Below are 56,863 nucleotides of genomic sequence, written 5' to 3' on the forward strand. Positions count from 1 at the left end.
CGCGGCGCTCTGACCCCGGCGGGGAGGGCGGCGGGCGGCCGTCCTCCCCGGTGGAAGGCCGGTGGCGGAAGCCCGGTGGAAGAATGACGCCATGACCGCTGAGGAGTTCAGGCCCGAGTCGGAGCGGATCACGCGCACCCTGCGCGACCAGATCATCGACGGCACCCGGGCGCCCGGCAGCCGCCTCGTGGAGCGGGAGATCGCGGCCGAGCTCGACGTGAGCCGGCTGCCGGTCCGCGACGCGCTGCGGGACCTGGTCAAGGAGGGGCTCGTGACGCCCCGGCCGCGCACCTGGGCGGTGGTGCGGGAGTTCACCGCCTCCGACATCTCCGACCTCATCGAGGTCCGGTCCGCCCTGGAGGTCCTGGCGTTCCGGCTCGCGGCCCAGCGCCGCACCCGCGCCGGGCTCGCCAAGCTGCGCGCCGACCTCGACGCCGAGCGGGCCGCGGCGGCCCGGGGCGACGGGGCGGAGGCGCGGCGGGCGGCCGCCGACTTCCACGAGACCGTCACCGAACTCGCCGACAACGCCCTGCTGACCGAGCTGGAGGGAACGCTGCGCAGCCGGATGCGCTGGCTGCTCGGCCGGCACGAAGACTTCGCGGGGATGGCCGAGGAGCACGAGGAGCTCTACCGGGGGATCGAGGCGCGGGACGTGGAACGCGTCGAGGAACTGGCGCTGCGCCACCTGGAGTCCAGCCGGAGCAAGGCGACCGAGCACCGGAGGAAGCCGGCGGAGGAGTGATCCCCCTTTCTACGTTCTGCGCTGTTTCGCGTCCGTGGTCAGAGCAGGGCGGGTACGTCGAGAGTGAGCGTGCCCGCGTCGGCGTCGAGCACCGCCGGTATGCCGAGCGGCACGGTCGGCGCGGTCGGGCGGTGGCCGAAGCCCAGCTCCTCCACGACCGGCACGCCCAGGCCGCCGAGCCGGTCGGCGAGGACGGCGCGGACCTCCTCGTAGGGGCCGCACTCCTCCCACGAGCCGAGGGCGATCCCGGCGACGCCGTCGAGCAGGCCGGAGCGCAGCAGCTGCGTGAGGATCCGGTCGAGGCGGTACGGCTCCTCCCCCGTGTCCTCCAGGAGGAGCAGCCCGCCGCGGGCGGAGGGACGGGCGCGCGGGGTGGCGAGGTCGGCGGCGAGCAGGCTGACGCAGCCGCCGAGGGTGATGCCCGCGGCGCGGCCGGGGACCAGGGGGCTCGCGGTCCCCGCCCCCAGGGTCCGTACCGTCTCGGGCTCGAAGAGGGTGGCCCGCAGGGACTCCCGGGTGCGCGGCTCGGTGAGGAAGGCGGCGGTCGCGACCATCGGGCCGTGCAGGGTGGCGAATCCGGCGCGGACGGCGAAGGCCTCGTGCAGGGCGGTGACGTCGCTGTAGCCGATGAAGGCCTTGGGCCCGGCCGCGCGGATCACGGACCAGTCCACCAGGTCCACCATGCGCTGGGCGCCGTACCCTCCGCGCGCGCAGATCACGGCGGCGACGGAGGGGTCGCCGTACGCCTCCGTCAGGTCGCGGGCCCGGGCGCGGTCCGCGCCCGCCAGATGGCCGAGGGCCGGGTGGGTGTCGAGGACGTGCGGGGCGACGACCGGTTCGAGCCCCCAGCCGCGCAGCAGGTCGAGCCCCGGCAGGAGCCGGTCCTCGGGCACGGGGCCGCTGGGGGCGACCACGGCGATCCGGTCGCCGGGGCGCAGCCGGGCGGCGCGGGCGAGCATCGGGACCGCGGGGGTCACGACCGCAGCTCCAGGGCCGGGACGTCGGGCCGGTCGAAGCCGAAGACCCGGGCGTAGAGCGCGAGTTCGGCCTCCAGGGCGCGGACCATGGTGTCGGCACGGCGGAAGCCGTGGCCTTCGCCGGGGAAGGCGAGGTAGGCGTGCGGGATGCCCCGGCCCGCGACGCGGGCGAGCAGGCGTTCGGCCTGGGCGGGCGGGCAGATGACGTCGTCGAGGCCCTGGAGGAGCAGGAAGGGGGCGGTGATCCGGTCGACGTGCTCGATCGGGGAGCGTTCCTCGTACCGCTCGGGCACTTCGTCGAGGCGGCCGACGAGTCCTTCGAGGTAGCGGGACTCGAAGTCGTGGGTCTCGTCGGTGGCCCAGCCCTTGAGGTCGAGGACGGGGTAGACGATCGTGCCGCAGGCGTAGACGTCGGTCTGCACGAGGGAGGCGGCGCTGGTCCAGCCGCCGGCGCTGCCGCCGCGGATCGCGAGCCGGGCGGGGTCGGCGGTGCCCTCGGCGGCGAGGGCGGTGGCGACGGCGGCGCAGTCCTCGACGTCGACGACGCCCCACTGGCCGCGCAGCCGCTCCCGGTAGGCGCGGCCGTAGCCGGTGGAGCCGCCGTAGTTCACCTCGACGACGCCGATGCCCCGGGAGGTGAAGTAGGCGGTCTCCAGGTCGAGGACGCGGGCGACGTGTCCGGTGGGCCCGCCGTGGGCGTGGACGACGTAGGGCGGGAGTTCACCGGCGGGGCCGGTGAAGCCGGGGTTGCGGGGCGGGTACACGTGGGCGTGGATCTCCCGGCCGCCGGGTCCGGTGAAGGTGCGGGCGACGGGCTCGGGGTGGTGGGCGGGGTCGACGGCGTCGGTGTGCGGGGAGCCGACGACCCGGGTGCGTCCGGTGCGGGTGTCGAGTTCGACGACCTCGTGGCGGCGGTGGGGTCCGGCGGCTACGCCGAGGACCCGGGTGCCGTGGACGGCGAGGGTGGAGGACCAGGCGGTCCAGGGCCCTGGGGCGTCGACGAGGGTGCCGGTCTCGGGGTCGAGTATCCCGAGGACGGCGTCGCCGCGGCCGTGGAGGACGGCGATCGGGCCGGTCTCCAGTGCCTGGAACCAGGTGAGTCCGGTCTGCCAGAGCGGTCCTGCGAACTCCTCCTCGCGGGGGCAGAGCGGCCGGGCCGGGCCGAAGGTGCCGTCGGCGGCGGGCTCGGCCCGGTAGAGGTTCCACCAGCCGGTGCGGTCACTGGCGAAGAGGAGCCGGCCTGCCGCGTCCCAGTCGGCCTGCGGCACCGACTCCTCCGGCCCCCCGGCGACCGTCCGGGCGCCCTTGAGGGCGCCCTCGGCGGTGACCTCGGCGAGGACGACCTCGGTGCCGTCCCAGGGCATCCGGGGGTGGTCCCAGGCGAGCCAGACGGCCCGGCGCCCGTCCGGCGAGAGGCGGGGTCCGGTGACGAACCGGTGGCGTCCGTCGGAGAGTTCACGCACGGCCGCCCGGTCGTCGGCGGCGGAGCCGTCGAGGGGGACGGCGGCGAGGACCCGGCGGACGTCGGTGGGGGCGGGGCCGGTGAACTCCTCCAGGACGCACCAGACCTCGCCCCGCTCGGGCAGCAGGACGGGGTCGGCCCAGCGCGGTCCGCCGCCCACCCCGGAGACGGGGGTGAGCGGCCGGGGCTCCGTGCCGGGCCCGGCGTCGGGCTCGTACGCGTACAGCCGCTGGTCGGGGAAGTGGCAGAAGACCAGCAGGGGCCCGGTGCCGGGCCGTTCGACGGCGGCCCAGGGGCGGCCGCCGTACTCGATGACCCGGCTCCGTACGTTCCACGGCGGGGGAAGCAGGGTGGACTCGGTGCCGTCGGCGCGCCGCCGGACGAGGGTCCTGCGGCCGCCTTCGGCGGGGCGGGGTGCGGTCCACCACACCTCGTCGGCGACGGTGCCCAGTTGGTCGGGCCGTCCGTCGCCCGCCGCCGCGAGTGTGGCCGAGACGGGTGACGGCCAGCTGCCGTAGGCGGCCGTGTTCTGCATCCTCGCTCCCCCTGGAGTCCGATTCGGTCTACGCGGTCTACGCGGTCTTCAGATAGTGGTCGAGCACCCGCACGCCGAAGTGCAGGGCGTCGACGGGGACGCGTTCGTCCACGCCGTGGAACATCGCCCCGTAGTCCATGCCGGGGGGCAGCTTCACCGGCGAGAAGCCGTAGCCGGTGATGCCGAGGCGGGAGAACTGCTTGGCGTCGGTGCCGCCGGACATGGTGAAGGGCAGGGCGTGCGCGCCGGGGTCGAAGCGCTCGACCGCGGCTCTCAGCCTGGCGAAGGTCGGGGAGTCGACGGGGGCTTCGAGCGGCACCTCGCGGTGGTGGAACTCCCAGTCCACGTCCGGCCCTGTGAGGAGGTCCATGGTGGCGGCGAACTCCTCCTCGGCGCCGGGCAGCATCCGTCCGTCGACGTAGGCGACGGCCTGGCCGGGGATGACGTTGCACTTGTACCCGGCCTGGAGCATGGTCGGGTTGGCGCTGTTGCGGACGGTGGACTCGACGAGGGCGGCGGCGGGGCCGAGCTTGTCGAGGAGGACCGGCACGTCGAGGTCGGGGGCCTCGGTGTCGACGTCGATGCCGTGCAGGGCGGCCAGTTCGGTGAGGGCGGCGCGGACGGTGGCGGTGAGCCGGACGGGCCAGGTGTGCTCGCCGATGCGGGCGACGGCCGCGGCGAGGCGGGTGACCGCGTTGGCGTCGTTGACCTTGGAGCCGTGGCCGGCCCGCCCGCGGGCGGTGAGCCTGAGCCAGGCGGTGCCCCGCTCGCCGGCCCCGATGGGGTAGAGGGTCATGCCTGGCTGGGGGTGGAAGCTGAAGGCGCCGGACTCGCTGATGCCCTCGGTGCAGCCCTCGAAGAGGGCGGCGTGCCGGTCGGCGAGGAAGGCGGAGCCGTCCTCGGCGCTGTCCTCCTCGTCGGCGGTGTAGGCGAGGACGATGTCGCGGCGCGGCCGGACGCCCTGGCGGGCCCAGGAGCGGACGACGGCGAGGACCATCGCGTCCATGTTCTTCATGTCGACGGCGCCGCGGCCCCAGACGACACCGCCCTGGACCTCGCCGGAGAAGGGGTGGACGGCCCACTCGGCGGGGTCGGCGGGGACGACGTCGAGGTGGCCGTGGACGAGGAGCGCCGGGGCGGACGGGTCGGTGCCCGGAATGCGGGCGACCACGTTGGTGCGGCCGGGGGCGCGCTCCAGGAGCGTCGGTTCGAGTCCGGCGCCGGCGAGCCGCTCGGCGACGTACTCGGCGGCGGGGCGCTCGCGGCAGTCACCGCCGCCGCGGTTGCTGGTGTCGATGCGGATGAGGTCGGAGGTGAGGCCGACGACCTCGTCGAGCGCCTTCTCGTCCGGTCCGGCCGGGGGCGTGCTGCTAGCCATACTGTTCCTCCACGGCGGCCGAGACGATCGTCGTGACCGCTTTGAACGTGCGGATCGCCTCGTACATCGTCGCGCTGGTGTACGCGACGCGCCGCTCGCCGCTCCGCACCACGCCGGGAACCACCATGGCGGCGGCACCCAGGTGCTCGGCGTCGAACTCGACCTCCACGGTGTGCGGGCCGGCCTGGACCGGTTCGTGGCGGACGGCGAGGGCGGCGGCCTCACGGGCGGCGGCCCGGATGTCGGCGGCGGTGCGGGCGGGGGTCCGGCACACGGCCGCGTACCGGGAGACGTGGTCCTTGACGGCGACCTTGGGGGCCTCGGGGGCGTACCCGAGGGCGTCCTCGCAGGTGAGGTCGTCGCCGGTGACGAGGACGACGGGGACGCCGTACTCGGCGACCACGTGCGCGTTGAGCACGCCCTCGCTCGCGCGGAGGCCGTTCAGCCGGACGCCGGTGATCGAGTTGGCGAGGTAGGTGTGGGCGAGGACGCCCTCGGCGCCGGCGCCGGTGTGGTAGCCGACGAAGGCGATCCCGTCGACGTCGCCGTGCTGGACGCCTTCGACCATGGAGAGCGCTTTGTGACGCCCCGTGAGCATCTGGACGCGGTCGTCGAGCTGCTCCAGGAGCAGGTTCCGCATGGTCCAGTGCGCCTCGTTCACCAGGACCTCGTCGGCGCCGCCGTCGAAGAAGCCGAGTGCCGCCGCGTTCACGTCCGAGGTGAACATCGGGCGGCAGCGCTCCCACTGGGGCGTGCCGGGGAGCACGTCGGCGGGCCAGGTCACGCCCGTCGCGCCCTCCATGTCGGCGCTGATGAGGATCTTCATGGGGGAACCGTACGCTCCGCCCGGCGGCCTCACCACCCCTGTGGAAAACCGCCGTTGGCCTGGACCTCCGGCGCTTACGCCGCCGTTCCCCGAAACGGACCAAACATCGCCAAGAGGTACGTATAGGCTGTCGGCCGCAGTTGTCCCGCCCGACCGACCGGAGTGCTCTCGGTGACCATCGCCCTCGACCCGTCCGACGCCGCCCCCGCCCCTGCCACCGACCCCGCCGCCGAGCAGGAGGAGGGCTTCTGGGTTCCGCGGGGAGCGGAGCCCCGGGAAGCCCCCGCCGGTCCCGCCGATCCCGCCGGGGAGGAGGCCACCACCGAGGAGGAGGCCACCGCCGACCCCGTCGTGGTCCGGGACGCCCGGGACTTCGGCGTCTACGCCCGGACCGGCGGCTGGACCTTCGCGCTCAAGGTGGCCCGCAGCGTGCGGCCCGGCGGGCAGCCGGCCGAGGGTTCGGCGGCACGGAAGGTGTCGGCGCGGGCGTTCGCCGCGCTGGCGGGATGCTCGGCGGAGCGCGTGATGCGTTACTACAAGGCGTGGGACATGGCGGCGGACGACGGTCTGGTGCCGCAGTTCGAGGTCCTCGAGCCCGGCGCCGACATCGAGCTGCCGGACGCGGACGTGTGGCTGTCCTACTACGCCTCCCGCAGCAGCGCGTCCTCCGTGCGCGGCCAGGCGATCAGCGCGGCGGCGGAGGCGGAGGGCATCCGGCCGACGAAGGCCCTGGAGGTGGCGGAGAACCCGACCGCCCTGCGGGCCGCGATCCTCGCCGACCCGGGGACGGCGGAGGCGGCGCGCGGGGCGCTCCTCGACCGGATGAAGGAGGACCCGGCGCTCCAGACGGAGATGGCGCGGGCCATCGCCCGCACCGACGGCGACGGCCTGAAGAAGGCGGTGGCGAGCGAGGCGAAGGCCGCCGACCGGATCGGCTACGTCCGCCAGATCGTGGAGAACGGCCAGGTCAAGACGCCCGCCGGGCAGACCGTGGAGGCACCGCCCGAGGTGCGCGCCGAGGCCGAGCGGCACCTCTCCCTCATCGACGAGCTGGACGACTCGGAGGAGGCCGGCGAGTGGGCCGGCGAGGCGTACAAGGCCGTGAAGGGCCTGGTCGCCAAGGCGGTCGAGGAGGACCCGGCGCTGCGGGTGCAGGAGCGCAGGACCCGCTTCTACAACAGTCTCCAGAAGGCCACGAAGGTCTTCGAGGAGCTGACCCTCGACGAGGTGCTGGAGGAGGAGATCTACGAGGAGGACATGCTCCAGCGCCTCGAAGCCCTCCAGGAGGCGATCGGCAGCTGCATCACCGCTCTGCGCAAGGCCGCGCCGACCGCCTCCTGAACCACCGGCTCAGTCCTGGTGGCCGAGCTGGAGGTCGCGTTCGGTGCGGCCGCCGCCGGCCATCTGGAGGACGGTGGCGACGGGTGGGTAGCCGGCGGCGATGACCGTGTACTCGCCGGAGGACAGGTCGACGAAGCGGAAGGTGCCGTCGGGGCCGGTGGTGAGGGTGTCGACGACGTTGCCGGCGGCGTCGAGGAGGGTGACGCGGGCGTCCTCGACCGGGCGGCCTCCCCCGGCCCGTACCGTGCCGCGCAGCACCGCTCCGCCCGCCAGCTCGACGTCCTGGCGGGTCTCGCGGGAAGCCTGGACGCCGACCGGGACGGCGGCGGGCCGGAAGGCGGGGGCGCTGGCGGCGAGCGTGTACTCGCCGGCGACCAGTTCGGTGATCACGTACCCGCCCTCGCGTCCGCTGCGGGTGGAGGCGACGACCTCGCCGCGTACGTCGGTGAGGGTGACGGCCGCGTCCCGGACGGGGGCGCCGTCGGCGGTGAGGACGGTGCCCGCGAGGCGTCCGGCGCCGCCGAGGACGACGTCGAGCTCGACGGGCCGGTCGCCGACGGTGACGGAGACGGCCTGCGGCTGGTGGCCGCCGGCGGCGGCGATCAGCACGTACGAGCCGCCGGCGGGGGCGCTGAGCGCGTACCGGCCGTCCTCGCCGCTGGCGCCGCGGCCGATCTGGCGTCCGCCGACGTCGATGAGGGTGAGCGCCGCGCGCGGGACGCGGCTGCCGTCGGGGTGCTGCACGTGGCCGCAGACCGGTACCCCGGCCGCGGGCGCCGTCCGGGCCGGGGGGATCGGGGTGGTGGCCTCGGTGGCGGGGCTGTGGTGGGGCACCAGCGGTTTCTCCTTGAGCAGGAAGGCGAGGACGAGGCCGAGCACGAGGACCGGCACGAGGTAGAGGAAGATCCGCGGCATGGCGTCCGCGTACGCCTGGACGTACGGGTCGCGCAGGGCGGGCGGCAGGGCGTGCACCGTCTGCGGGGTGATCGCCTCGGCGGGCGGCAGGGCGGTGCCGGTGCCCTGGACGGCGGGGAGCCGGTCGGCGAGGGCGTCGTCGAGACGGGCGGCGAAGAGGGTGCCGAAGACCGCGGCGCCGATGCTGCCGCCGATCTGCCGGAAGTAGGTGTGGGCGCTGGTGGCGGTGCCGAGGTCGGCGGGCCTGACGGAGTTCTGCACGGCGAGGACGAGCACCGGCATGATCAGGCCGATGCCGGTGCCGAGTACGGCCTGCCAGAGGCTGTGGGCGAGGCGGGGCGTGCCGATGTCCATCCGGGAGAGCAGGGCCATGCCGAGCGCCGCGAGGACGGAGCCGATCAGCGGGTAGACCTTGTAGCGGCCGGTGCGGCTGATGAGCTGCCCGGAGACGACGGAGGCGACGACGATCCCGCCCATGAGCGGGAGCATGAGGAGCCCGGACTCGGTGGCGGTGGCGCCCTCGACCATCTGGAGGAAGCTCGGCAGGTAGCCGGCGGCGCCGAAGAGGGCGATGCCGACGACGGCGCCGACGAGCGAGGTGACGGTGAAGACGGAGTCGCGGAACAGCCGCAGCGGGATGAGGGGTTCGGGCGCGAGGTGCTCGACGACCAGGAAGAGCAGGACGGTTCCGGCGGCGCCGCAGCCGAGACCGATGACGACCCGGTCGTCCCACGCGTACTCCGTCCCGCCCCAACTGGTCAGCAGGACCAGGCAGGTGGAGGCGGCGGCGAGCAGCAGGGCGCCGAGGACGTCGAAGCGGGCGCGGACCTTCGGCTTGGGCAGCTTGAGGACGGCGGCGACGACGGCGAGGGTGACGAGCCCGAAGGGGACGTTGAAGTAGAAGCACCAGCGCCAGGAGAGATGGTCGGTGAAGAAGCCGCCGAGGAGCGGTCCGGCGACGGAGGCGAGGCCGAAGGCGGCGCCGATCAGCCCCATGTAGCGGCCGCGTTCGCGGGACGGGACGATGTCGGCGATGATCGCCTGGACGCCGATCATGAGGCCGCCGGCGCCGACGCCCTGGAGGGCGCGGAAGGCGATGAGCTCGTCCATGGTGCGGGACCAGCCGGCGAGTCCGGAGCCGATGACGAAGACGACGATGGCGAAGAGGAAGACGCCCTTGCGGCCGAGGAGGTCGCCGAGCTTGCCGTAGACGGGAAGGCCGATGGTGGAGGTCAGCAGGTAGGCGGTGATCGCCCAGGACATCCGGTCCAGGCCCTGGAGTTCGCCGACGATCTTCGGCAGGGCGGTGGCGACGATCATCTGCTCAAGGGCGGCGAGGAGCAGCGCGAGCATGAGACCGAAGAAGACGAGCCGGACGCGGCGGGGGTCGAGGGGGACCTCGGCCGGGGGCGACGGCGGGGGCCCGGTGGGCGGGCCTGCGGGCGATCCGGCCTCAGGGAGCGCCGCGGCTCCCCCGGCGTCCTTCGCCAGCGTGATCGCACCCACGTACGGCTCCCCTCGTCACGGCCTCGCGCACGACCTCGCGCACGGCCTCGCCACCGCCTCGCCGGAGCCTCAGGAGCGGCCCCGGCGCCGGCCATTCTTCGCATCGGGCACGAAGCGGGAGCAAGTCGGGCGGTACGGGCGGTGGTGGCCCCGGCGGGGGTGAACGGCGGGGCACGAAGGGGTACTTGCGGCGCTCATCAGCGCGTTTGCGGAACTCCCCGCGCCCCCTGGGCACTTCGGGCGCCGGTACGGGGGCGGCGGGGAATCCACTCGAATCGGTGAACGCCCCGGGCGTTACTTCTCGGTCTCGGCCGCCAGCTTGGCGAGCACGGCGTCGTAGATCCGGGCGAGGCCCTTGGGGGCGAAGGTCCGCTCGAAGAAGCCGCCGATGCCGCCTGCGCCGTTCCAGACGGCGGTGACGACGGCGCGGGACTTGCCCTCGCCGGCCGGGGTCACGGTCCAGGTGGTGACCATGGAGGAGTTGCGGTCCTTCTCGACGAGCTGCCCGTCGGTGGGCTCGGTGACCTCCAGGAGGCAGTCGCGGACGCGCTTGCTGGTGGCCTGGAGCTTCCAGTGGACGAGGGTGCCCTCGCCGTCGCCGCCCTCGCGCACCTCGTACTCGCTGAAGTGCTCGGGCAGCAGCTTCGCGCGCGTGCCGCTGTAGTCGGCCAGCGTGTCGAACACGGTCTCCGCGTCCGCCGCGATGATCCGTTCCGTCGTGGACTCGACCTGCGCCATCGCATTTCCTCCAGCTCGTGGTTGTTCCGGTTGTTCCAGGGGGGTGTGCGCCAAGCGAACCACGTGGCTCCCGGGGCGCGAAATCCGGGTGGTGACGCCATGGGGAACAGATACCGCGGGGAACAGATGTCCCCTTCCGCGGAGAGTCCGCGGAGAGTCCACGAAGAGTCCGTGGAGAGGGAGGGCCGACGTACGGGCGGGGTCCGCGCACTCCGAGCAGCTCGCGCCCCCTCCAGGGCCGGCGACACGCCGGAGGGTCACCTGACACGCCGTCATCATGCCCTCCTTTCGGGTCGAACACCGGCGAAGCAGGCCGTGTCCCTCGCCGCGCGGGGCAGTTCACGTTCCATGACCACCCGCGCAGGAATGCTCATCGCCGCTGGGGCGCTGGTCGCCGGTACGGTCACCGTCCTGCCCGCGTCCGCCGCGGGCACCGGTGAACCGGCCCCCCGCCCCTTCCCCCCGCTCTCCTGGACCGCCTGCGGCACCAAGGCGTATCCGAAACTCCAGTGCGCCACCCTCGACGTGCCGCTGAACCACGACGACCCGGCAGGCCGGAGCATCTCGCTCGCGCTGACCCGGATCCCGCACACCGCCAAGACCTCCCAGGGCCCGCTCCTGGTCAACCCCGGCGGGCCGGGCGGCAGCGGACGCGGCATGGCCGGTTACGTCGCCGCCTCGCTGCCCCCGAAGGTCGCCGCCTCGTACGACGTCATCGGCTTCGACCCGCGCGGCGTCGGCAGGAGCGAGCCCGCCCTCGACTGCCGGCCCGGCCACTTCGACCCGGTCCGCCCCGACTCGGTGCCGCGCGGCGCCGACGCCGAGCGGACCGCCCTGGAACGCGCCCAGGCCTTCGCCGCCGCCTGTGGCAAGAAGTACGCCGACGTGCTCCCGTACATCGACACCGTCAGCACCGCCCGCGACCTCGACCTGATCCGGCGGGCGCTCGGCGCCGAGCGGATCAACTACCTCGGCTACTCGTACGGCACCTACCTGGGCGCCGTCTACGCCCGCCTGTATCCGGAGCGGGTGCGGCGGATGGCGCTGGACTCCGTGGTCAACCCGAACGGCGTCTGGTACGAGGACAACCTGGCGCAGGACTACGCCTTCGACACCCGCCACAAGGACTTCATGGCCTGGGTGGCGAAGCACGACGACGTCTACCGGCTGGGCAGGGACCCGGAGGCGGTCGAGGCCGCCTGGTACCGGATGCGCGAGGAGCTGCGCGACGCCCCGGCGGGCGGCAGGGTCGGCCCGGGCGAGCTGGAGGACACCTTCCTGCCCGGCGGCTACTACGACGGCTACTGGCCGAAGCTCGCGCGCGCCTTCTCCGCGTACGTCAACGACCGGGACCCGGCCCCGCTGACGGCTGCCTACGAGCGGTACGCCGAGGCCGACGCCGCCGCCGACAACGGGTACTCCGTCTACGCGGCGGTCCAGTGCCGGGACGCGGCCTGGCCCCGGGACTGGAACGTGTGGCGGAAGGACAACTGGGACATCCACGCCAAGGCGCCCTTCTCCACCTGGAACAACGCCTGGTACAACGCGCCGTGCGCGTTCTGGCCGGTGGAGCCGCTCGGCCCGCCGGACGTCAGCAACGACCAGCTCCCGCCCGTCCTGATCCTCCAGGCCACCGACGACGCCGCCACCCCGTACGAGGGCGGGCTCGCCCTGCACCGGATGGTGCGGGGATCCAGCCTGGTCGTCGAGGAGGGCGGAGGGAACCACGGCGTGACCCTCGCGGGCAACGACTGCCTCGACGAGCACCTCGCCGCCTACCTCGCCGACGGCACCGTGCCGCGCGCCGAGGGCGGGGCCGAGGTGGACGCGGTCTGCACCGCCCTCCCGGAACCGAAGCCGGAACCGGCGGCCGCGCCGAAGCAGAAGAGCGCCACCGAGAGCGCCGTCGAGGACACCGCCTCGGTACGGACCGGGACGACGCTGCACGGCCTCCTCGGCCACGTGCGCTGAGCCGCCCGCCGGCCCCCTGGCCCCTGGCCCCTGCCCGTGGCGCGCAGGGGTCAGGGGGCCGAGGACAGCAGGGTCAGGGAGCGTTCGGCGGCGCGGCCGAGGCGGGGGTGCGGAAGGGCCGCTTCGAGGACCTCCCGGGCCAGCGGGTCGCCGAGCGCGCCCAGGCCCTCGACGCAGGCGAGGCCGACCCGCCAGTGGGGGTCGCCCGCCAGGAGCCGGCGCTCCAGGACGGTGACGAGGGCCGGGACGGATTCGGGGGCGCGCAGGGCGGTCAGCAGACGGACCGGCAGGAGGGCGTAGGCGACGCGGAGTTCGTTGGTCGCGAGGGCGGCGGCGGCGCGTGCGGTGCGCGGGTCGCCGAGCCGGGTGAGGGCGTGGGCGGCGCTGACGCAGCGCTCGGGGTCGCGGTGGTTGAGGAGGAGGACGAGAGCCTCGAAGGCGCGCCGGTCTCCGGCGACGCCGAGCCGGTAGGCGGCGATCTCGCGGGCCCAGAGCGGTCGGCCGGGGGCGGTGAGCACGCGGTGGAGTTCTTCGTGATCGGTGGTGCGGGCCAGTTCCGTGAATGCGGCGGGGACTTCTTCGTCCGCATTCCGGATCTCCTCGCGCAATCGATCGATCATCGAGCAGAATTCGGGATCGGATCGATCATCGAGCATTTCCATGAATCGAGCCTATCCGCGATCCACATCACATCTTCCGAACTTCCCAGGACTGGCGCGCTCGTTACCGGCCGGTTAGTCTCAGACGAGCGGGTTACCCCCGCGCCTCCCATGACGGCCTGGTGACGCAGCCGTCGTGGGTGTTCGTCGGTTCGGCAGTTCTCGACGCGACTCCGGGACAGAGTCCGTCGCCCTTTTTCCCAGGCCCGGAAAGCGGTTCTCCTCCGCGGTTTCCCCGGCCCTGCCCCCGCACCTTTCCGCGCCTGATCCGCGCACCCGTCGTGCCCTCTTCGCGCCCGGCGTGCGCGCGCACCACCTTCAGTCGTCACTCTTCCTCCCAGGAGTCCCCTGATGGACACCCCTCTCTCCACCATCGCCGTCGTCGGCCTCGGCACCATGGGCACCGGCATCGCCGACATCCTCGTCCGGGCCGGCCGTGAGGTCGTCGGCATCGACATCAGCGAGTCCGCGGCCGCCCGGGCCGTCGCCGCCCTGGAGGCGTCCACCGCCCGCGCGGTGGCCCGTGAGCGGATCACCGAGGACGAGCGGCAGGACGCCCTGGCGCGCTTCCGCGTCTACACGGACCTCCAGGCCGCCGCCGCGGCCGACCTCGTCATCGAGGTGGTGCCGGAGTCGTACGAGACCAAGCAGGAGGTCTTCCGGGCGCTCGACGGCATCGTCCGGACCGACACGATCCTCGCCACCGGCACCAACGCGCTCTCGGTGACCCGGCTCGCCGCCGACTCGGCGCACCCGGAGCGGGTCCTCGGCCTGCACTTCTTCGCGCCGGTCCAGGCGATGAAGCTGGTCGAGGTGGTCTCCTCGGTGCTGACCGACCCGCGGGCGGTCGAGGCGGTCACCCGGCTCGCCGAGGACCTCGGCAAGGAGCCGGTGGCGGTCGGCGACCGGGCCGGCTTCATCGCGGACGGGCTGCTCTTCGGCTACCTGAACCAGGCCGCGGCCATGTACGAGGCCCACTACGCCTCCCGCGAGGACATCGACGCGGCCATGAAGCTGGGCTGCGGCCTGCCGATGGGCCCGCTGGAGCTGCTCGACCTGGTGGGCGTCGACACCGCCCGTACCGTCCTCGACGCCATGTACCAGGCGTCCCACGACCGGCTGCACGCCCCCGCGCCGATCCTGAAGCAGCTCTCCGAGGCCGGTCTCACCGGCCGGAAGGCGGGCCGTGGCTTCTACACGTACGCGGCGCCGGGCTCGGCCGAGAAGGTCGACGACGCGCTGACCCCGGCGGCCTCGGGCACCGGCGGCGCGGGGCGCGAGGTCCGCTCGGTGGGCGTGGCCGGTTCGGGCACGATGGCCTCCGGCATCGCCGAGGTCTTCGCCAAGGCCGGGTACGACGTCGTCCTCGCCGCCCGCTCTCAGGAGAAGGCGGACGCGGCCAAGGCATTCGTCGCCAAGTCGCTGGCGCGCTCGGTGGACAAGGGCCGGATGACCGGCGAGGCCCGCGACGAGACGCTGGCCCGGATCACGCCGGCCGGTTCGCTGGACGCCTTCGCCGAGGTCGACCTGGCGGTCGAGGCGGTCGCCGAGGACCTGGAGATCAAGCGGGAGCTCTTCGCCCGCCTGGACAAGATCTGCAAGCCGGGCGCGGTGCTCGCCACCACGACCTCCTCGCTGCCGGTCGTGGCCTGCGCCCAGGCGACCTCGCGCCCGCAGGACGTCATCGGCATGCACTTCTTCAACCCGGCGCCGGCGATGAAGCTGGTCGAGATCGTCCGTACGGTCCTGACCGCCGACGACGTGCACGCCACCGTCCGCGAGGTCACCGCCAAGATCAGGAAGCACGGCGTGGACTGCGGCGACCGGGCCGGCTTCATCGTCAACGCGCTGCTGTTCCCGTACCTGAACAACGCGGTCAAGATGGTCCAGGAGCACTACGCGTCCCTGGACGACATCGACACGGCGATGAAGCTGGGCGGCGGCTACCCGATGGGTCCGTTCGAGCTCCTGGACGTGGTCGGCCTGGACGTCTCGCTGGCCATCGAGAAGGTGCTGCACCGCGAGTTCCGCGACCCGGGGCTGGCCCCGGCGCCGCTCCTGGAGCACCTGGTGGCGGCGGGCTGCCTGGGCCGCAAGACGGGGCGCGGCTTCCGCGAATATGCCCGGCGCTGAGCCCGTAGAGCCCCGCAGGGGCTGGGGCGGGCTCCTGGAGCCCTCCGGCGGTCCGCCCCCGCAGGCGCGTCTTCCTGCACGGATGCAGTACGTTCGGGTCATGCCCAAGGCCGTGAAGACACCCCGTGCCACCTCCCCGTCCGACGCTCAGGAGAGCGCGGCGGGGACCCGTGCCGCCGCGCAGCGGCTGAAGATGCGGCGGGAGCTGGCGGCCGCCGCGATGGAGCTCTTCGCGACCAAGGGGTACGAGGCCACCACCGTCGACGAGATCGCGGCGGCGGCCGGAGTGGCCCGGCGCACCTTCTTCCGCCACTTCCGGTCCAAGGAGGAGGCGATCTTCCCGGACCACGACGACACGCTGGTGCGCGCGGAGGCGGTGCTGAACGCGGCCCCGCCGCACGAGCACCCGCTCGACACCGTGTGCCGGGGCATCAAGGAGGTCATGAAGATGTACGCGGGCTCCCCCGCGATCTCCGTGGCCCGCTACCGGCTGACGCGCGAGGTGCCGACGCTGCGGGAGCGCGAGATCGCCTCGGTGGCCCGTTACGAGCGGCTGTTCACCCGCTATCTGCTCGGCCACTTCGACGAGCGGGACCACCACGACGGCAACGACGACCCGCTGCTCGCCGAGGTGGCGGCCTCGGCGGTGGTCACCGCCCACAACCACGTGCTGCGGCGCTGGCTGCGGGCCGGCGGCCAGGGCGACGTGGAGGCCCAGCTGGACCACGCCTTCGCGATCGTCCGGGAGACCTTCGGCACGGGCATAGGCGCGGGCCGTCCGGGCCCCTCCTCCCCCTCCTCCTCGCAGCAGGCGCAGCAGGCGAAGGCCGCGCAGGAGCCCGCTCCGGAGCCGGCCGCCCGGGTCTCGGCCTCCGGTGACGTGATGGTCGCCGTGGCGCGTACCGACGCTCCGCTCGACGAGGTCATGCGGACCATCCGGCAGGCACTCACGAAGGGCTGAGGCGCCCTTCTCCCGCACCTTCGAAGGTCCGACACGAGGGCCGCCCCCGGTTTCCCGGGGGCGGCCCTCGTCGTATCCGCCCAGGTCACAGCGGCATTCGATCGATCATCGCTCATCCGTGAGCACCTTTTCGCATCTGAGAGAAATTGTTGGCACGCAGTGCCTTGTCAGGTGACACGGCGTGCCATACGTTGATGTTGTCCGGGCGGCCGGAGCGCAGAGGAAGCTCGTGCTCCGGCTGTCCCCACAGCCCTACGGCCGTGCGCCCGGACGCCTGCGTCACAGGCAATCCCTCGCGCCCCACCGGGCGCCGCCACAGCACCACCGCGCCGAAACCGACGGCACACCTCCACAGCAGCAGCACTCCCCGACGCAACCCTCAGACGTCCGTTCCCGGACGCTCTCCGCCGGAGGCACCCCGTGAAGGAAATCCTGGACGCGATCCAGTCGCAGGACACCACGTCCGCCGACTTCGCGAACATCAAGCTCCCCGAGTCGTACCGGGCCGTGACCGTCCACAAGGACGAGGCGGAGATGTTCGCCGGAGTCGCCAGCCGCGACAAGGACCCCCGCAAGTCGCTCCACCTCGACCAGGTCCCGGTCCCCGAGCTCGGCCCGGGCGAGGCGCTCGTCGCCGTCATGGCCAGCTCCGTGAACTACAACTCGGTCTGGACCTCGATCTTCGAGCCCGTCTCGACCTTCGGTTTCCTGGAGCGCTACGGCCGCCTCTCCGAGCTGACCAAGCGCCACGACCTGCCGTACCACGTCATCGGCTCCGACCTCGCGGGCGTCGTGCTGCGCACCGGGCCCGGCGTCAACGCCTGGAACCCGGGCGACGAGGTCGTCGCGCACTGCCTGTCGGTCGAGCTGGAGTCCTCCGACGGCCACAACGACACCATGCTCGACCCCGAGCAGCGCATCTGGGGCTTCGAGACCAACTTCGGCGGCCTCGCGGAGATCGCACTCGTCAAGTCCAACCAGCTGATGCCGAAGCCGAAGCACCTCAGCTGGGAGGAGGCGGCAGCCCCTGGACTTGTGAACTCCACCGCCTACCGCCAGCTGGTCTCCCGCAACGGCGCCGGCATGAAGCAGGGCGACAACGTCCTCATCTGGGGCGCCTCCGGCGGCCTCGGCTCGTACGCCACCCAGTTCGCCCTGGCCGGCGGCGCCAACCCGATCTGCGTCGTCTCCTCCCCGGAGAAGGCCGACATCTGCCGGTCCATGGGCGCCGAGGCGGTCATCGACCGCAACGCCGAGGGCTACCGGTTCTGGAAGGACGAGAACACCCAGGACCCGCGCGAGTGGAAGCGGTTCGGCTCCAAGATCCGCGAGCTCACCGGCGGCGAGGACATCGACATCGTCTTCGAGCACCCCGGCCGCGAGACCTTCGGCGCCTCCGTGTACGTCACCCGCAAGGGCGGCACCATCACCACCTGCGCCTCCACCTCGGGCTACATGCACCAGTACGACAACCGCTACCTGTGGATGTCGCTGAAGCGGATCATCGGCTCGCACTTCGCCAACTACCGCGAGGCGTGGGAGGCCAACCGCCTGATCGCCAAGGGCAAGATCCACCCCACCCTCTCCAAGACGTACACCCTGGAGGAGACCGGTCAGGCGGCGTACGACGTCCACCGCAACCTGCACCAGGGCAAGGTCGGCGTCCTCGCGCTCGCCCCCCAGGAGGGCCTCGGCGTCCGCGACGAGGAACTGCGCGCCCAGCACATCGACGCCATCAACCGCTTCCGCAACATCTGACCTCCTGGGGAACGCACATGACTGAGCGTCAGAAGGACCGGCCGTGGCTCATGCGGACCTACGCCGGTCACTCGACCGCCGAGGCGTCCAACGAGCTGTACCGGCGCAACCTCGCCAAGGGGCAGACCGGTCTGTCGGTCGCCTTCGACCTGCCGACCCAGACGGGCTACGACCCCGACCACGTCCTCGCCCGCGGCGAGGTCGGCCGGGTCGGCGTCCCCGTCTCGCACCTCGGTGACATGCGCCGGCTGTTCCAGGACATCCCCCTGGAGCAGATGAACACCTCGATGACCATCAACGCCACGGCGATGTGGCTCCTGGCGCTCTACCAGGTGGCGGCCGAGGAGCAGGGTGCGGACATCACCAAGCTCCAGGGCACCACCCAGAACGACATCGTGAAGGAGTACCTGTCGCGCGGGACGCACGTCTTCCCGCCCGGCCCCTCGCTCCGCCTCACGACCGACATGATCGCGTACACGGTCAACAACATCCCGAAGTGGAACCCGATCAACATCTGCAGCTACCACCTGCAGGAGGCGGGGGCCACTCCGGTCCAGGAGATCTCGTACGCGATGTCCACCGCCATCGCGGTCCTCGACTCCGTCCGCGACTCGGGCCAGGTGCCCGAGGAGCGGTTCGGCGAGGTCGTCGCCCGCATCTCCTTCTTCGTGAACGCGGGCGTCCGCTTCATCGAGGAGATGTGCAAGATGCGCGCCTTCGGCCGCATCTGGGACACCATCACCCGCGAGCGGTACGGCATCGAGGACGCCAAGCAGCGCCGCTTCCGCTACGGCGTCCAGGTCAACTCGCTGGGCCTCACCGAGGCCCAGCCGGAGAACAACGTCCAGCGGATCGTCCTGGAGATGCTGGCCGTCACCCTCTCCAAGGACGCCCGCGCCCGCGCCGTGCAGCTGCCCGCCTGGAACGAGGCCCTGGGTCTCCCCCGGCCCTGGGACCAGCAGTGGTCGCTGCGCATCCAGCAGGTCCTCGCCCACGAGTCCGACCTCCTGGAGTACGAGGACATCTTCGCCGGCTCCCACGTCATCGAGGCCAAGGTCGACGCCCTCGTCACCGAGTGCCTGGCCGAGATCGACCGGATCCAGGAGATGGGCGGCGCGATGGCCGCCGTCGAGTCCGGCTACCTCAAGGCCCAGCTCGTCTCCTCGCACGCCGAGCGGCGCGCCCGGATCGAGTCCGGCGAGGACAAGATCGTCGGCGTCAACGTCTTCGAGACGACGGAGCCGAACCCGCTCACCGCCGATCTCGACACGGCGATCCAGACCGTCGACCCGGCCGTCGAGGCCCGCGTCGTCGCCGCCGTCGCCCGCTGGCGCGCCGAGCGGCAGGAGTCCACGGACCGCCAGGGCAACGGCGACCCGTTCGTCTTCCCCACCACCCAGCAGGCCCTGGAGCAGCTCAAGGAGGCCGCCCGCGGCACCGAGAACCTCATGGAGGCCACCCTGGAGTGCGCCCGCGCCGGTGTCACCACCGGCGAGTGGGCCGGGGCGCTGCGCGAGGTCTTCGGCGAGTACCGGGCCCCCACCGGCGTCTCCTCCGCCCCGGTCGCCGTGCCGGCCGAGTCCGGCTCCCCGCTGGCCGAGGTGCGCCGCAAGGTGGACCGCACCGCCGAGGACCTGGGTATCGGCAAGCTCCGCTTCCTGGTCGGCAAGCCGGGCCTCGACGGGCACTCCAACGGCGCCGAGCAGATCGCCGTCCGGGCCCGCGACGCCGGGTTCGAGGTGGTCTACCAGGGCATCCGGCTCACTCCCGAGCAGATCGTGGACGCCGCCCTGGAGGAGGACGTGCACGCCGTCGGCCTGTCGATCCTCTCCGGCTCGCACGCCCAGCTGGTGCCGGACGTCCTGGACCGGCTCAAGCAGGCCGGCGCCTCCGACATCCCGGTCGTGGTCGGCGGGATCATCCCGAACGCCGACGCCGAGGAACTGCGCCGGGCGGGTGTGGCCGCCGTCTTCACCCCGAAGGACTTCGGCATCACCGAGATCATCGGCCGTATCGTCGACGAGATCCGGAAAGCCAACAAGCTCAACCCCCTCGAAAGTACGGAGGTCCCCGCATGACCAGCCCCGTGAACCGGCTGCGCCCCCGCCGCTCCTGCCTGGCGGTGCCCGGCTCCAACCCGCGCTTCCTGGAGAAGGCGCAGGGTCTCGCCGCCGACCAGGTCTTCCTCGACCTGGAGGACGCCTGCGCCCCGCTGGCCAAGCCCGAGGCCCGCCACACCATCGTGAAGTTCCTGAACGAGGGCGACTGGACCGGCAAGACCCGCGTGGTCCGCGTCAACGACTGGACGACCCACTGGACGTACCGCGACGTCGTCACCGTCGTCGAGGGCGCCGGCCAGAACCTCGACTGCATCATGCTGCCGAAGGTCCAGGACGCCCAGCAGATCGTCGCGCTCGACCTGCTGCTCACCCAGATCGAGAAGACGATGGGCTTCGAGGTCGGCAAGATCGGCATCGAGGCGCAGATCGAGAACGCCCAGGGCCTCGTCAACGTCAACGCGATCGCCCAGGCCTCGCAGCGCGTCGAGACGATCATCTTCGGCCCGGCCGACTTCATGGCCTCCATCAACATGAAGTCGCTGGTCGTCGGCGAGCAGCCGCCCGGCTACCCGGCGGACGCGTACCACCACATCCTGATGAGCATCCTGATGGCCGCCCGCGCCAACAACCTCCAGGCGATCGACGGCCCCTACCTCCAGATCCGCAACCAGGAGGGCTACCGCGCGGTCGCGCAGCGCGCGGCGGCTCTCGGCTTCGACGGCAAGTGGGTGCTCCACCCGGACCAGGTCGCCGCCGCGAACGAGATCTTCTCGCCCTCGCAGGAGGACTTCGACCACGCCGAGCTGATCCTCGACGCGTACGACTACTACACGTCCGAGGCCGGCGGGAAGAAGGGCTCCGCGATGCTCGGCGACGAGATGATCGACGAGGCCTCCCGCAAGATGGCCCTGGTCATCTCCGGCAAGGGCCGTGCCGCCGGCATGCAGCGCACCAGCAAGTTCGAGATCCCGGAGGCGTAGCACCATGCAGTTCGGCCGCACCTACGAAGAGTTCGAGATCGGCGCCGTGTACAAGCACTGGCCCGGGAAGACGGTCACCGAGTACGACGACCACCTCTTCTGTCTGCTGACGATGAACCACCACCCGCTGCACATGGACGTGAACTACGCGGAGAACACGACGGACTTCAAGAAGAACGTCGTCGTCGGCAACTACATCTACTCGCTGCTGCTCGGCATGTCCGTGCCGGACGTCTCCGGCAAGGCGATCGCCAACCTGGAGATCGAGTCGCTGCGGCACGTGGCGCCGACCTTCCACGGCGACACGATCTACGGCGAGACGACCGTCCTCGACAAGACCCCGTCGAAGTCCAAGAGCGACCGCGGCATCGTCTACGTCGAGACCAAGGGCTACAAGCAGGACGGCACCCTCGTCTGCGTGTTCCGCCGCAAGGTGATGGTCCCGACGGCCGAGTACATCGACGCGCGCGGCGGCGAGCAGCCCGGCCGCCCGCCCGTCTCCCACCACCACCCTCAAACGGCGCCCCTGCGGGGCGACAGCGCCGATTCCGAGCTGAACGAACAGGGGAAGTAGTCATGGCGCGACTCGCCCAGACCCACGGTCTGACCGACGTCCAGCAGGAGATCCTCTCCACCGTCCGGGACTTCGTCGACAAGGAGATCATCCCGGTCGCCACCGACCTTGAGCACCGCGACGAGTACCCCCAGCAGATCGTCGACGGGCTCAAGGAGCTCGGCGTCTTCGGTCTGATGATCCCCGAGGAGTACGGGGGCCTGGGTGAGTCGCTGCTCACCTACGCGCTGTGCGTGGAGGAGATCGCGCGCGGCTGGATGTCGGTCTCCGGCATCATCAACACCCACTTCATCGTGGCGTACATGCTCAAGCAGCACGGCACCCAGGAGCAGAAGGAGTACTTCCTTCCGCGGATGGCGGCCGGCGAGGTGCGCGGCGCGTTCTCGATGTCGGAGCCGGGGCTCGGCTCGGACGTGTCGGCGATCACGTCGAAGGCGGTGAAGGACGATGGGGGCACCTCCCATTCGAGCGCAGCCGAGAATGGGGGAGAGTACGTCCTGAACGGCCAGAAGATGTGGCTGACCAACGGCGGTACGTCAACGCTGGTCGCCGTTCTCGTCCGAAGTGACGAAGGCCACCCCGAGGGCACCGCGCCCCACAAGTCGATGACGACCTTCCTCGTGGAGAAGGAGCCCGGCTTCGGCGAGGTCCGTCCCGGCCTCACCATCCCCGGCAAGATCGACAAGATGGGTTACAAGGGGGTCGACACCACCGAGCTCATCATGGACGGCCTGCGCATTCCGGCCAATCGGGTCCTCGGCGGGGTCACCGGGCGAGGGTTTTACCAAATGATGGACGGCGTCGAGGTCGGCCGCGTCAACGTGGCGGCCCGTGGTTGCGGCGTCGCGCAGCGTGCTTTCGAACTCGGCGTCCAGTATGCCCAGCAGCGTCACACTTTCGGAAAGCCGATCGCCCAGCACCAGGCCATCCAGTTCAAGCTGGCCGAGATGGCTACCAAGGTCGAGGCCGCCCATGCGATGATGGTGAACGCAGCACGCAAAAAGGACTCCGGGGAACGAAACGACCTCGAAGCAGGGATGGCGAAGTACCTCGCCTCCGAGTACTGCAAGGAGGTCGTGGAGGATGCCTTCCGCATTCACGGCGGCTACGGGTTCTCGAAGGAGTACGAGATCGAGCGGCTCTACCGCGAGGCGCCGATGCTGCTCATCGGTGAAGGTACCGCCGAGATCCAGAAAATGATCATTGGCCGCAGGCTCCTGGAGGAGTACCGCTTCCAGGGTTGATTGTCGGTTTTGAGTCGATACGGCCGCGAAGAAGATCACACCCCGTGTTCGCCTTCCGGCCGTCGACTCTGTTCCTGGCTTGCCCAGTTGCGCCCCGCAACCGATAGCATCGCCGGAAAGCCGCCGTCCCCACATCGCCAGCGCGGCATCATCCGCTACGAAGGTCATCCATGCCCCACAGCCCAAACTCTGCACACCGCGACAGCCTCAAGGGCGTACGCATCGCACGCGGAGCGTCGCCGTGGCTTCTGCCCACCGTCGCCACGGCGGCGCTGAGCCTCGCGCGCTCCGGCCGTTCGAAGCGCGCCCGGGCCATCGCCGTGCCGACCACCGCGCTCGCGGCCGGCATGCTGTGGTTCTTCCGTGACCCCGAGCGCGAGATCGCTCAGGGCCGGGTCATCTCCCCCGCCGACGGCGTGGTGCAGAGCATCATGCCGTGGAAGGACGGGCGCACCCGGGTCGCCATCTTCATGAGCCCGCTCAACGTGCACGTCAACCGTGCGCCGCTGGCCGGCACGGTGACCTCGGTCGAGCACGTCCCGGGCGGCTTCGTCCCGGCGTTCAACAAGGAGAGCGAGAACAACGAGCGCGTCGTCTGGCACTTCGACACCGAGCTCGGTGACATCGAGATGGTCCAGATCGCGGGTGCCGTGGCACGGCGCATCGTGCCGTACATCCCGCAGGGGACGAAGGTCGAGCAGGGTGACCGCATCGGCCTGATCCGCTTCGGCTCGCGGGTCGACATCTACCTCCCGGAAGGTGTCGATGTCGCCGTCGAGGTCGGTCAGACCACGACCGCGGGGGTGACTCGCATTGACCGTGATTGATCCCGACACACGGGCCGCCGACTGGGTCCCCGACGCCGAGGCGGAGGCCGCCGAGGCAGAGGAGATGCCGCTGTCGCTGAGGCTGTCCATAGCGGACGCCCTCACGCTCGGCAACGCCACGTGCGGTTTCATGGCGGTGTACTTCACCACCACGGGCATCCTCATCCCGCACCTCACCGGCAGCACGGAGACGGGCATGGCGCGCAACAGCGCCGCCACCGCCGTGATACTGATGCTGTGCGCGGCGATCTTCGACCTCTTCGACGGCATCGTGGCGCGCAAGCTCCGCAGCTCGCCGATGGGCGCCGAGCTCGACAACCTGTCGGACCTGATCAGCTTCGGTCTGGCCCCGGCGTACTTCGTGCTCGTCTACGGCATGGTCGCGGACGACGCGCAGCAGAAGGTCTCGGCGGTCGCCGCGATCGTGGTGCTGCTCGCGGTGGTCCTGCGGCTCGCGCGGTTCTCCTGCGTGACGATGAAGGACGGCATGTTCCAGGGCATGCCGAGCCCCTTCGGCGCGCTGACGGTGGTCTCGATCATCCTGCTTGAGCTGCCGTTCATCCCGACGCTGCTCGCGATCATCGGCACGGCGTGGCTGATGGTGAGCCGGGTCGAGTACCCGAAGCCGCGGGGCGTCCTCGCCGCCGCCATGCTCAGCTGGATCATCGGAGCGATGGCCATGCTGGCCGCCTGGGCCTTCGACGCCCCGGGCGGGGCGTTCCTCCTCCAGACCGGCTGTGCCCTCCAGGTCGTGCTGGGCGCCGTGATCCCCCTCTTCGCGACGGCCCGCCGAGTGAACACCTTCCGCGGCAACCGCCGCGAGATCCGGGAGGCCCGGCAGGCGGAGGCGGCGCAGCTGCGCTGACGCCGCCGGGCAGGGACGGAGGCGAAGGGCCCGGAAGCGAGAGCTTCCGGGCCCTTCGTCATGCCAGGACCTTGTAGTAGAGGGTGGTGGCCCGCAGGGTGCCGCCGGGGTCGGCGGCGTATGCCGGGATCGTGCCGGCCGGGGTCCAGCCGGCGCCCCGGTAGAGCCGCTCGGCGGGACTGCCGGTCTGGGTGTCCAGGACGAGGAGGGTGAGGCCGGTGGCGGCCGCGTGGGCCTCGGCCGCGGCAAGGAGACGGCGGCCCAGGCCCCGGCCGCGGGCGGAGCGGTGGACGAGGAGCCGGGCGATCTCGCCGCGGTGGCGGCCGTTGGCCGTGGCGGTACGCAGGAGGGTGACGGCCCCGGTCACGGCGCCGTCCGGCCCGAAGGCCGCCCACACGTCCCGGCCGTCGGCGGCCCCGGCCCACCAGACGGCCGCCTCCGCGGGCTCCAGGGGCGCCAGGAAGCCGACCGAGGCGCCGCCGTCGACGGCGTCCACGAGCAGGGCCCCGAGGGCGTCGGCGTGCGCCCGTACGGCCTCCGGGGCGAGGAGCTCGACGCGGTCGCCGGGCTCGATCCGCTTCTCCAGGCAGAGCAGGCCCGGCCGGTCGTCCCAGGGCTCGGCGTCCTCGAAGCCGAGCCGCCGGTAGAGGGCGAGGGGGCCCCGCCGCCACTCCCAGACGGTGAGCCGCACGGCCCGCGCCCCCGCCGCGGCGGCCCTGCGCAGCGCCTCGCCCATCAGCGCCCCGGCCAGCCCCCGCCCGCGGGCCTCCGGCTCCACCCACAGCCGCTTGATCTCGGGCACGGCCCCGGCCTTCAGGACCAGGCACCCGGCCGGCGCCGGCGCCCCCGGCGCGGTGGCGAGCAGGACGGTGTCGGCGGCGAAGGCGGCGGGGTCCTCGGCCTCGGCACGGCGGGCGGCCGGCAGACCGGCGGGGCCGGCCGGGGCTGCGCCCTTCTCGGTCTCGGTGGCGAGGTGGTAGGCGGTGAGCAGGGCGGGCAGGCGGGGGTGGGCGGCGTTCTCCTCGATCATCACGTGCATGACCGCAGGATCACACCGGCAGGTTTCCGCCAGGTGACACGGCGGCCGGGGAGCGCGAGGCACGGTCAGGCGGACGCGGCCAGGCGGACGCGGTCGCTCGCGCGGCCGGTCAGGAAGGAGGCCAGGGCGGTGCCCTCCTCGGTCACGGCGGCGCGTTCCGCCCGGGAGAAGGGCCGGAGGGGGGTGACGACGAGGACGGAGTCCTTCAGGGTCCAGGTGGCGGAGACCCGGCCGTCGACCAGGGCGACGCGCTCGCCGGCGACGGAGAGCCCGCGGTGGGCGTCGTCGATGATCCGGCTCCGGTCCTGGTAGCCGAGGACCGCGTTGTCGAAGGCGGGCAGGAACCGCACGGGGGCGGGGGTGTCCGGGGCCGGGCGGGGCGCGTCCGGGAGGTCGAGGAGTTCGCGGCCCCGCTCGTCGCGGAAGGCGACGAGTTCGCCGCGTGCGGCCCTGACGGCGGCGGGGAGGCCGGTCAGGCCGCACCAGGCGCGCAGGTCGGCGGAGGAGGCGGGCCCGAAGGCGGCGAGGTAGCGGCGGAGGAGGGTCTGCCCGACGGGGTCGGTGCCGTCCTCGGGAAGCGGGGGGACCTCGCGGCCCAGCCAGCCCGCGAGGGTCTGGTTGCGGACCCCGGCCCTGGCCCCCCACAGGCCGCGCGGGGGCAGCTGGGCCATCGGGACGACGCCCGCGACGAGCAGTTCGCCGAGGGCCCGGCGCGGGGGCCCGGGCCACCGGGGGGCGAGCGCCTCGACGAGTTCGGCCATGGTGCGGGGCGTGCCGTCGGCCATCACCGCGCGGCAGGCGGCGGCCAGCTCGTCCGGGTCGACCCCGGCGAGTTCGGCCCGGTAGGCGGTGAGGACCTTCTGCCGGAGCATGGCGTCGTGGCGGGCGCGCCAGGCGAGCGCGTCCTCGGCGGTGACGAGGTGGACGGTGCGGCGCATCAGGTGGGTGCGGACCACCCGGCGCCCGGTCAGGAGCTCGTCCAGGGTCTCCGGGCGGAAGTCCCGCATCCGCGACCAGAGGCCGGTGAACGGCTCCTGCGGTTCCTGCGCCTGCATCCCGCACAGGTGGGCGACGACGTCGTGGGCCGGGGCGCCGGTGCGGTCGAGGAGGAACTGGCGGGCGAGGGCGGCGCGGTTCAGGGCACGGGCGGAGAGGACGGTCATGGCCTCACGTTCCCACGGAAAGAGGACGGTTTCCGTCCTCTTTCCGTGGGTCGTCGTCCGTTTCAGGAGCGGGTCAGGGGCGGGTCAGGGCGTGTAGCTCTTCGCCGCCTCGGAGACGAAGGGCTGCCGGACCGTGCGCATGCCGCCGGGGGCCTTCTTGTCGGGCTGGAGGATGACGGAGTGGCGCGAGGAGGGGGACTTCGGGTCGCTGAAGTCGTGGGTCATGCCGAAGCCGGGGTCGTGGGCGCTCAGGATGAGGAGCGCCTTGGCGACGCCCTCCCGGCTGAGGTCCTCCTTCTGGCACGCCTTCTTCAGGATCTCGCCGAAGGCCGCCGCGGCGGTCCAGCCGGCGACGACGCCGTTGTCGAGGCCGTCGTCCGGGTAGGCGGCCGCGTAGTCGGCGGCGAGCTTCTTCGCCGCGGGGGCGTCGGCGCCGATCGGGAGGCTCGGGGAGGCGAACCAGTACATCTTCTCCAGGGCCGGGCCCGCCTGCGTGCCCAGGAGCTGGGGTGCGAAGGCCGAGTTGTTGCCGACGACGGGGACGCGCAGGCCGGTCGCGGCGGCGACGCCGACCAGGGAGGCGGCCTGGCGGGGGCCCGCGCTGACGAGCACCGCCTTCACCCCGGCCTGCTTGAGCGCCGAGACCTGCGCCGACATGTCGTTGTCGGTGGGCTTGATCTTCTGCTCGACGATGGTCAGACCGGCCTGCTCGGCGGCGTACTTCGAGCCCTTGAGGGCGTTCTCCCCGTAGTCGCCCTCGAAGTAGACGTGCCCGAGCTTGTCGCCCTTCGTGAGGCCCTTCTCGGTGACGAGGAAGTCGACGGCGTTGATCGTCTCGACGTCGTAGGTGGAGCCGAGGACGCGGATGTACGGGGAGCCGAGGAGCGAGGCCGACCAGGCCTGGGGGATCACCAGGCCCTTGTCCTGGCCGTCGACGCGCTGCTTGACGGCGGCGACGAACGGGGAGCCGATGAACTGGGCGTACCCGATGACCTTCGGCTCCAGCTCGGTGTAGGCGGCGAGCGCCTTCTGCGGGTCGTAGCCGTGGTCGCGGACGGTCAGCTCCAGCTTCCGGCCGCAGATGCCGCCGGCGGCGTTGACCTGCTTCACGTACAGCTGCTGGGCCTGGGTGACGCTCTTGCCGAGGGTGGCGTACACGCCGGTCATGTCGGTGAGCGCGCCGATCGCGATGGTGGTGTCGGTGACGCCCTCGCCGGTCTTCACCCCGCCCGCCCCGGTCTGCTCGCCGTCGCCGGTCTTCGCCTTGGAGCTGCATCCGGCGGCGGTGAGCGCGGCCAGCGTCGCGAGCGTCGCGGCGAGGCCCCGCACGGCCGCCTGTCGTCTGTGCTTCATCGTGTCTCCCCTGAGGGTCGGTGGAACGGGGTGCGCGCGACGAGCCTCGCGAGGCCGCCGGGCAGGAAGAGGACGACGCCGACGACGGCGGCGCCGTAGAGGTAGCGGGCCGCCTCGCCGGGGGCGATGCCGCCGGTGCCGGGGGCGGAGACCAGCGGCAGGGCCTCGGCGTACCGGCCGAGGAGCTGCGGAAGCAGGGCGACGAAGACCCCGCCCGCGACGGCCCCGGCGACGGAGCCGAGCCCGCCGATGACGATCATCGCCAGGTACTCCAGGGAGAGCGCCATGCCGAAGTACTCGGGCACGGTCCGCTGGAAGACCAGGGCGAGCAGGACGCCGGCGAGGCCCGCGTACATGGAGGAGAGGACGAAGACGGCGGCGCGGTGCCGGGCGACGGGGATGCCCATCACGCCGGCGGCGATCCGGTGGTCGCGGATGGCGTTCATGGCGCGCCCGGGGCGGCCCCTGAGCACCCCGCGGGCGAAGAGGACGCCGGCGAGGAGGAGGGCGAGCCCCAGGTACCAGAGCTTCTCCAGGGCGCCGAACGGCACCTGGGCGACGAGGAGTTCGGTGTCGTCGAAGGTGAGGCCGAAGAGACTGAGCGGGGGGACGGCGCGGCCGTTGTAGCCGCCGGTGAGGCCGTGGGCGTTGAAGAGGACGTGCTGGCCGATGAAGATCAGCGCGAGGGTGGCGATGCCGAGGTACGCGCCGTGCAGCCGCCCCGCGATGGGGCTGAAGATCCCGCCCGCGAGGCCCGCGAGGCCGACGGCGAGGACGGCGGCGAGCCAGCCGGGCAGGCCGAGGCCGGTGAGCCCGTCGGTGCCGTCACCGGCCAGGGCGCAGTAGCCGTAGGCGCCGACGGCGAGGAAGAAGGCGTGCCCCATGGAGAGCTGGCCGGTGGCGCCGGTGAGGAGGTTGATGCCGAGGGCGCCGAGGGCGGCGGCCATGGCGAACAGCCCGGCCTGGAGCCAGAACCGCTCCAGGTAGAAGGGGAGGGCGAGGAGCAGCAGGGCCGCGGCGGTCCAGGCGTACGCCTTCGCGGGGATCTTGAGGCGCTCAGACACGGGCGAGCTCCTTCGTGCCGAAGAGGCCGGCCGGGCGGATCAGCAGCACCACGACCATCACCAGGTACGGGGCGAGGTCGCCGATCCCGCGGCCGAGGAAGGCCAGGTCGGACTGGTAGCCGGTGGCGAGGGACTCGACGACGCCGACGATCAGTCCGCCGGCGAGCGCCCCGGTGGTGGAGTCGAGGCCGCCGAGGATCGCGGCGGGGAAGGCCTTGAGGGCGGCCAGCGAGGTGCCGCGTTCCAGGCCGGGGGTGGGGAAGACGGTGAGGAAGAGCGCGGCGACCGCGGCGAGGGCTCCGGCGACCGCCCAGGCGCCGAGCGAGACCCGGCCGAGGCGGACGCCCATGAGGGCGGCGGTCTCCTGGTTCTCGGCGGCGGCCCGCATGGCGACGCCCCAGGAGGTGTACCGGAAGGCGAGGAGGAAGGCGGTGATGAGGAGGGCGGCGGCGAGCAGGGCGGCGATCCGGGTCTGCGCGATCGTCACCGGACCGAAGGTGACGACGGCGTCGCCCCACGGGTCGCCGAGGGCGAGGATGTCGGTGCCGATGCGGCGGGTCAGCTCGGTGGCGAGGAGGATGTCGACGCCGATGGTGACGATGGCGAGGACGCTGTGGTCCGCGCCCCGGTGGCGGCGCATCACCAGGAACTCGACGGCGGCGCCGACGACGGCCGCGCCCGCGGTGCCGACGGCCAGCGCGGGCCAGAAGCCGAGCGGTTCGTGCAGGACGGCGACGAGGTAGCCGCCGGCGAGGAGCAGGGAGGCATGGGCGAAGTTGACGACCTCGGTGGCGCGGAAGATGACGACGAAGCCGAGGGCGATGAGGGCGTAGACGGAGCCCAGCGAGAGCCCGTTGATGAGGAACTCGGCGAAGGTGCTCACGCGGCGGTCTCCTCTCCGAGGTAGGCGCGGACGACCGCCGGGTCGTTCTGTACGTCGGCGGGGCTGCCGTCGGCGATGCGGCGGCCGAATTCGAGGACGGTGACGGAGTCGGCGAGCCGCATGACCAGGCCCATGTCGTGCTCGACGAGCAGCACGGAGATGCCGAGGCCGTCGCGGACGCCGGCGATGACGGCGGCGGTGCGGCGGCGTTCGTCGGCGGTCATGCCGGCGACCGGTTCGTCGAGGAGGAGCAGGGTGGGCTCCATGCAGAGCGCGCGGGCCAGTTCGGCGAGCTTCTGCTGTCCGTACGGGAGCGAGCCCGCGGGTCGCGCGAGCTGGCCGCCGAGCCCGACGAAGTCGGCGATCTCCCGGACGCGGGCCCGGTGCCGGGCCTCCTCGCGGGCGGCGGACGGCAGCCGGAGCCCGGCGGCGAGGAAGCCGGTGCGGGTGAGCCGGTGGCGGCCGAGCATCAGGCTGTCCTCGACGGTGGCGCGGGGCGGCAGGGCCAGGTTCTGGAAGATCCGGCCGACACCGAGTCCGGCGATCTTGTGCGGGGGCAGGTCGGTCAGCTCGTGCTCGCCGAGCCGTACGGAGCCGGAGGTGGCCCGGTACACGCCGGAGAGCACGTTGAAGCAGGTGGACTTGCCGGCCCCGTTGGGCCCGATGAGGGCGTGCACGGTCCCGGGCCTGACGGTGAAGTCGACGCCGTCGAGGGCGGTGAGCCCGGCGAAGCGGACGGTCAGGCTGGTGACGGTGAGGGCGGGGACGTCGGGGCGGGCGGGGCTCGCCGGGCCGTCCGGGCCGTGGGGCGGCGGTGGTGCGGTGCTGCTCATCGGTTCTCCTTGCGACGGAGGCCCTGGAGGGGGATCCGGACGGGGATCCGGGCCTCTTCGTCCCAGCGGGACAGGACGGGGTGGACGGTCCGGGCGCGGGCCCCGTCCTCGGCGGCATCCGCGTCGACGACGCCGAGATAGCGGCGGCGGACCTCGTCGGAGGCGGCGAGTTCGGCCGCCGGCCCCGAGAGGGTGACCTCGCCGACCTCCAGGACGTACGCGTGGGAGGCGAGCCGCAGCGCGAGCGCCGCGTTCTGCTCGACGAGGAGCACGGCCGTGCCCTGGGCGTTGATCTCCCGGACCGCGTCCGCGATGCGGGCCGCCATCAGCGGGGCGAGGCCGAGCGAGGGCTCGTCGAGGAGCAGCAGCTCCGGGGCGGCCATCAGGGCCCGGCCGACGGCGAGCATCTGCTGTTCGCCGCCGGAGAGCAGTCCCGCGGGCTGCCGGGCCCGGTCCGCGAGGACGGGGAACAGCTCGTGGACGCGGCGCAGGGCGGCGGCCTTCGCGGACCGGTCGCCGCGCCGGGCGAGTCCGCCGGCCCTCAGGTTGTCCTCGACCGTCATGCGGGCGAAGACCTGCCGGCCCTCGGGGACCTGGCAGACACCGGCGGCCACGACCCGGTCGGGCGGCAGCCCGTCGAGCGGCCGGCCGGCCGCGGCGACCGTGCCGGAGACCACGGCCCCGCCGTGGAACCGCAGGGTGCGCGAGACCGCCCGCAGCAGTGTGGACTTGCCGGCGCCGTTGCCGCCGAGGACGGTGACGACCGTGCCCGCGGGCACGGTCAGCGAGACGCGCCGCAGGGCGTGCACCGGTCCGTAGCCCGCCGTCAGGTCCGTCACCTCGAGGGCGGGTGCGGTACCTCCCATGACTCCCCTTTTCCCGGCCGCCGTTGTTACTCGTGCGTGCTACTCGGCCGTTCGGTGGCGCTCACCCCAGCACCGCGCCGGACCGTCCGTCCACGGCCGGCGGCGGAAACGCTGCCGGTGACCAGCGGGGCCGCCGGACGGCTGTGCACCCGCACAACACCGCGCGTCAGGGCGTTGCCGTCGGGGGCGGGGCGGTGGATGCTCCCGGCATGGGACGGCGCAGACGACGGACCGGTGACGACTGGAAGGTGCTCGCGCGGGCGTGCACGGCGCTTCTGGAGCGGGTGCCGGAGCTGGTGGACGAGCATCTGACGGAGCTGCACGCGTACGAGCCCGCCTACGGGCGGATCGTGCCGTACGACCAGCACTGGCAGGAGGCGCACGAGGCGATCCGGATCGGCATCGAGATGATCTCGGCGCCCCGGAACTCGCCCCGGCGGGACCTGGAGCACGCGGAGCTGATGGGCCGGCGGCGGGCCGAGCAGGGCATGCCGCTGGAGCTGGTGGTGCACGCGTACCGGCACGCCGGGCACCTGGTGTGGGACGCGCTGATCGAGGGCGCGGGGCCGGACGCGGCCCAGCTCGCGGCGCTGATGCAGTCGGCGACGACGGTGTGGTCGGCGGTGGACGCGCAGGCCGACCGGGCCTCGGAGGCGTACCGGGCGACGGAGGCGGAGCTGCGGCGCCGCACGGACGAGCAGCTCCAGGCGCTCCTGGACGCGCTGTTGCAGGGCGAGCGGTCACCGGAGGTGGTGGCGCGGGCGGCGGCGGGCCTGGACCTGCCGGAGCAGGGGCGGTACGCGGTGGTGGTGCTGCGGCCCGACCGGCGGGAGGAGCGGGAACCCTTCCACCGCCAGGTGCGGGCGGAGGGGCTGCGGTTCCTGTGGCGGATGCGGGCCGACTGCGAGATCGGGGTGGTGGCGCTGGCCGACGGCACGGGCCTGGACGCGCTGGCGGACCTCCTCGACGGGCGGGCCCCGGGACCGGGCGGCATCAGCCCGGTCGTCACGGGCCTCACCGAACTGGGCCGCGCCCGCCGCCTCGCCGAACTCGCCCTCCGCACCTGCCCACCCGGCACCCGCCAGGTCGTCCGCCTGGACCGCCGCATGGCCGGCGCCCTGATCGTGGGCCGCCCGGACCTGGCGGAACTCCTGGTCACCGACGTCCTGGGCGGCCTCCTCGAACTGGACCCGGCGGACCGGGCGGTGCTCCTGGAGACCCTCGACGCCTGGCTGGAGTGCGAGGGCTCGGCGGGCCGCGCGGCAGGCCGCCTCTACTGCCACCGCAACACGGTCTTCAACCGCCTCCGCCGCCTGGAACAGCTCACCTCCCGCTCCCTCTCCCGCCCGAGGGACCTCACGGAGATGACCCTGGCCCTGGACGCCTTCCGGTTGACGTCGCCGGGGTGACGGGCGGGCGTCCGGAGACGCCCGGCCCGTATGGGCTACGCCAGGAAGTCCCGCGCGATGTGCGAGGCCACTTCCTCCAGGAGGGGGCCCGCGTTCGGGATGGACTTGGCGGGGTCCGGTTCCAGGGCGGAGAGGGGGTAGGCGCGGCGGATGCCGGCCGCGCCGAGGGTCTCCGGGGGGAGGGCCAGGCGGCCGCAGACGGCGACGACCTCCTTGCCGGCCGCCCTCGCCGCCGCGGCGACGCCGGCGGGGGCCTTGCCGTGGAGGGTCTGTTCGTCGAGGGAGCCTTCGCCGGTGATGACGAGGGTGGCGCGGTCCAGGGCGGGGGCGAAGCCGAGGACCTCCAGCATCAGCTCGATGCCGGGGCGGAAGCTCGCGCCGAGGAGGAGGGCGCCGTAGCCGATGCCGCCGGCGCCGCCCGCGCCGGGGGAGGCGGCGAGCTCGGTGGCCTCGGGGCCGATCGCCTGTTCCAGGACCCGTGCGTAGTGGGCGAGGGCCGTGTCGAGGGTCTCGACGTCCTCGGGGGTGGCGCCCTTCTGCGGGCCGTAGACGGCGGGCGCGCCCTTGGGGCCGGTCAGCGGGTTGTCGACGTCGCTGGCGAGGATGAACTCGACGTCGGCGAAGCGCGGGTCGAGGCCGGAGAGGTCGGCGGAGGCCAGGTCCGCGAGGGCCGCGCCGCCGGGGCCGACGGGCTCGCCGGCCGCGTCGAGGAAGCGGGCGCCGAGCGCGGCGAGCATCCCGGCGCCGCCGTCGGTGGTGGCGCTGCCGCCGACGCCGAAGACGATCGTGGTGGCGCCCGCGTCGAGCGCGGCCCGCAGCAGCTCGCCGGAGCCGTACGTGGTGGCGGTCAGCGGGGCGAACTCCCCGGCGGGGAGGAGCTGGAGGCCCGACGCCTCCGCCATCTCGACGACCGCGGTGGTGCCGCGCAGCGCGAACGCGGCGGTGACCGGGGTGCCGACGGGCCCGGTGACCCGTACCTCACGCCGCTCGAACCCGGCCGCGACCGCGGCCGCGACCGTGCCGTCGCCGCCGTCGGCGACGGGCAGGGCCTCGACCGAGAGGCCGGGGACGACCTTCCGGAGTCCCGCCGTGACCCGCTCCGCGACCTGCACGGCCGTGAGCGAGCCCTTGAACTTGTCGGCCGCCACGAGCACGTGAGCGACCTGAGTTGCTGCTCCGTCCGTCACCTTGCATCCCTTGCTTTCGAACAGGCAGTCGCGCCAGGGCCGACCCTATCCGTCAGGGCAGACGGCGTGCCACCCCCGGATAACACCACATGTCCGACCATAGTGGGCTCACATGAGCACGGATATGAACGAGTGGCCGCCCTCCGGTCACGTACCGGAACACCTCGCCCCCGACAAGAAGGTCATCGGGATCGGGGTGGCCGCGGTCGCCGCGGTCGTCGCCTGGGCAGCACTGGCCGGGGACTCCTTCGACACCGCCTCCTCCACGGCCCTCTCCTGGGTCCTGGACAACTTCGCGTGGCTGTTCGTGGTCGCCGCGGACACCTTCCTGGTGCTGTGCGTGGTCATCGCGGTGAGCCGGTTCGGCCGGATCCGGCTGGGCGCGGACGACTCGGAGCCGGAGTTCACCAATCTGGCGTGGATCGCGATGATGTTCAGCGCCGGCATGGGCATCGGCCTGATGTTCTACGGCGTCGGGGAGCCGCTCCAGCACTTCCTGGACCCGCCGCCGGCCAGCGGCGTCCCGGCGGGCTCGGGCGCGGCGGCCCAGACGGCGATGGAGTACTCCTTCTTCCACTGGACGCTGACCCCGTGGGCGATCTACGGCATCGCCGGTCTCGCGCTCGCGTACGCGGGCTACCGCAAGGGCCGCGGCCCCCGCCTGAGCAGCGCCTTCGTCCCGCTCCTCGGCGCCCGCCGGGCCGTGTCCTGGCAGGGCAGGGTGGTCGACCTCCTCGCGGTCTTCGCGACCGTCTTCGGCACCGCGACGAGCCTGGGCCTGGGCGCGCTCCAGGTGGCGGAGGGGCTCGACATCACGATGGGCGTGGAGGACTCCACGGCCACCGAGCTGACCATCATCGGCGCGCTGTCGGCGGCCTTCGTCCTGTCGGCCTTCTCGGGGCTGCACAAGGGCGTGAAGTGGCTGTCGACCCTGAACATCGTGCTGGCCGCCTGTCTGGCGCTGTTCGTCTTCCTGCTCGGCCCGACCGTCTACATCCTGGACACGATCCCGGCCTCGGTCGGCACCTACCTGCACCAGCTGCTGCCGCTGGCGAGCCGTACCGGCGCGTTCACCGACAGTGAGTGGCTGGGCGCCTGGACGATCTTCTACTGGGCGTGGTGGCTGTCCTGGGCGCCGTTCGTGGGCACCTTCATCGCCCGGATCTCGCGCGGCCGGACGATCCGCGAGTTCCTGATGGGCGTGCTGCTCGTGCCCTCGGGGGCGACGGTGGTCTGGTTCTGCGTGATGGGCGGGACGGCGATCCGGCTGGAGTCCACGGGCGAGGCCGATCTGGCGGGGGCGGTGGCGGACGGGGTGGAGGCGTCGCTGTTCGCGATGCTGGACGCGCTGCCGCTGGGCACCATCACCTCGGTGGTGGCGATGATCCTGGTGATGACGTACTTCGTCACCAGCGCCGACTCGGCCTCCCTCGTCATGGGCTCGCTGACAAGTCGGGGGGCTCTGCACCCGCCGACGTGGCTGGTGGTGACGTGGGGCGTGCTGATGGCGTCGGTCGCGGCGGTGCTGCTCGTGGTGGGCGGCCTGGACTCGCTCCAGACGGCGACGATCCTGGTGGCGCTGCCGTTCGTGGTGGTCATGCTGGTGCTGTGCTGGGCGCTGATCAAGGAGCTGCGCGAGGACCCGGGCGCGGGCCCGGCCCGGCACCACGCCCTGCACGGCCTCGGCGACGCGGTGCGGGCCCTGGTCGGCGAGGTGATGACCGAACAGGGCCGCACCCGGCACTACCGCCTCCGCCGCGCGGCCCGTTCCCGCACCGACACGGAGGGCGACGAGCCGCCCCGGGAAGGCGGAGCATGACGTACGGCTCCGAGGGTCGCCCGACCCCGCCCGGCCCGGGCCCCGCCGGTCCGGGCCCGGCCGGCCGGCCCTCCGCCGTTCCCGCCGCCGTCGGCCAAGGCCCCACCGGCACTGGTCCCACCGACCCCGGCCTCGCCGACCGGATCCTCGGCGGCTGGACCGGGCGGATCGCCGGGAACATGCTGGGCAAGCCGGTCGAGCAGGGGGAGCACTGGACGCGGGAGCGGATCGACGCCTATCTGCGGCTCACGGACGCGCTGCCGCTCACCGACTACCTCCCGCCGCCGCCCGCCGGGGCGGAGGGCTTCGAGCTGCGGCCCGAATGGCGGCAGTGCGTGCGCGGCGGGATCCGGGAGAGCTGCCGGGACGACGACGTCGACTACACGCTCCTCGGGCTGCACCTGCTGGAGACACACGGCCCCGCCTTCACCACCGAGCAGGTGGGCGAGGTGTGGCTGCTGCGGCTGCCGTACCTCCAGACGTACACCGCCGAGCGGGCCGCGTACCGGAACCTCGCCAACGGCCTGCGGCCGCCGCTGACCGCCACGTACGACAACCCCTACCAGGAGTGGATCGGGGCGCTGATCAGGGCGGACGTCTACGGCTTGACGAGCCCCGGCGACCCGCGCCGCGCGGCCGGCCTCGCCCGCCGGGACGCCGTCGTCTCGCACACCGGCAACGGCGTGTACGGGGCGATGTGGGCGGCCGCCCTGGTCGCCGCCGCCTTCACCGCACCCGACGCCCGCTCCGCCCTGGTCACGGCCCTGGAGGTGGTGCCGCCGGGGAGCCGCCTCGCCAGGACCGTACGGGAGGCGATCGCGCTGTACGAGGCGGGGCTCGGCTGGTCGGCGGCGCTCGACGAGCTGGCGGCGCGCACGGCCGGTCTCGGCTGGATCCACGTGGTGCCGAACGCGGCGGTGCTGACCGCCGGACTGCTCTACGGCGAGGGCGACTTCACCCGCACGATCGCACTGACCGTCCGCGGCGGCCTGGACACGGACTCCAACGGCGCGACGGCCGGCTCGGTCGCCGGTGTGCTGTGCGGGGCGGCGGCGATCCCGCCCCAGTGGTCGGAGCCGCTGCGGAACCGGGTGCGCAGCGCCGTCTACGGCTTCGACGGCGTCGCCATCACCGAACTCGCCGAGCGCACCCTGCGCCTGGCCACGCCACCGGGGTGACCACGGCGCGGGATCAGCCCCCGTGGTGGGGCGGCTCCGGCGGGAGCATGTCGCCGGTGCGGTGGCCCTCGTCGCGGGAGGCGGTCCTGGCCTCCGTGCGGTGGCCGCGCGCGATGTAGTCGCGGACGACGGTCTCCACGGCGTCCTGCGGGCTGCCGACGCCCGTCAGGACCATGACTTCCACGACGAGTTCGGCGTCGAGCGCGATGTTCACCTTGGCCATGGACGCGAACCTAGCACCGGGAAACCCGGTCGCGGGAGCCGTCCGGGCGCGCCTGACCTCCCGGGCATGACCATGGTCGCGATTCTCACCGGTGCCGGCATCTCCACCGACTCGGGCATCCCCGACTACCGGGGGCCGAACGGCCTCTGGCGGCGGGACCCCGGGGCCGAACGGCTGGTCACCTACGGGCCGTACATGGCCGACCCGGAGGTCCGCCGCCGCTCGTGGCTGATGCGGCGGGAGACCTCGCTCCTGACGGCGGAGCCGAACGCGGCGCACCTCGCGATCGCCGCCTTCGAGCGGACCGGGCATGCGCTGCGGGGGATCACGCGGCATGTCGAGAACTGACGGGCTGCACCAGGCGGCGGGGATGCCGGAGCGGAAGGTGTTCGAACTGCACGGCTCCGTCCGGTCGGTGGTGTGCACGGCCTGCCACGCCCGGTCGCCGATGGCGGAGGCGCTGGAGCGCCTCGACGCCGGCGACCCGGATCCGGCGTGCCGGTCCTGCGGCGGGATCCTGAAGCCGGCGACCGTGATGTTCGGGCAGCGGCTCGATCCGGTGGTGCTCGCCGACGCGATGTCGGTGGCCAAGGCCGCCGAGGTGTTCGTCGTGGCCGGGACGAGCCTCCAGGTGCAGCCGGCGGCCTCGCTGGCCGGGATCGCGGCCGAGCACGGGGCCCGGCTGATCATCGTGAACGCCGAGCCGACCCCGTACGACCCGCTCGCCGCCGAGGTCCTGCGCGAGCCGATCGGCACGGCGCTGCCGGCCCTCCTGGAGCGGCTCCGCTAGAACAGGCGGTCCGGGCCGGTGCCCGACGCGAAGGTGCCCGACTCGAAGGCGAGCAGGCGCTGTTTGCGTTCCAGGCCGCCGCCGTAGCCGGTGAGACCGCCGCCGGAGCCGATGACGCGGTGGCAGGGGACGATGACGCTGACCGGGTTCCTGCCGTTGGCGAGGCCGACCGCGCGGGAGGCGCCGGGGTTGCCGAGGGCCTCGGCGAGTTCGCCGTACGTGCGGGTCTCCCCGTACGGGATGAGCCGGAGCCGTTCCCAGACGCGGAGCTGGAACGGGGTGCCCTCCAGGTGGAGTGGCAGGTCGAAGTCGGTGAGTCCGCCCGCGAAGTAGGCGTCGAGCTGGCGGATCGCCTCACCGAAGGGGCGGGGGTCGCGGGCGCCGAAGGTCTCCTCGGGCGGGCGGTGGCGCTGGCCGGTCATGTGGACGCGGCTGAGGACGCCGTCGACGGCCACCAGGGTCAGCGGCTCGTAGGGGCTGTCCACGACCGTGTGCACGACGGTGCGGGGCATGGCGGAACTTCCTTAGGCGGGGAGGTGGTTGATCGGGTGGCTGTCGGTCGCCCACAGGTACTGGACGGCGTAGGCGCGCCAGGGCGCCCAGTGGGCGGAGCGGGCGGTGAGCGCGGCGGGGGTGGCGGGCAGGCCCAGGTGTTCGGCGGCGCGGCGGACGCCGAGGTCGCCGGGGAGGAAGGCGTCGGGGTCGCCGAGCGCGCGCATGGCGATGACCTCGGTGGTCCAGGGGCCGAAGCCGGGCAGGGCGAGCAGCCGGGCGCGGGTCTCCGTGCGGTCCGTGCCGGGGCCGAGGGCGAGGTCGCCGTCGGCGAGGGCCCGGACGAGGGTGAGGAGGGTGGTGCGGCGGCTGCGGGGCAGGGCCAGGGTCTCGGGGTCGAGTCCGGCGAGCGCGTCGGGGGTGGGGAAGAGGTGGGTGAGGCCGCCCTCGGGGTCGTCGACGGGGACGCCGTGGGCGGTGACGAGCCGGGCCGCGTGGGTGCGGGCGGCGGCCGTGGACACCTGCTGGCCGAGGACGGCGCGGACGGCGAACTCGGCCGGGTCGACGGTGCCGGGGACGCGCCGGCCGGGCGCCTTGTCGACGAGCGGGGCGAGCAGCGGGTCGGTGCGGAGCCGGTCGTCGACGGCGGCGGGGTCGGCGTCGAGGTCGAGGAGGCGGCGGCAGCGGCTGATGGCGTGGGTGAGGTCGCGGGGGTCGGTGAGGGAGAGCCGGCAGGCGATGTGGTCGGGGCGCGGGGCGAGGGCGACGATCCCGTGCCCGTACGGGAGGGCGAGGGTGCGCCGGTAGGCGCCGTCGCGCCACTCCTCGACGCCGGGGACGGCGGTGGCGGCGAGGTGGCCGAAGAGGTTCGACGGTTCGAGCGGGGCCCGGAAGGGCAGCCGGAGGCCGATCACACCGGGTGTGTGGGGTGCGGCGGGGCGGGCGGCGCGGGCGCGGAGTTCGCCGGGGGTGAGGGCGAAGACCTGGCGGACGGTGTCGTTGAAGGAGCGGATGGAGGAGAAGCCGGCGGCGAAGGCGATCTCGGCGAAGGGCAGCGCGGTGGTCTCGACGAGCGTGCGGGCGGTCTGGGCGCGCTGGGCGCGGGCCAGGGCGAGCGGGCCCGCGCCCAGCTCGGCGAGGAGCTGGCGCTCGATCTGCCGGGTGGACCAGCCGAGCCGGCGGGCGAGGCCGGGGACGCCCTCCCGGTCCACGACCCCGTCCTGGATCAGCCGCATGGCGCGGGCGACCGCGTCGGCCCGCGCGTTCCACTCCGGGGAGCCGGGGCTGGTGTCGGGCCGGCACCGCTTGCAGGCCCGGAACCCGGCCCGCTGGCAGGCGGCGGCGCTGGGGTGGAACTCCATGTTCTCGGGCTTGGGCGGGACGGCCGGGCAGCTGGGCCGGCAGTAGACCCGAGTGGTGCGGACGGCGGTGAAGAAGACGCCGTCGAAGCGGGCGTCCCTGGACTGGACGGCCCGCACACAGCGCTCGGTCTCGGTGTGCATGGATCCAGGATCGGGGACGGGCGGGCCCGGGGCTGGCAGAAAAACGACAGGGACGTTCAGTCGGAGACCGGCACGGTCCGGTAGTGGGTGGTGAGCCGGCCCTCGCCGTCGAGGACGTGGAAGGCGACCCCGGGCGGGGTGTCCAGGTGGACGTACGGGCTGTCGGGGCCCGGGTGCTCCCAGGGCAGCCGGATGGTGGAGACCACACCGGGGGCGACGAGCAGCGGACGGCCCGCGAAGGTGGTGGCGGCGGCGGTGTGGGCGTGCCCTGCGAGGAAGGCGGTGAGGTGCGGGTGCCGGTCGGCGAGCGCGGCGAGCCGCTCCTCGCCGAACTGGCGGATCTCGTCGACGTACGGGGTGTTCAGCGGGACCGGCGGGTGGTGGAAGGCGACGAGGACGGGGGTGTCGTGCGGGGTGTCGGTGAGGACGCGGTCGAGCCGCTCCAGGGTCCCGTCCTCCAGGTACCCGTCGTGTTTGCCGGGGATCGAGGAGTCGCAGACGGCGAGGACGAAGCCGTCGCCGCGCAGGACCTGGTCGACGGGGGCGGTCGGGGCCGGGTCGCCGTCCTCGCGGAGCAGCGGTCCGAGGCCGGCCCGGAAGGCGGCGCGGTCGTCGTGGTTGCCGGGGCAGACGACCAGCGGGTGGCGGCTCGTGAGGAGTTCGCGGGCGCGGTCGTACTCGGCGGGGTCCGCGTGGTCGGCGATGTCGCCGCTGACGAGGACGGCCGCCAGGTCGTACGGCAGCTCCTCCAGGTGGCGCAGGACGGCGCGGGTGCGCGCGGCGGCGCGCTCCCCCGCGTCGATGTGGACGTCGCTGAGGTGGGCGATGACGATCACGTACGGGCCTCCGGCGGTCGGGGTGGGCGGCGGTTCGGGCGGGGTGAACGGTGGTTCGCCCCGGCCGACCGTACGGTGATCATGTGCGGTCGCGTAAGGGCCACTTGGGGGGCAGTGGCCCGCCGGTCACTCGAAGCGGGTGGGGTCCCCGGCGCCGACGCGGACGACCTCGGGCTCGCCGCTGGAGAAGTCGACGACGGTGGTGGGGACGGTGCCGCAGTCGCCGGAGTCGAGGACGGCGTCGACCTGGTGGTCGAGCCGCTCCTTGATCTCCCAGCCCTGGGTCAGCGGCTCCTCCTCGTCGGGCAGGAGGAGGGTGGAGGAGAGCAGGGGTTCGCCGAGTGAGGCGAGCAGCGCCTGGGTGACGACGTGGTCGGGGATGCGGACGCCGACGGTCTTCTTCTTGGGGTGGAGGAGCTGGCGGGGCACCTCCTTGGTGCCGGGCAGGATGAACGTGTACGCGCCGGGGACGGCGGCCTTCACGGCGCGGAAGACCCGGTTGTCGACGTGCACGAGCTGGCCGAGCTGGGCGAAGTCCGCGCACATGAGGGTGAAGTGGTGCCGGTCGTCGAGGCGGCGGATCTCCCGGATGCGGGTGAGGCCCTCGTGGTTGCCGATCCGGCTGCCGAGGGCGTAGCAGGAGTCGGTGGGGTAGGCGATGAGCCCGCCCTTGCGGATCGAGTCGGCCACGCCGTCGATGATGCGCGGCTGGGGGTTCTCGGGGTGCACGTCGATGTACTTCGCCATGGGGCGAGTCTAGGTTCCGCGACCGGCCCGGTCGTCGAGGTCTCTGAGGTGGCGCCAGACGGCCTTGGCGGCGTTGTGCCCGGACATGCCGTGGACGCCGGGTCCTGGCGGGGTGGCGGAGGAGCAGAGGAAGACCGCCGGGTGCGGGGTGCGGTAGGGCCACGGGGAGAGGGTGGGGCGCAGGAGGAGCTGGAGGCCGCGGGCGGCGCCGCAGGCGATGTCGCCGCCGATGTAGTTGGCGTTGCGGGCGGCGAGTTCGGGCGGTCCCGCGGTGGCGCGGGCGAGGATCCGGTCGCGGAAGCCGGGGGCGAAGCGCTCGATCTGCCGCTCGACGGCGTCGGTGAGGTCGCCGCGCCAGCCGTTGGGCACGTGCCCGTACGCCCAGAAGACGTGCTTGCCCTCGGGCGCGCGGCTCGGGTCGACGAGGCTGGGCTGGGCGGTGATGAGGAACGGCGTGTCGGGGGCGGTGCCGGAGGACGCCTGGCGCAGGGCGGTGTCGATCTCGCGGGCGGTGGGCCCGACTTGCACGGTGCCGGCCCGGCGGGCGGCCTCGGCGGTCCAGGGCACGGGGCCGTCGAGGGCGTAGTCGAGTTTGAAGGCGGAGGCACCGTACGTGTAGTGGGCGTAGTGGTGGGCGCCGAAGCCGGTGATGCGGGCGAGGGCGGTGGGCGAGGTGTCGAAGAGGTAGGTACGGGCGGGCGGCAGGTCGTCGAGGCGCTTGACCTCGTAGCCGGTGTGGACGGTGCCACCGAGCTCGGTGAGGTACGCGGTGAGGGCGTCCGGGATCGCCTGGGAGCCGCCCCGGGGCACGGGCCAGCCGACGGCGTGCGCGGCGAGCGCGAAGACGAGGCCGACGGCGGAGGTGGCGATGCCGTCGAGCGGGGCGATGACGTGCCCGACCAGGCCGGCGAAGAGAGCGCGGGCCTTCTCGTCGCGGAAGCGGCGCAGCAGCCAGGTGGAGGGCGGCAGTCCGGCGAGGCCGAAGCGGGCGAGGGTGACCGGGTCGCGGGGCAGCGCGGTCAGCGGCAGCTGCATGAAGTCCCGGGCGAGCGTGTCCCACCGGCCGAGGAAGGGGGTGACGAGCCGCCGGTAGGCGCCGGCGTCGCGCGGGCCGAGGGAGGCGGCGGTCTCGGCGACGGAGCGGGAGAGGACGGCGGCGGTGCCGTCGTCCCAGGGGTGGGCCATGGGCAGGTCGGGGTGGAGCCACTCCAGGCCGTACCGGTCGAGCGGCATGGTCCGGAAGACGGGCGAGCCGGCGCCGAGCGGATGGACGGCGGAGCAGGGGTCGTGGCGGAAGCCGGGGAGGGTCAGCTCCTCGGTACGGGCTCCGCCGCCGACGGTCTCCTTCGCCTCGAAGACGGCCACGGAGTGGCCGCGGCGGGCCAGCTCCACGGCGGCGGTCAGTCCATTGGGCCCCGCCCCCACGACGACGGCATCGAGCAGCGACGTCACCTCGGACTCCTCCCGTCGGCCGACGACTCGGCAGGCCCAGGATAGGCCCGCTCCCGCCGCCGCCGGCGCGGCCCCTGGGGAGGGCCGGATTCCGCTGCGGGCGGCGGTACATGGCCCCGCGTCAGGCCGGGGCGCGCCGGTTCGCGGCGGCGCCCCGCCTCCGGTGGGTGACGGTGCGTCGGCGCCGGGCGATCCCGCTGGTGGCCACGCCCCGGTATCCGCCCCGGTATCCGACGGCCCGGCTCGTGACCGCCCGGCTCGTGACCGCCCGTCGATGCCCGGTGGGCTCCCCGGCTCCTGACCACGGGTCAGTCCCCTGCGGGGCCGGTGGCGAGCAGGGCTCGGATCCGTTCGGCGGTGGCGGCGTCCCTGGCCGCCGTGAACGGCAGGGTGTTGCCGCCGGTGATGCGGAACGGCTCGCCGGTGACGGTGGTCTGCGCGCCGCCCGCCTCCGTGACCAGCAGCAGGCCGGCCGCGTGGTCCCAGGCGTACTCCCAGTTGAAGGCGACCGCGTCGAGTCGGCCGACGGCCAGCGACAGGTACTCCAGGCCGGCCGAGCCGCACGGCCGGGGCCGGACGCCTTCGGTGTGGAGGCCGAGCAGGGCCCGCTTCTGCTCGGGGGTGGTGTAGTCGGGGTGCGAGGTGGCGACCTCCAGGACCGCGCCCGGTGCGGGCGAACCCGACCGGATCGGCGAACCGTTCAGCGTCGCGCCGCGGCCCTTCACCGCGACGGCCAGCTCGTTCCTGGCCGGGGCGTAGGTCCAGGAGGCGAGGAGTTCGCCGTGGCGGGCGAGGGCGACCAGCATGCAGAAGTCGGGTTCGCCGTGGACGAACTGGCGGGTGCCGTCCACCGGGTCGACGATCCACACGGGCGCGTCGCCGCGCAGCGCCCCGTACCGCTCCGGGGCGGCGTGGACGGCCTCCTCGCCGACCACGACGGAGCCGGGCAACAGGGCCGTCAGCGCCTCGGTGAGATGCTCCTCGGCGGCCCGGTCGGCGACCGTCACCAGGTCGTACGGCCCCTTCTTCTCGACGATCTCGTGGGCGGCGAGCTGCCGGAAGCGCGGCATGACCTCCGCCGCGGCCGCCTTGCGGACCGCCTCCTCCACCTCGGTCGTGCCGCCGTCGAGGACGTGCTCAAGGAAGGATTCGATCATGAGTCCAGCTAAGCACGTGGGTCCGACAACGGGTACGGTCCTGCACCGGTCCGGGAGAAGAACACCGGGCATACGCGCCAGGAGTACGCTTCGAACGGTTCCACCCCTTACCGAGAGGCGGGTCGGTCCGGTGCACGGCGAGTACAAGGTCCCCGGCGGGAAGCTGGTCGTCGTCGATCTCGACGTGGCTGACGGGGCGCTGGCCCGGGTCCGCGTGGCGGGCGACTTCTTCCTCGAACCCGACGAGGCGATCCTCGCCATCGACCGGGCCCTGGAAGGCGCCCCCGCCGACACCGACGCCGCCGGGCTCGCCGCCCGCGTCGACGCGGCGCTGCCGCCGGGCACCCGGATGTACGGCCTGACCAGCGAGGGCATCGGGGTGGCGGTCCGCCGGGCGCTCGCGCACGCCACCGACTGGACCGACTACGACTGGCAGCTCGTCCACGAGCCGCCGCTCTCCCCCGCCCTGCACATGGCGCTCGACGAGGTGCTCACCGCCGAGGTCGCGGCCGGCCGCCGGCCGCCGACCCTGCGGGTCTGGGAGTGGGGCGCGCCCGCCGTCGTCATCGGCAGCTTCCAGTCGCTGCGCAACGAGGTGGACCCGGAGGCCGCCGAGCGGCACGGCATCCAGGTGGTGCGCCGGATCAGCGGCGGCGGCGCCATGTTCGTCGAGCCCGGCGACACCATCACGTACTCGCTGTCGGTCCCCGACGCGCTGGTGCAGGGCCTGTCCTTCGCCGACAGTTACGCCTACCTCGACGACTGGGTGCTCGGCGCGCTCGGCGACATGGGCGTCAGGGCCTGGTACCAGCCGCTCAACGACATCGCGACCGAGGCCGGGAAGATCGCGGGCGCGGCGCAGAAGCGCGTGGTGGCCGGCGAGGGGGCGGTGCTGCACCACGTGACGATGGCGTACGACATCGACGCCGACAAGATGACCGAGGTGCTGCGGATCGGCCGCGAGAAGCTGTCCGACAAGGGCACCAGGAGCGCGAAGAAGCGCGTCGACCCGCTGCGCCGTCAGACAGGCCTGCCGCGCGAGGCGGTCGTCGAGCGGATGGTCGACTCCTTCCGGCGGCGGTACGGCCTGACGGAGGGCCAGGTGACGGAGGAGGAGCTGACCCTCGCCAAGGAGCTGGCGGAGTCCAAGTTCTCGTCCCCCGAGTGGACCGCCCGGGTCCCCTGATCCGAGGTGCCCCGCGGAGGGGAACTCCCCGGACGGGTGACCTCCCGCGTACCGGCTCGTTGACGTCGTGGACACGCTGCGTCGACGGCCACGGAGGGCACATTGGGACGGGTGAGAGCACTGACGGCGGCGCTCCTGGGGATGTTCCTGGCGACTGCGCCGGTCGCCCCGCGCGAGGCGGGCGCGATCGTCGGCGGCCGGGAGGCGGCTCCGGGGGCGTACCCGTACGTGGCGGCTCTGGTCGACGTCGAGCGCCACCGGCAGTTCTGCGGCGGCGCCCTGATCGGCCCCCGGCACGTCCTGACGGCCGCGCACTGCCTGACCGGCGGGTACGCCGACACCCGCCGGGTCGCGGTGCTCCTCGGCGCACACGACCTGCGGACGGCGACGGAGTCCCGGTACGCGCGCGTGGCCCGCCCGGCCCGCTTCACGCTCCACCCCGGCTACGACCGCCGCACCCAGCACGACGACCTCGCCGTGATCACCCTGACGGCCCCGGTCCGCCCCGACGCCGGCGTGCGCCCCGTCGCGCTCCCCGACCCTGGCGAATCGTTCACCCACACCCAGCTTGAGGCCGTCGGCTGGGGCGCGACCGCCTTCGGCGAGGGCCCCTCCCCCGTCCTGCGCACGGTCACCCTCGACGCCCTCTCCAACCCCGCGTGCGCCCTGCGCGGCGCCGACCGTCTCACCCCGGCCCAGCTCTGCACCTGGACGCCGGGCCGCGACACCTGCGTGTACGACTCCGGCAGCCCCCTCGTCCACCGCGACCCCGCCGGCCGCCCCGTCCTGGCCGCCCTGGTCTCCTACGGCCGCGGCTGCGCCACGGACTTCCCGGCGGTGAACACCAGGATCACGGCCCACCTTCCCTGGATCGAGCACCACACCGGCGTCCGGCCGCCTGCCGCCTGACCTCTGCCCGGGGAAGCGCTGCCTGGAGAACCGCTGCCTGGAAATACAGAAAGACCCCAGATCGACTGGGGTCTTCGCTGGTGTCCGAGGGGGGACTTGAACCCCCACGCCCGATAAAGGGCACTAGCACCTCAAGCTAGCGCGTCTGCCATTCCGCCACCCGGACAAGGTGTTGGCCGCCTGCTTGTTTCCTCGCGGCGACGAACATCAATCTACCAGGTGTTCGAGGTGCTTCTCACCCACGTTTCCGGTGGTCAGAGCGGTCGGGGGGAGAGGGGTGGGCCGGGCGGGGCCGCTGCCGCACCGGCGGGGCGAATGTGGGCAGCGGCGGAGGAGAGCCGCTGTGCGGCGGCCCAAGCCTGCGAGGAGGCGGTGTGCCATGACAGCGGCAGTCTCGGAGGAGCTGTGGAACGAGTTCCACGCCGTGGTCAACATGACGTCGCGTGAGCTGGAGGACTGGCTGCGCACCTCGGCGGCCGGCGAGGAGACGGAGGAACCGCCGCCGCACGCCGGGAACATCACGGGCCGGCAGGTCCTGGCCGTCCTCGGCAAGCGTCCCGGCGACCTGACGGACTCGGACGCGCGGGTGATGCGGCGGGTGGTCGACATCGTCCACGAGCAGCGCGGCCCGGAACCGCGCGCCACGGCGGGGGACGCCCGGTGGCGGCACTCGATGATGGACATCGGCCACGACCCGTTGAAGCCGGGCTGACGTCCCTGGTGTGGAGGGTCCGGGGGGTGGGGTGGGCCGTGTCTCCCGCCCGATCGCGGGGGTGGTGCTGTCGTTGATCGTCCGCGGCGACGATGATGACGCGGTGAGCAACGCGAACGACTCCGAGCACCGTCCCGCCGGTCCCGTGCGGGCCTCCGGCTCCGGGCGCGGTCCGGCCGTCGCCCGGCGGGTGCGGCCGGTCACGGTCGGCGTCCGCCGCGGCCTCCCCGGCGCCGGCGTACCGCCGGCCGGGCCCGAGGCGCTCGCCGCGCACCTGGAGAGCACGTCCGTCCACGTGTGACGCCACCCACGACCGGGCAGGCCGCGGGGTCCGGCGGGTCCGGCCCGGTCCCATCCTTCTGGGAGACACCCATGCTGAACCTGTCGGTCCTGCTCGAGGACTCCGCCCGCTCGTACCCCGACCGGGACGCGCTGCTCCTCGGCCCGACCCGGCTGACCTACGCCCAGGTCGACGCCGCCGCGAACCAGGTCGCCAACCTGCTCGTCGAGCGGGGCGTCGCGCCCGGCGACAAGGTGGCGCTGAGCTGTCCGAACCTGCCGTACTTCCCGATCGTCTACTACGGGATCCTCAAGGCGGGCGCGGTGGTGGTGCCGCTCAACGTCCTGCTCAAGAGCCGCGAGATCGCGTACCACCTGGAGGACGCCGACGTGGCGGCGTACTTCTGCTTCGAGGGCACGCCGGAGCTGCCGATGGGCGCGCAGGGCTTCGCCGCCTTCCGCGAGGCCGAGAAGGCCCGGCACTTCTTCCTGATCACCGCGGACCCGGCCGCGCCGAGCCCCGTCGAGGGGGCCGAGACCCTGGGTGCCGCGCTCGCCGGACAGAGCCCCGTCTTCGACCCGGTCGTGACCGAGGCCACCGACACCGCGATCATCCTCTACACCTCGGGCACCACCGGCCGGCCCAAGGGCGCCGAGCTGTCGCACGCGAACACCATGATGAACGTGATGGCCTGCAACCGGATGTTCGGGAGCAGGCCGGCGACCGACAGCCACGTGCTGTGCCTGCCGTTGTTCCACACCTTCGGCGCGACCGTGCAGATGCACGCCGGGTTCTCGATGGCCGCCACGCTCCATCTGGTGCCGCGGTTCGACGCGGAGCAGGTGGTGCGCCTGATGGACAGCGAGGAGATCACCTTCTTCGCCGGTGTGCCCACCATGTGGTGGGGGCTGCTCGCCGCGCTCACCGAGGACGTCGACGTGGACCGCATCGCCCGCAACCTGCGGATCGGGGTGTCGGGCGGCGCGAGCCTGCCGGTCGAGATCATCCACCAGGTCCGGGAGCGGCTGCACGTGCAGATCCTCGAAGGGTACGGGCTCTCCGAGACCAGCCCGGTGGTCACCTTCAGCGACCCCGAGCGGGAGCCGCGCCCCGGCTCCATCGGCGTCCCGATCTGGGGCGTCCGGACCAAGCTCGTCCACGACGACTGGTCCGAGGTGACGGAGGCCGGCGAGATCGGCGAGATCGCCGTCAAGGGCCACAACGTCATGAAGGGCTACTACAACCGCCCCGAGGCCACGGCCGAGGTGATGAGGGACGGCTGGTTCCGCACCGGCGACCTGGCCCGCCGGGACGAGGACGGCTTCTACTACGTCGTCGACCGCTCCAAGGACATGATCATCCGCGGTGGCTTCAACGTGTACCCGCGCGAGATCGAGGAGGTGCTGATGACGCACCCGGCGATCAGCCTGGCCGCGGTCGTCGGCGTCCCCCACGAGAGCCACGGCGAGGAGGTCAAGGCGTTCGTCATCCTCGCGCCGGGCGCCGAGGCCACCCCCGAGGAGCTGGTCGCCTGGGGCCGCGAGCAGATGGCGGGCCACAAGTACCCGCGCCTCGTGGAGATCGTGGAGAAGCTCCCGATGACCGCCACCGGCAAGATCCTCAAGCGCGAACTCGCCTGACCGTTCCCGTGGTCTGCCCGGCGCGCGCAGGGGCCGCCGGGCAGGTTCCGGGCGTGACCCGGAGCACCACGGCGTAAGGAAGGCGTCAAAGGGGCCGACGGCGGCGTAAGGGCGTCGTCAACGGAGATCGATTCAGGCCACGCGTGCGATTTTCTCGTGCTGTCCGTTCCTCTCCGAACCTCTTCTAGGAGCTTGCGATGGCCGATGTGGCCTTCGTCGTCACCACGCTCGCGGTGTTCGCGCTGGTGGTCCTGATCGCCAAGGGGGTGGCGAAGCTGTGAGTGCCGAGAACATCGTCGGCCTCGTCGTGGCCGCCGCTCTGCTTGGCTACCTCGTGCTCGCCCTCGTCAAGCCGGAGAGGTTCTGAGTACGGATATGAGCCCCGTCCTTGCCGACGTGCTCCAGGTGTCCGCGCTGATCGTGGCGCTGGCCCTGGTGCACCGTCCCCTCGGCGACTACATGGCCGCCGTCTTCTCCTCCGGCAGACACCTGCGGGTGGAGAGGTGGATCTACCGCGCGGTCGGCGCGAACCCCGACACGGAGATGCGCTGGCCCGCCTATCTGCGCGGTGTCCTGGCGTTCTCCGCCGTGAGCGTGCTGTTCCTCCATCTGATCCTGCGGACGCAGGACGATCTGCCGGGGTCGCTCGGCTTCGCGGCGATCAGCCCGGACCAGGCGTTCAACACGGCCGCCTCGTTCGTGTCGAACACGAACTGGCAGTCGTACTCGGGCGAGTCGTCCATGGGCCACGTCGCCCAGACCGCCGGTCTCGCCGTGCAGAACTTCGTCTCGGCCGCCGTCGGCATAGCCGTCGCCGTGGCCCTGGTGCGCGGCTTCACCCGGTCCCGTACCGGTGAACTAGGTAATTTCTGGGCCGACTTGGTCCGCGCTGTCGTACGCGTCCTGCTCCCGGTCTCCGTGATCGCCGCGGTCCTGCTGGTCGCCGCCGGCGCGGTCCAGAACTTCGCCGGCATCCACGAGGTCACCACCCTCACCGGGCAGACGCAGTCCATCTCCCCCGGTGCGGTCGCCTCGCAGGAGGCCGTCAAGGACCTGGGGACGAACGGCGGCGGTTACTTCAACGCCAACTCCTCCCACCCCTTCGAGAACCCCAACGGCCTCTCCAACCTCCTGACGGTCTTCCTGCTGCTCGTCATCCCGTTCTCGCTGCCCTGCACCTTCGGCACGATGGTCGGCAGCGCGAAGCAGGGGTACGCGATCGTCGGCGCGATGGCCACGATCTGGTTCGCCGGCGTGGTCCTGGTGACCTGGCTGGAGTTCTCGCACCCGGGCACCGCCTCGCAGCTGGCGGGCGGCGCGATGGAGGGCAAGGAACAGCGGTTCGGTGAGGGCGCCTCGTCGCTGTTCGCGGTCTCCACGACCATGACGTCCACCGGCTCGGTCAACTCCTTCCACGACTCCTACAGCGGTCTGTCCGGCGGCGTGCTGCTGCTCGGCATGATGCTGGGCGAGATCGCGCCCGGCGGTGTCGGCTCGGGCCTGTACGGCATGCTGATCATGGCGGTCGTCGCGGTGTTCGTCGCCGGTCTGATGGTGGGGCGCACGCCGGAGTACCTGGGCAAGAAGATCGGCACCCGCGAGATGAAGTACGCGGCCTGCCACATCCTCGTCACCCCGGCCCTTGTGCTGATCGGTACGGCGGTCGCGATGGCCACCGGCCACGGCGAGTCGTCCATGACCAACACCGGCGCGCACGGCTTCTCCGAGGTCCTGTACGCCTACACCTCGGCCTCGAACAACAACGGCTCGGCCTTCGCCGGCTTCGGCGCGGACACCCCGTTCCACAACACGGCGCTCGGCCTGTGCATGCTGCTCGGCCGGTTCCTGCCGATGGTGTTCGTCCTCGCGCTCGCGGGTTCGCTCGCCGAGCAGACGCCCGTCCCCGAGACCGCGGGCACCCTGCGGACCGAGAAGCCGCTGTTCACCGGCCTCCTGGTCGGCGCGATCCTGATCATCACCGGTCTGACCTTCTTCCCAGCCCTGGCTCTTGGCCCGCTCGCCGAAGGACTGGCGTCATGACCACGGACGTAGAGAAGCACGAGGACGAGATGTCCGCAGTCATTCCGGGCACGGCGCCTCACAGCGACCTGCCCACCGGGCACAAGCCCGAGCGCGGCCGGGTCGGCGGGGGCCTGTTCGACCCGAAGCAGCTGGTCAAGTCGCTGCCGGACGCGATCAAGAAACTCGACCCGCGCGTGATGGTCAAGTCGCCGGTGATGTTCGTGGTGCTCGTCGGCTCCATGGTCACCACCGTGCTCGCCATCAAGGATCCGACGGACTGGTTCGGCTGGGCGATCGCCGTCTGGCTGTGGCTGACCACGGTCTTCGCCAACCTGGCGGAGGCGGTGGCCGAGGGCCGGGGCAAGGCCCAGGCCGACACCCTGCGCAAGGCGAAGACCGACACGGTGGCACGCCGGATCATCGGCAAGAACGAGGAGCGGGTACCCGGCACCGAGCTGAAGATCGGTGACCTGGTGGTCTGCGAGGCCGGCGACGTCATCCCCGGCGACGGCGACGTCGTCGAGGGCGTGGCGTCCGTCGACGAGTCCGCGATCACCGGCGAGTCCGCCCCGGTCATCCGCGAGTCCGGCGGCGACCGTTCGGCCGTCACCGGCGGTACGAAGGTGCTGTCCGACCGGATCGTCGTCAAGATCACGACGAAGCCCGGCGAGACGTTCATCGACCGGATGATCAACCTGGTCGAGGGCGCCGCACGGCAGAAGACCCCCAACGAGATCGCCCTCAACATCCTCCTTGCGTCCCTCACCATCGTCTTCCTGCTCGCCGTCGTCACCCTGAAGCCGTTCGCGATCTACGCCGGGGCCGACGAGCAGACCTCGATGATCGTCCTGACCGCTCTGCTGGTCTGCCTGATCCCGACGACGATCGGCGCGCTGCTCTCCGCGATCGGCATCGCGGGCATGGACCGGCTCGTGCAGCGCAACGTCCTGGCGATGTCGGGGCGTGCCGTCGAGGCCGCCGGTGACGTGTCGACGCTGCTGCTCGACAAGACCGGCACCATCACCCTCGGCAACCGCCAGGCATCGGAGTTCGTCCCGGTGCGCGGCACGACGGAGGCCGAGGTCGCCGACGCCGCCCAGCTGTCCTCGCTGGCCGACGAGACGCCCGAGGGCCGCTCCATCGTGGTCCTCGCCAAGGAGAAGTACGGGCTGCGCGAACGCCACCAGGGCGAGTTCGCCCATGCCACCTGGGTCGAGTTCACCGCCCAGACCCGCATGTCGGGCGTGGACGTGGACGGCAGGAAGATCCGCAAGGGCGCGACGGGTTCGGTCGTCGCGTGGGTGAAGGAGCGGGGCGGCGATGTCGCCGAGGACGCGCAGGCGCTCACGGACCGGATTTCCGAGGCCGGCGGCACGCCGCTGCTGGTGGCTGTGGAGGACGACAAGGGCGCGCGTGTCCTGGGTGTCATCCACCTGAAGGACGTCGTCAAGGACGGCATGCGGGAGCGGTTCGACGAGCTGCGCCGCATGGGCATCAAGACGATCATGATCACGGGTGACAACCCGCTGACCGCCAAGGCCATCGCTGAAGAGGCCGGTGTCGACGACTTCCTCGCCGAGGCCACCCCCGAGGACAAGATGGCCCTCATCAAACGCGAGCAGGCCGGCGGCAAGCTGGTCGCGATGACCGGTGACGGCACCAACGACGCGCCCGCGCTCGCGCAGGCGGACGTCGGCGTGGCGATGAACACCGGCACGTCGGCCGCGAAGGAGGCCGGCAACATGGTCGACCTCGACTCCAACCCGACCAAGCTCATCGAGATCGTCGAGATCGGCAAGCAGCTCCTCATCACCCGGGGCGCGTTGACGACCTTCTCGATCGCCAACGACGTGGCGAAGTACTTCGCGATCATCCCGGCCATGTTCGCGGTCGCCTACCCGTCGCTGGACAAGCTCAACATCATGGGCCTGGCCTCGCCCGAGTCCGCGATCCTCTCCGCGGTCGTCTTCAACGCGCTGATCATCATCGCGCTGGTCCCGCTCGCCCTGAAGGGCGTCCGGTACCGGCCCTCCAGCGCGGACTCGATGCTCCGCCGCAACCTCGGGCTCTACGGGCTCGGCGGCCTGATCGCCCCGTTCCTCGGCATCAAGCTCATCGACCTCCTCATCTCCCTCATCCCCGGGCTGCGTTAATCAGAAAGCGTGCTGACCGATCATGAACAACTCCGTAGGAAACGCGGCCCGGCTGCTCTGGGCGGGCCTGCGCATGCTGCTCGTGATGACCGTCGTGACCGGTGTCCTCTACCCCCTCGCGGTCACCGGCATCGCCCAGGGCCTCTTCCCCGACAAGGCCAACGGCTCGATCGTGAAGGCCGACGGCAGGGAGGTCGGCTCCGAGCTCATCGGCCAGACCTGGAACATCAAGGGCACCGACACCCCGGACCCGAAGTGGTTCCAGCCCCGCCCCTCCCACAGCGGCTACGACCCCCTGTCCACCGGCTCCAGCCAGCTCGGCGCCTCCGACCCGACGCTCACCAAGACGGTCGGCGACACCAAGAAGGCCGTGGCCGCGTTCAACGGCGTACCGGAGTCCGAGGTCCCCAAGGACGCGGTCACCGGCTCGGCCTCCGCCGTCGACCCGCACATCTCCCCCGCGTACGCGAAGATCCAGGTCAAGCGCGTGGCCCGGGCCAACGGCCTGGCCGAGCAGCGGGTCGCCGACCTCGTCGACGACCACACCGAGGGCCGTACCGCCGGCTTCCTCGGCGAACCGCACGTCAACGTCCTGAAGCTCAACCTGGCGCTGAGGGACCTGGCCGGGCGCTGACGGCCCCGGTCGCCCGCACGGCCCGGCTCGGGCGCAGACTGGAGAGGGCTCCTCTCCTGCCCGGGGCGGGCCGTAGAACCCTCTGCTTCGACACGAAAGACCACACCAGACATGGGACGCGGCAAACTCCGGATCTACCTCGGCGCGGCTCCGGGGGTCGGCAAGACGTACGCGATGCTGTCCGAGGCCCATCGCCGGGTCGAGCGGGGCACGGACTGCGTGGTCGCCTTCGTCGAGCACCACGGCCGGCCGCGTACCGAGGTGATGCTGCACGGCCTGGAACAGATCCCGCGCCGGGAGATCGACTACCGGGGCAGCACCTTCACCGAGATGGACGTGGACGCGGTCCTGGCCCGCCGGCCCGCCGTCGCCCTGGTGGACGAGCTTCCGCACACCAACGTCCCGGGTTCGCGGAACGCCAAGCGCTGGCAGGACGTCGAGGAGCTCCTCTCCGCCGGGATCGACGTCATATCGACGGCGAACATCCAGCACCTGGAGTCGCTCGGCGACGTGGTCGAGTCGATCACGGGTGTCCGCCAGCAGGAGACCGTCCCCGACGAGGTGGTCCGCCGCGCCGACCAGATCGAACTGGTCGACATGTCGCCACAGGCGCTGCGCCGCCGCATGGCGCACGGCAACATCTACAAGCCGGACAGGATCGACGCCGCCCTGTCGAACTACTTCCGGCCCGGCAACCTCACCGCCCTGCGCGAGCTGGCCCTGCTGTGGGTGGCCGACCGGGTCGACGAGTACCTGAACCAGTACCGCTCGGACCACGAGGTCTCGGCGATCTGGGGTTCCCGGGAGCGGATCGTCGTCGGTCTCACCGGCGGGCCCGAGGGCCGTACCCTCATCCGCCGGGCCGCCCGGCTCGCCGAGAAGGGCGCGGGCGGCGAGGTCCTCGCCGTGTACATCGCCCGCAGCGACGGGCTCACCTCGGCCTCGCCGAAGGAGCTGGCGGTCCAGCGGACGCTCGTCGAGGACCTCGGCGGAACGTTCCACCATGTCATCGGCGACGCCATACCGACCGCCCTCCTGGAGTTCGCCCGCGGGGTGAACGCCACCCAGATCGTCCTGGGCGCGAGCCGCCGCCGCCCGTGGCAGTACGTGTTCGGGCCCGGGGTCAGCGCGACCGTGGCCCGCGAGTCGGGCCCCGACCTGGACGTCCACATCGTCACCCACGACGCCGTCGGGCGGGGCAGGGGGCTGCCGAACCCGCGGCGGAGCCGGCTCGGCGGTCCCCGTCTCCTGGCGGGCTGGCTCGTCGGCGTGGCCGGGCCGCTCCTGCTCACCCTGGCGCTGACGTCGGCAGGCGGCGGCCCGGGGATCGCCAACGAGATGCTGCTCTTCATGGGCCTGACCGTCGGGGCGGCGCTCCTGGGCGGGATGTGGCCGGCGCTCGCGTCGGCCACCGTCGGCTCACTCCTGCTGAACTGGTACTTCACGTCTCCCGTCCACACCTGGACCATCGCCGACCCCGAGAACCTCGTCGCCATCGTCGTCTTCTTCGCCGTCGCGGCGTCGGTGGCGTCGGTCGTCGGCCTCGCCTCCCGCCGCACCCAGCAGGCGGCCCGGCTGCGGGCGGAGTCCGAGACCCTCTCCCTGCTCGCGGGCAGCGTGCTGCGCGGCGACACCAGCCTGGAGGCGCTGCTCGAACGGGTGCGGGAGACCTTCGCCATGGAGTCCGTCGCCCTGCTCGAACGGACCAGCGAGGTCGATCCCTGGACCTGCGCGGGAAACGTCGGCCCCGGCCGGCCGGTCGCCCGCCCCGAGGACGCCGACGTCGACATGCCCGTCAACGACCGTCTGGCGCTCGCTCTGACAGGCCGGGTGCTGCCCGCGGAGGACCGACGTGTCCTGGGCGCCTTCGCCTCCCAGGCGGCCGTCGTCCTGGACCGTCAGCGTCTGGTCGGCGAGGCGGCCGAGGCCCGGCGGCTCGCCGAGGGCAACAAGATCCGCACCGCCCTGCTCGCCGCCGTCAGCCACGACCTGCGCACCCCGCTGGCCGCCATCAAGGCCGCCGTCACCTCGCTGCGCGCCGACGACGTCGAGTGGTCCGAGGACGACCGCGCCGAGCTGCTCGCCGGCATCGAGGAGGGCACCGACCGCCTCGACCACCTGGTGGGGAACCTGCTCGACATGTCCCGGCTGCAGACCGGCACCGTCACACCGCTGGTGCGCGAGACGGACCTCGACGAGGTGGTGCCGATGGCGCTGGGCGGCGTACCGGAGGAGAGCGTCGTCCTGGACATCCCGGAGACCCTGCCGATGGTCGCGGTCGACCGGGGCCTGCTCGAACGGGTCGTGGCCAATGTCGTCGAGAACGCCGTCAAGTACACGCCGGACGGGACACCGGTCCTGGTGTCGGCCAGCGCGATCGGCGACCGGGTGGAGCTGCGGGTCGTCGACCGGGGGCCCGGCATACCCGACGAGGCGAAGGAGGCGGTGTTCGAGCCCTTCCAGCGGTACGGCGACGCTCCGCGCGGCGCCGGGGTCGGCCTCGGTCTCGCGGTGGCCCGCGGCTTCGTCGAGGCGATGGGCGGCACGGTGACCGCCGAGGACACCCCGGGCGGCGGCCTGACGATGGCCATCGCCCTGCCCCGGCTCCCGGCCCAGCTGCCGGCCCGCCCGGAGCTCCCGGCGGAGGCGACCACCTGAGCCACGCCGGGCCCTGTGACCGGGTCGTGCGGCCGGGTCGTGCGGCCGGGCCCTGTGGGGCCCTGTGCCCGGGTCAGCTCATTTCGGCGAACGCCTCGACCGCGCGGGTCTTGCCGGTGACGATGACGACGTCCCCTCTCATGACCACCGTCTCGGCGGTGGCGTGGGTGAAGTCCTCGCCGGAGCGCTTGATCCCGACGACCGTCACGCCGTACTTGCTCCGC

General features: G+C 72.8%; 50 protein-coding genes, 1 tRNA gene and 2 pseudogenes (2 of these 53 running past the window's edge). 28 read left to right on the forward strand and 25 right to left on the reverse strand.

Annotated elements, in window-relative coordinates; all coding sequences use genetic code 11:
- Both QK442_RS09565 and QK442_RS09570 read left to right on the forward strand, forming a co-directional pair.
- Positions 1-13, forward strand: partial view of an adenosine deaminase gene (locus tag QK442_RS09565; RefSeq protein ID WP_282693446.1) — the 3' portion only. Its footprint begins 1,076 nt before the window's first position; only the last 13 of its 1,089 coding nucleotides appear in the window; its start codon lies off the left edge, out of view; its stop codon occupies positions 11-13.
- Between the two features lie 78 nt (positions 14-91).
- Positions 92-742: a GntR family transcriptional regulator gene (locus tag QK442_RS09570; protein WP_282693447.1), complete on the forward strand. Its 651-nt coding sequence runs from the start codon at positions 92-94 to the stop codon at positions 740-742.
- A gap of 38 nt (positions 743-780) precedes the next feature.
- On the opposite strand, the gene QK442_RS09575 is transcribed toward QK442_RS09570, so the two are convergent.
- Genes QK442_RS09575 through QK442_RS09590 form a run of 4 tightly spaced genes read right to left on the reverse strand, consistent with a single transcriptional unit; the run spans position 781 to position 5,920 of the window.
- Positions 781-1,701 (reverse strand): LD-carboxypeptidase, encoded by a 921-nt coding sequence (locus tag QK442_RS09575; protein WP_282693572.1) that lies wholly within the window; start codon positions 1,699-1,701, stop codon positions 781-783.
- 14 nt (positions 1,702-1,715) lie between these two features.
- A complete protein-coding gene (locus QK442_RS09580) occupies positions 1,716-3,716 on the reverse strand; it encodes a prolyl oligopeptidase family serine peptidase (protein WP_282693448.1) in 2,001 nt (666 codons plus the stop codon).
- 37 nt (positions 3,717-3,753) lie between these two features.
- Positions 3,754-5,094: a M20/M25/M40 family metallo-hydrolase gene (locus QK442_RS09585; RefSeq protein WP_282693449.1), complete on the reverse strand. Its 1,341-nt coding sequence runs from the start codon at positions 5,092-5,094 to the stop codon at positions 3,754-3,756.
- Positions 5,087-5,920, reverse strand: coding sequence for a M55 family metallopeptidase (locus QK442_RS09590; RefSeq protein WP_282693450.1), 834 nt, complete (start codon positions 5,918-5,920; stop codon positions 5,087-5,089). The genes QK442_RS09585 and QK442_RS09590 overlap by 8 nt, the downstream gene beginning before the upstream one ends.
- Positions 5,921-6,091: 171 nt before the next feature.
- Between QK442_RS09590 and QK442_RS09595 the strand changes: the two genes are divergently transcribed.
- The gene (locus tag QK442_RS09595; RefSeq protein WP_282693451.1) at positions 6,092-7,261 is read left to right on the forward strand and encodes a hypothetical protein; all 1,170 of its coding nucleotides are present in this window, start codon (positions 6,092-6,094) and stop codon (positions 7,259-7,261) included.
- Positions 7,262-7,270: 9 nt separating this feature from the next.
- Here QK442_RS09595 and QK442_RS09600 read toward each other — a convergent pair whose 3' ends face one another.
- A complete protein-coding gene (locus QK442_RS09600; protein ID WP_282693452.1) occupies positions 7,271-9,682 on the reverse strand; it encodes an MFS transporter in 2,412 nt (803 codons plus the stop codon).
- Between the two features lie 294 nt (positions 9,683-9,976).
- Positions 9,977-10,420, reverse strand: coding sequence for an SRPBCC family protein (locus QK442_RS09605; RefSeq protein ID WP_282693453.1), 444 nt, complete (start codon positions 10,418-10,420; stop codon positions 9,977-9,979).
- Positions 10,421-10,768: 348 nt separating this feature from the next.
- On the opposite strand from QK442_RS09605, the gene QK442_RS09610 reads away from it, so the two are divergent.
- Entirely contained in the window at positions 10,769-12,391 is a 1,623-nt protein-coding gene (locus QK442_RS09610) for an alpha/beta hydrolase (protein WP_282693454.1), read from the forward strand.
- A 50-nt stretch (positions 12,392-12,441) separates the two neighbouring features.
- On the opposite strand, the gene QK442_RS09615 is transcribed toward QK442_RS09610, so the two are convergent.
- On the reverse strand, positions 12,442-13,011 hold the full coding sequence (locus QK442_RS09615; protein ID WP_282693455.1) for a HEAT repeat domain-containing protein: 570 nt from the start codon (positions 13,009-13,011) through the stop codon (positions 12,442-12,444).
- Here QK442_RS09615 and QK442_RS09620 point away from each other — a divergent pair.
- The 10 genes from QK442_RS09620 (at position 12,913) to pssA (ending at position 24,452) form a co-directional block, all read left to right on the forward strand.
- Positions 12,913-13,176, forward strand: coding sequence for a hypothetical protein (locus QK442_RS09620; protein WP_282693580.1), 264 nt, complete (start codon positions 12,913-12,915; stop codon positions 13,174-13,176). The two genes, QK442_RS09615 and QK442_RS09620, sit on opposite strands and share 99 nt — an antisense overlap.
- Positions 13,177-13,401: 225 nt before the next feature.
- Positions 13,402-15,183: a 3-hydroxybutyryl-CoA dehydrogenase gene (locus QK442_RS09625; RefSeq protein WP_282693456.1), complete on the forward strand. Its 1,782-nt coding sequence runs from the start codon at positions 13,402-13,404 to the stop codon at positions 15,181-15,183.
- Positions 15,184-15,283: 100 nt separating this feature from the next.
- A complete protein-coding gene (locus tag QK442_RS09630; RefSeq protein ID WP_282693457.1) occupies positions 15,284-16,144 on the forward strand; it encodes a TetR family transcriptional regulator in 861 nt (286 codons plus the stop codon).
- Positions 16,145-16,564: 420 nt separating this feature from the next.
- Positions 16,565-17,902 (forward strand): crotonyl-CoA carboxylase/reductase, encoded by a 1,338-nt coding sequence (gene ccrA, locus QK442_RS09635; RefSeq protein WP_282693458.1) that lies wholly within the window; start codon positions 16,565-16,567, stop codon positions 17,900-17,902.
- Between the two features lie 17 nt (positions 17,903-17,919).
- Positions 17,920-19,980 (forward strand): protein meaA, encoded by a 2,061-nt coding sequence (locus tag QK442_RS09640; RefSeq protein WP_282693459.1) that lies wholly within the window; start codon positions 17,920-17,922, stop codon positions 19,978-19,980.
- Positions 19,977-20,942 carry a CoA ester lyase gene (locus QK442_RS09645; RefSeq protein WP_282693460.1) on the forward strand — a complete coding sequence of 322 codons (966 nt, stop codon included), beginning with the start codon at positions 19,977-19,979 and terminating at the stop codon, positions 20,940-20,942. The genes QK442_RS09640 and QK442_RS09645 overlap by 4 nt, the downstream gene beginning before the upstream one ends.
- A gap of 4 nt (positions 20,943-20,946) precedes the next feature.
- Entirely contained in the window at positions 20,947-21,516 is a 570-nt protein-coding gene (locus QK442_RS09650; RefSeq protein ID WP_282693461.1) for a MaoC family dehydratase, read from the forward strand.
- 2 nt (positions 21,517-21,518) lie between these two features.
- Positions 21,519-22,760: an acyl-CoA dehydrogenase family protein gene (locus QK442_RS09655; RefSeq protein WP_282693462.1), complete on the forward strand. Its 1,242-nt coding sequence runs from the start codon at positions 21,519-21,521 to the stop codon at positions 22,758-22,760.
- A gap of 170 nt (positions 22,761-22,930) precedes the next feature.
- On the forward strand, positions 22,931-23,587 hold the full coding sequence (locus tag QK442_RS09660; RefSeq protein WP_282693463.1) for a phosphatidylserine decarboxylase: 657 nt from the start codon (positions 22,931-22,933) through the stop codon (positions 23,585-23,587).
- Positions 23,580-24,452 carry a CDP-diacylglycerol--serine O-phosphatidyltransferase gene (gene pssA / locus QK442_RS09665; protein ID WP_282693573.1) on the forward strand — a complete coding sequence of 291 codons (873 nt, stop codon included), beginning with the start codon at positions 23,580-23,582 and terminating at the stop codon, positions 24,450-24,452. The genes QK442_RS09660 and pssA overlap by 8 nt, the downstream gene beginning before the upstream one ends.
- Positions 24,453-24,510: 58 nt before the next feature.
- On the opposite strand, the gene QK442_RS09670 is transcribed toward pssA, so the two are convergent.
- The 8 genes and pseudogenes from QK442_RS09670 to QK442_RS09705 all read right to left on the reverse strand — a co-directional run bounded on the left by QK442_RS09670 (position 24,511) and on the right by QK442_RS09705 (position 31,653).
- Positions 24,511-24,954 carry a GNAT family N-acetyltransferase gene (locus QK442_RS09670; protein ID WP_282693574.1) on the reverse strand — a complete coding sequence of 148 codons (444 nt, stop codon included), beginning with the start codon at positions 24,952-24,954 and terminating at the stop codon, positions 24,511-24,513.
- A gap of 102 nt (positions 24,955-25,056) precedes the next feature.
- A pseudogene (locus tag QK442_RS09675) lies at positions 25,057-25,491 on the reverse strand (GNAT family N-acetyltransferase); the annotation flags it as partial.
- A gap of 65 nt (positions 25,492-25,556) precedes the next feature.
- Positions 25,557-26,654, reverse strand: a complete 1,098-nt coding sequence (locus tag QK442_RS09680; protein ID WP_282693464.1) for a winged helix DNA-binding domain-containing protein — start codon at positions 26,652-26,654, stop codon at positions 25,557-25,559.
- An 84-nt stretch (positions 26,655-26,738) separates the two neighbouring features.
- Positions 26,739-28,007, reverse strand: a complete 1,269-nt coding sequence (locus QK442_RS09685; protein ID WP_282693465.1) for an ABC transporter substrate-binding protein — start codon at positions 28,005-28,007, stop codon at positions 26,739-26,741.
- Positions 28,004-29,071: a branched-chain amino acid ABC transporter permease gene (locus QK442_RS09690; protein WP_282693466.1), complete on the reverse strand. Its 1,068-nt coding sequence runs from the start codon at positions 29,069-29,071 to the stop codon at positions 28,004-28,006. The genes QK442_RS09685 and QK442_RS09690 overlap by 4 nt, the downstream gene beginning before the upstream one ends.
- Positions 29,064-29,954, reverse strand: a complete 891-nt coding sequence (locus QK442_RS09695; protein ID WP_282693467.1) for a branched-chain amino acid ABC transporter permease — start codon at positions 29,952-29,954, stop codon at positions 29,064-29,066. Before QK442_RS09695 ends, QK442_RS09690 begins: the two co-directional genes overlap by 8 nt.
- Positions 29,951-30,787, reverse strand: coding sequence for an ABC transporter ATP-binding protein (locus tag QK442_RS09700; RefSeq protein WP_282693468.1), 837 nt, complete (start codon positions 30,785-30,787; stop codon positions 29,951-29,953). The genes QK442_RS09695 and QK442_RS09700 overlap by 4 nt, the downstream gene beginning before the upstream one ends.
- Entirely contained in the window at positions 30,784-31,653 is an 870-nt protein-coding gene (locus tag QK442_RS09705) for an ABC transporter ATP-binding protein (RefSeq protein ID WP_282693469.1), read from the reverse strand. Before QK442_RS09705 ends, QK442_RS09700 begins: the two co-directional genes overlap by 4 nt.
- Before the next feature lie 209 nt (positions 31,654-31,862).
- Here QK442_RS09705 and QK442_RS09710 point away from each other — a divergent pair, with 209 nt between their 5' ends.
- Entirely contained in the window at positions 31,863-33,062 is a 1,200-nt protein-coding gene (locus tag QK442_RS09710) for a helix-turn-helix domain-containing protein (RefSeq protein WP_282693470.1), read from the forward strand.
- A 35-nt stretch (positions 33,063-33,097) separates the two neighbouring features.
- Here QK442_RS09710 and QK442_RS09715 read toward each other — a convergent pair whose 3' ends face one another.
- Positions 33,098-34,249: a glycerate kinase gene (locus QK442_RS09715; protein WP_282693471.1), complete on the reverse strand. Its 1,152-nt coding sequence runs from the start codon at positions 34,247-34,249 to the stop codon at positions 33,098-33,100.
- A gap of 112 nt (positions 34,250-34,361) precedes the next feature.
- On the opposite strand from QK442_RS09715, the gene QK442_RS09720 reads away from it, so the two are divergent.
- A complete protein-coding gene (locus QK442_RS09720; protein ID WP_282693472.1) occupies positions 34,362-36,068 on the forward strand; it encodes a BCCT family transporter in 1,707 nt (568 codons plus the stop codon).
- Positions 36,065-37,246, forward strand: a complete 1,182-nt coding sequence (locus tag QK442_RS09725) for an ADP-ribosylglycohydrolase family protein (RefSeq protein ID WP_282693473.1) — start codon at positions 36,065-36,067, stop codon at positions 37,244-37,246. The genes QK442_RS09720 and QK442_RS09725 overlap by 4 nt, the downstream gene beginning before the upstream one ends.
- A 13-nt stretch (positions 37,247-37,259) precedes the next feature.
- Here QK442_RS09725 and QK442_RS09730 read toward each other — a convergent pair whose 3' ends face one another.
- A complete protein-coding gene (locus tag QK442_RS09730; RefSeq protein ID WP_282693474.1) occupies positions 37,260-37,469 on the reverse strand; it encodes a type II toxin-antitoxin system VapB family antitoxin in 210 nt (69 codons plus the stop codon).
- Positions 37,470-37,535: 66 nt separating this feature from the next.
- Between QK442_RS09730 and QK442_RS09735 the strand changes: the two are divergent.
- Positions 37,536-38,259: pseudogene (locus tag QK442_RS09735) on the forward strand (Sir2 family NAD-dependent protein deacetylase).
- On the opposite strand, the gene QK442_RS09740 reads toward QK442_RS09735, so the two are convergent.
- The 6 genes from QK442_RS09740 to QK442_RS09765 form a co-directional block, all read right to left on the reverse strand.
- A complete protein-coding gene (locus QK442_RS09740; protein WP_282693475.1) occupies positions 38,256-38,771 on the reverse strand; it encodes a methylated-DNA--[protein]-cysteine S-methyltransferase in 516 nt (171 codons plus the stop codon). The pseudogene QK442_RS09735 and the gene QK442_RS09740 overlap by 4 nt on opposite strands.
- A 12-nt stretch (positions 38,772-38,783) precedes the next feature.
- Positions 38,784-40,253: a DNA-3-methyladenine glycosylase 2 gene (locus QK442_RS09745; protein ID WP_282693476.1), complete on the reverse strand. Its 1,470-nt coding sequence runs from the start codon at positions 40,251-40,253 to the stop codon at positions 38,784-38,786.
- Between the two features lie 56 nt (positions 40,254-40,309).
- A complete protein-coding gene (locus tag QK442_RS09750; RefSeq protein WP_282693477.1) occupies positions 40,310-41,089 on the reverse strand; it encodes a metallophosphoesterase in 780 nt (259 codons plus the stop codon).
- Positions 41,090-41,215: 126 nt separating this feature from the next.
- The gene (locus QK442_RS09755) at positions 41,216-41,836 is read right to left on the reverse strand and encodes an L-threonylcarbamoyladenylate synthase (protein WP_282693478.1); all 621 of its coding nucleotides are present in this window, start codon (positions 41,834-41,836) and stop codon (positions 41,216-41,218) included.
- Between the two features lie 9 nt (positions 41,837-41,845).
- Positions 41,846-43,288: an NAD(P)/FAD-dependent oxidoreductase gene (locus QK442_RS09760; RefSeq protein WP_282693479.1), complete on the reverse strand. Its 1,443-nt coding sequence runs from the start codon at positions 43,286-43,288 to the stop codon at positions 41,846-41,848.
- A 308-nt stretch (positions 43,289-43,596) separates the two neighbouring features.
- A complete protein-coding gene (locus QK442_RS09765; protein WP_282693480.1) occupies positions 43,597-44,445 on the reverse strand; it encodes an inositol monophosphatase family protein in 849 nt (282 codons plus the stop codon).
- A 130-nt stretch (positions 44,446-44,575) separates the two neighbouring features.
- Between QK442_RS09765 and QK442_RS09770 the strand changes: the two genes are divergently transcribed.
- The gene (locus QK442_RS09770; RefSeq protein ID WP_282693481.1) at positions 44,576-45,631 is read left to right on the forward strand and encodes a biotin/lipoate A/B protein ligase family protein; all 1,056 of its coding nucleotides are present in this window, start codon (positions 44,576-44,578) and stop codon (positions 45,629-45,631) included.
- Positions 45,632-45,742: 111 nt separating this feature from the next.
- Positions 45,743-46,540 (forward strand): serine protease, encoded by a 798-nt coding sequence (locus tag QK442_RS09775; protein WP_282693482.1) that lies wholly within the window; start codon positions 45,743-45,745, stop codon positions 46,538-46,540.
- Positions 46,541-46,618: 78 nt separating this feature from the next.
- On the opposite strand, the gene QK442_RS09780 is transcribed toward QK442_RS09775, so the two are convergent.
- Positions 46,619-46,706 (reverse strand) — tRNA-Leu (locus QK442_RS09780).
- Between the two features lie 213 nt (positions 46,707-46,919).
- Between QK442_RS09780 and QK442_RS09785 the strand changes: the two genes are divergently transcribed.
- The 8 genes from QK442_RS09785 (at position 46,920) to QK442_RS09820 (ending at position 56,639) form a co-directional block, all read left to right on the forward strand.
- Positions 46,920-47,252 (forward strand): DUF3140 domain-containing protein, encoded by a 333-nt coding sequence (locus QK442_RS09785; RefSeq protein WP_282693483.1) that lies wholly within the window; start codon positions 46,920-46,922, stop codon positions 47,250-47,252.
- Between the two features lie 103 nt (positions 47,253-47,355).
- On the forward strand, positions 47,356-47,553 hold the full coding sequence (locus QK442_RS09790) for a hypothetical protein (protein WP_282693484.1): 198 nt from the start codon (positions 47,356-47,358) through the stop codon (positions 47,551-47,553).
- A 71-nt stretch (positions 47,554-47,624) separates the two neighbouring features.
- Positions 47,625-49,172: a long-chain fatty acid--CoA ligase gene (locus QK442_RS09795; protein WP_282693485.1), complete on the forward strand. Its 1,548-nt coding sequence runs from the start codon at positions 47,625-47,627 to the stop codon at positions 49,170-49,172.
- A gap of 277 nt (positions 49,173-49,449) precedes the next feature.
- On the forward strand, positions 49,450-49,539 hold the full coding sequence (kdpF, locus tag QK442_RS09800; protein WP_266892013.1) for a K(+)-transporting ATPase subunit F: 90 nt from the start codon (positions 49,450-49,452) through the stop codon (positions 49,537-49,539).
- Between the two features lie 8 nt (positions 49,540-49,547).
- Positions 49,548-51,212, forward strand: a complete 1,665-nt coding sequence (gene kdpA / locus QK442_RS09805; protein WP_282693486.1) for a potassium-transporting ATPase subunit KdpA — start codon at positions 49,548-49,550, stop codon at positions 51,210-51,212.
- Complete coding sequence (gene kdpB, locus QK442_RS09810; RefSeq protein ID WP_282693487.1) at positions 51,209-53,347, forward strand: potassium-transporting ATPase subunit KdpB; 2,139 nt, start codon at positions 51,209-51,211, stop codon at positions 53,345-53,347. Before kdpA ends, kdpB begins: the two co-directional genes overlap by 4 nt.
- A gap of 22 nt (positions 53,348-53,369) precedes the next feature.
- Entirely contained in the window at positions 53,370-53,981 is a 612-nt protein-coding gene (kdpC, locus tag QK442_RS09815; RefSeq protein WP_282693488.1) for a potassium-transporting ATPase subunit KdpC, read from the forward strand.
- A 111-nt stretch (positions 53,982-54,092) separates the two neighbouring features.
- A complete protein-coding gene (locus QK442_RS09820; RefSeq protein WP_282693489.1) occupies positions 54,093-56,639 on the forward strand; it encodes a sensor histidine kinase KdpD in 2,547 nt (848 codons plus the stop codon).
- Between the two features lie 73 nt (positions 56,640-56,712).
- Here the strand turns inward: QK442_RS09820 and QK442_RS09825 are convergent, their stop codons facing one another.
- Positions 56,713-56,863 carry the 3' end of a TrkA family potassium uptake protein gene (locus QK442_RS09825; RefSeq protein WP_282693490.1) on the reverse strand. 569 nt of this gene lie beyond the right edge of the window, so 151 of the gene's 720 nt are visible here — the last part of the coding sequence; its start codon lies off the right edge, out of view — the gene reads right to left on this strand; it ends in the stop codon at positions 56,713-56,715.

It is taken from the genome of Streptomyces sp. CC208A (assembly GCF_030010625.1).
Taxonomy (GTDB): Bacteria; Actinomycetota; Actinomycetes; order Streptomycetales; family Streptomycetaceae; genus Streptomyces.

Bases quoted from the DNA above. Each gene is read 5' to 3' on its own strand.
- QK442_RS09570 (WP_282693447.1), top strand. From the start codon at position 92: ATGACCGCTGAGGAGTTCAGGCCCGAGTCGGAGCGGATCACGCGCACC.
- QK442_RS09575 (WP_282693572.1), bottom strand. From the start codon at position 1,701: ATGCTCGCCCGCGCCGCCCGGCTGCGCCCCGGCGACCGGATCGCCGTG.
- QK442_RS09580 (WP_282693448.1), bottom strand. From the start codon at position 3,716: ATGCAGAACACGGCCGCCTACGGCAGCTGGCCGTCACCCGTCTCGGCC.
- QK442_RS09585 (WP_282693449.1), bottom strand. From the start codon at position 5,094: ATGGCTAGCAGCACGCCCCCGGCCGGACCGGACGAGAAGGCGCTCGAC.
- QK442_RS09590 (WP_282693450.1), bottom strand. From the start codon at position 5,920: ATGAAGATCCTCATCAGCGCCGACATGGAGGGCGCGACGGGCGTGACC.
- QK442_RS09605 (WP_282693453.1), bottom strand. From the start codon at position 10,420: ATGGCGCAGGTCGAGTCCACGACGGAACGGATCATCGCGGCGGACGCG.
- QK442_RS09610 (WP_282693454.1), top strand. From the start codon at position 10,769: ATGACCACCCGCGCAGGAATGCTCATCGCCGCTGGGGCGCTGGTCGCC.
- QK442_RS09615 (WP_282693455.1), bottom strand. From the start codon at position 13,011: ATGATCGATCGATTGCGCGAGGAGATCCGGAATGCGGACGAAGAAGTC.
- QK442_RS09625 (WP_282693456.1), top strand. From the start codon at position 13,402: ATGGACACCCCTCTCTCCACCATCGCCGTCGTCGGCCTCGGCACCATG.
- QK442_RS09630 (WP_282693457.1), top strand. From the start codon at position 15,284: ATGCCCAAGGCCGTGAAGACACCCCGTGCCACCTCCCCGTCCGACGCT.
- QK442_RS09640 (WP_282693459.1), top strand. From the start codon at position 17,920: ATGACTGAGCGTCAGAAGGACCGGCCGTGGCTCATGCGGACCTACGCC.
- QK442_RS09645 (WP_282693460.1), top strand. From the start codon at position 19,977: ATGACCAGCCCCGTGAACCGGCTGCGCCCCCGCCGCTCCTGCCTGGCG.
- QK442_RS09650 (WP_282693461.1), top strand. From the start codon at position 20,947: ATGCAGTTCGGCCGCACCTACGAAGAGTTCGAGATCGGCGCCGTGTAC.
- QK442_RS09655 (WP_282693462.1), top strand. From the start codon at position 21,519: ATGGCGCGACTCGCCCAGACCCACGGTCTGACCGACGTCCAGCAGGAG.
- QK442_RS09660 (WP_282693463.1), top strand. From the start codon at position 22,931: ATGCCCCACAGCCCAAACTCTGCACACCGCGACAGCCTCAAGGGCGTA.
- QK442_RS09680 (WP_282693464.1), bottom strand. From the start codon at position 26,654: ATGACCGTCCTCTCCGCCCGTGCCCTGAACCGCGCCGCCCTCGCCCGC.
- QK442_RS09685 (WP_282693465.1), bottom strand. From the start codon at position 28,007: ATGAAGCACAGACGACAGGCGGCCGTGCGGGGCCTCGCCGCGACGCTC.
- QK442_RS09700 (WP_282693468.1), bottom strand. From the start codon at position 30,787: ATGAGCAGCACCGCACCACCGCCGCCCCACGGCCCGGACGGCCCGGCG.
- QK442_RS09705 (WP_282693469.1), bottom strand. From the start codon at position 31,653: ATGGGAGGTACCGCACCCGCCCTCGAGGTGACGGACCTGACGGCGGGC.
- QK442_RS09710 (WP_282693470.1), top strand. From the start codon at position 31,863: ATGGGACGGCGCAGACGACGGACCGGTGACGACTGGAAGGTGCTCGCG.
- QK442_RS09720 (WP_282693472.1), top strand. From the start codon at position 34,362: ATGAGCACGGATATGAACGAGTGGCCGCCCTCCGGTCACGTACCGGAA.
- QK442_RS09725 (WP_282693473.1), top strand. From the start codon at position 36,065: ATGACGTACGGCTCCGAGGGTCGCCCGACCCCGCCCGGCCCGGGCCCC.
- QK442_RS09730 (WP_282693474.1), bottom strand. From the start codon at position 37,469: ATGGCCAAGGTGAACATCGCGCTCGACGCCGAACTCGTCGTGGAAGTC.
- QK442_RS09740 (WP_282693475.1), bottom strand. From the start codon at position 38,771: ATGCCCCGCACCGTCGTGCACACGGTCGTGGACAGCCCCTACGAGCCG.
- QK442_RS09745 (WP_282693476.1), bottom strand. From the start codon at position 40,253: ATGCACACCGAGACCGAGCGCTGTGTGCGGGCCGTCCAGTCCAGGGAC.
- QK442_RS09755 (WP_282693478.1), bottom strand. From the start codon at position 41,836: ATGGCGAAGTACATCGACGTGCACCCCGAGAACCCCCAGCCGCGCATC.
- QK442_RS09765 (WP_282693480.1), bottom strand. From the start codon at position 44,445: ATGATCGAATCCTTCCTTGAGCACGTCCTCGACGGCGGCACGACCGAG.
- QK442_RS09785 (WP_282693483.1), top strand. From the start codon at position 46,920: ATGACAGCGGCAGTCTCGGAGGAGCTGTGGAACGAGTTCCACGCCGTG.
- QK442_RS09795 (WP_282693485.1), top strand. From the start codon at position 47,625: ATGCTGAACCTGTCGGTCCTGCTCGAGGACTCCGCCCGCTCGTACCCC.
- kdpA (WP_282693486.1), top strand. From the start codon at position 49,548: ATGAGCCCCGTCCTTGCCGACGTGCTCCAGGTGTCCGCGCTGATCGTG.
- kdpB (WP_282693487.1), top strand. From the start codon at position 51,209: ATGACCACGGACGTAGAGAAGCACGAGGACGAGATGTCCGCAGTCATT.
- kdpC (WP_282693488.1), top strand. From the start codon at position 53,370: ATGAACAACTCCGTAGGAAACGCGGCCCGGCTGCTCTGGGCGGGCCTG.
- QK442_RS09820 (WP_282693489.1), top strand. From the start codon at position 54,093: ATGGGACGCGGCAAACTCCGGATCTACCTCGGCGCGGCTCCGGGGGTC.